The 57,671-nt window shown below is 38.6% G+C and carries 51 protein-coding genes and 2 pseudogenes (2 of these 53 cut by a window edge); 2 read left to right on the forward strand and 51 right to left on the reverse strand.

Annotation, left to right across the window (positions count from 1 at the left end):
- The 48 genes and pseudogenes from clpB to IGJ39_RS07805 form a co-directional block, all read right to left on the reverse strand.
- Positions 1–28, reverse strand: the beginning of a protein-coding gene (clpB, locus tag IGJ39_RS07570) for an ATP-dependent chaperone ClpB (protein ID WP_195339439.1). Its footprint begins 2,582 nt before the window's first position; 28 of the gene's 2,610 nt are visible here — the first part of the coding sequence; the start codon lies at positions 26–28; the stop codon falls past the left edge of the window.
- Between the two features lie 381 nt (positions 29–409).
- The gene (locus tag IGJ39_RS07575; protein ID WP_019724506.1) at positions 410–904 is read right to left on the reverse strand and encodes a GrdB-related putative oxidoreductase; all 495 of its coding nucleotides are present in this window, start codon (positions 902–904) and stop codon (positions 410–412) included.
- Positions 905–921: 17 nt separating this feature from the next.
- Positions 922–2,273: pseudogene (gene celB, locus IGJ39_RS07580) on the reverse strand (PTS cellobiose transporter subunit IIC).
- A 76-nt stretch (positions 2,274–2,349) separates the two neighbouring features.
- Entirely contained in the window at positions 2,350–2,685 is a 336-nt protein-coding gene (locus tag IGJ39_RS07585) for a PTS sugar transporter subunit IIB (protein ID WP_019724643.1), read from the reverse strand.
- 48 nt (positions 2,686–2,733) lie between these two features.
- Positions 2,734–3,681, reverse strand: coding sequence for a N(4)-(beta-N-acetylglucosaminyl)-L-asparaginase (locus IGJ39_RS07590; protein ID WP_019722663.1), 948 nt, complete (start codon positions 3,679–3,681; stop codon positions 2,734–2,736).
- Between the two features lie 168 nt (positions 3,682–3,849).
- Positions 3,850–5,151 (reverse strand): Sapep family Mn(2+)-dependent dipeptidase, encoded by a 1,302-nt coding sequence (locus tag IGJ39_RS07595; RefSeq protein WP_019722662.1) that lies wholly within the window; start codon positions 5,149–5,151, stop codon positions 3,850–3,852.
- 10 nt (positions 5,152–5,161) lie between these two features.
- Positions 5,162–5,890 carry a GntR family transcriptional regulator, LSA1692 subfamily gene (locus tag IGJ39_RS07600; protein WP_019722661.1) on the reverse strand — a complete coding sequence of 243 codons (729 nt, stop codon included), beginning with the start codon at positions 5,888–5,890 and terminating at the stop codon, positions 5,162–5,164.
- Positions 5,891–6,316: 426 nt separating this feature from the next.
- Positions 6,317–7,369, reverse strand: a complete 1,053-nt coding sequence (locus tag IGJ39_RS07605) for a lysylphosphatidylglycerol synthase transmembrane domain-containing protein (RefSeq protein WP_019722660.1) — start codon at positions 7,367–7,369, stop codon at positions 6,317–6,319.
- A 10-nt stretch (positions 7,370–7,379) separates the two neighbouring features.
- A complete protein-coding gene (locus IGJ39_RS07610; protein WP_010735321.1) occupies positions 7,380–7,652 on the reverse strand; it encodes a DUF1294 domain-containing protein in 273 nt (90 codons plus the stop codon).
- Between the two features lie 13 nt (positions 7,653–7,665).
- Positions 7,666–8,571: a diacylglycerol/lipid kinase family protein gene (locus tag IGJ39_RS07615; protein WP_019722659.1), complete on the reverse strand. Its 906-nt coding sequence runs from the start codon at positions 8,569–8,571 to the stop codon at positions 7,666–7,668.
- Between the two features lie 200 nt (positions 8,572–8,771).
- Complete coding sequence (pepT, locus tag IGJ39_RS07620; protein ID WP_019722658.1) at positions 8,772–10,004, reverse strand: peptidase T; 1,233 nt, start codon at positions 10,002–10,004, stop codon at positions 8,772–8,774.
- A 15-nt stretch (positions 10,005–10,019) separates the two neighbouring features.
- The gene (locus tag IGJ39_RS07625; RefSeq protein ID WP_019722657.1) at positions 10,020–11,144 is read right to left on the reverse strand and encodes a Nif3-like dinuclear metal center hexameric protein; all 1,125 of its coding nucleotides are present in this window, start codon (positions 11,142–11,144) and stop codon (positions 10,020–10,022) included.
- A gap of 1 nt (position 11,145) precedes the next feature.
- A complete protein-coding gene (locus IGJ39_RS07630) occupies positions 11,146–11,838 on the reverse strand; it encodes a tRNA (adenine(22)-N(1))-methyltransferase (protein WP_019722656.1) in 693 nt (230 codons plus the stop codon).
- 222 nt (positions 11,839–12,060) lie between these two features.
- On the reverse strand, positions 12,061–12,492 hold the full coding sequence (locus IGJ39_RS07635) for a hypothetical protein (protein ID WP_010735316.1): 432 nt from the start codon (positions 12,490–12,492) through the stop codon (positions 12,061–12,063).
- Between the two features lie 183 nt (positions 12,493–12,675).
- Positions 12,676–13,602, reverse strand: a complete 927-nt coding sequence (gene dnaI / locus IGJ39_RS07640) for a primosomal protein DnaI (RefSeq protein WP_010735315.1) — start codon at positions 13,600–13,602, stop codon at positions 12,676–12,678.
- Positions 13,602–14,984 (reverse strand): replication initiation and membrane attachment family protein, encoded by a 1,383-nt coding sequence (locus IGJ39_RS07645; RefSeq protein ID WP_019722655.1) that lies wholly within the window; start codon positions 14,982–14,984, stop codon positions 13,602–13,604. The genes dnaI and IGJ39_RS07645 overlap by 1 nt, the downstream gene beginning before the upstream one ends.
- A gap of 22 nt (positions 14,985–15,006) precedes the next feature.
- On the reverse strand, positions 15,007–15,492 hold the full coding sequence (gene nrdR / locus IGJ39_RS07650) for a transcriptional regulator NrdR (RefSeq protein WP_010735313.1): 486 nt from the start codon (positions 15,490–15,492) through the stop codon (positions 15,007–15,009).
- Between the two features lie 459 nt (positions 15,493–15,951).
- Positions 15,952–16,284, reverse strand: a complete 333-nt coding sequence (locus tag IGJ39_RS07655; RefSeq protein WP_019722654.1) for a hypothetical protein — start codon at positions 16,282–16,284, stop codon at positions 15,952–15,954.
- 57 nt (positions 16,285–16,341) lie between these two features.
- On the reverse strand, positions 16,342–16,962 hold the full coding sequence (gene coaE, locus IGJ39_RS07660; RefSeq protein ID WP_019722653.1) for a dephospho-CoA kinase: 621 nt from the start codon (positions 16,960–16,962) through the stop codon (positions 16,342–16,344).
- Positions 16,935–17,771 carry a DNA-formamidopyrimidine glycosylase gene (gene mutM, locus IGJ39_RS07665; protein WP_019722652.1) on the reverse strand — a complete coding sequence of 279 codons (837 nt, stop codon included), beginning with the start codon at positions 17,769–17,771 and terminating at the stop codon, positions 16,935–16,937. The genes coaE and mutM overlap by 28 nt, the downstream gene beginning before the upstream one ends.
- 401 nt (positions 17,772–18,172) lie before the next feature.
- Complete coding sequence (gene polA / locus IGJ39_RS07670; RefSeq protein ID WP_019722651.1) at positions 18,173–20,818, reverse strand: DNA polymerase I; 2,646 nt, start codon at positions 20,816–20,818, stop codon at positions 18,173–18,175.
- Between the two features lie 302 nt (positions 20,819–21,120).
- Entirely contained in the window at positions 21,121–21,801 is a 681-nt protein-coding gene (locus IGJ39_RS07675) for a Bax inhibitor-1/YccA family protein (protein ID WP_019722650.1), read from the reverse strand.
- A gap of 1 nt (position 21,802) precedes the next feature.
- Complete coding sequence (locus tag IGJ39_RS07680; RefSeq protein ID WP_019722649.1) at positions 21,803–22,276, reverse strand: MaoC/PaaZ C-terminal domain-containing protein; 474 nt, start codon at positions 22,274–22,276, stop codon at positions 21,803–21,805.
- Positions 22,277–22,612: 336 nt separating this feature from the next.
- Positions 22,613–23,947 (reverse strand): UDP-N-acetylmuramate--L-alanine ligase, encoded by a 1,335-nt coding sequence (gene murC, locus IGJ39_RS07685; protein ID WP_010735306.1) that lies wholly within the window; start codon positions 23,945–23,947, stop codon positions 22,613–22,615.
- 137 nt (positions 23,948–24,084) lie between these two features.
- Positions 24,085–24,843 (reverse strand): YdcF family protein, encoded by a 759-nt coding sequence (locus IGJ39_RS07690; RefSeq protein ID WP_019722648.1) that lies wholly within the window; start codon positions 24,841–24,843, stop codon positions 24,085–24,087.
- Positions 24,844–24,864: 21 nt separating this feature from the next.
- On the reverse strand, positions 24,865–25,332 hold the full coding sequence (locus IGJ39_RS07695) for a SprT family protein (protein WP_019722647.1): 468 nt from the start codon (positions 25,330–25,332) through the stop codon (positions 24,865–24,867).
- On the reverse strand, positions 25,329–27,509 hold the full coding sequence (locus IGJ39_RS07700; RefSeq protein WP_195339442.1) for a Tex family protein: 2,181 nt from the start codon (positions 27,507–27,509) through the stop codon (positions 25,329–25,331). The genes IGJ39_RS07695 and IGJ39_RS07700 overlap by 4 nt, the downstream gene beginning before the upstream one ends.
- Before the next feature lie 298 nt (positions 27,510–27,807).
- Entirely contained in the window at positions 27,808–28,545 is a 738-nt protein-coding gene (locus tag IGJ39_RS07705; RefSeq protein ID WP_066025098.1) for a metallophosphoesterase family protein, read from the reverse strand.
- Between the two features lie 191 nt (positions 28,546–28,736).
- Positions 28,737–29,675: an oxygen-dependent tRNA uridine(34) hydroxylase TrhO gene (gene trhO / locus IGJ39_RS07710; RefSeq protein WP_019724463.1), complete on the reverse strand. Its 939-nt coding sequence runs from the start codon at positions 29,673–29,675 to the stop codon at positions 28,737–28,739.
- Positions 29,676–29,869: 194 nt separating this feature from the next.
- Complete coding sequence (locus IGJ39_RS07715; RefSeq protein WP_019724568.1) at positions 29,870–30,241, reverse strand: VOC family protein; 372 nt, start codon at positions 30,239–30,241, stop codon at positions 29,870–29,872.
- 182 nt (positions 30,242–30,423) lie between these two features.
- Entirely contained in the window at positions 30,424–30,813 is a 390-nt protein-coding gene (locus IGJ39_RS07720) for a hypothetical protein (protein ID WP_019724569.1), read from the reverse strand.
- A 107-nt stretch (positions 30,814–30,920) separates the two neighbouring features.
- Positions 30,921–31,319, reverse strand: a complete 399-nt coding sequence (locus tag IGJ39_RS07725) for a hypothetical protein (protein ID WP_229048949.1) — start codon at positions 31,317–31,319, stop codon at positions 30,921–30,923.
- A gap of 15 nt (positions 31,320–31,334) precedes the next feature.
- Entirely contained in the window at positions 31,335–32,735 is a 1,401-nt protein-coding gene (locus IGJ39_RS07730; RefSeq protein ID WP_438764409.1) for a transposase, read from the reverse strand.
- Positions 32,732–33,079, reverse strand: coding sequence for a DUF3958 family protein (locus tag IGJ39_RS07735; protein ID WP_019724482.1), 348 nt, complete (start codon positions 33,077–33,079; stop codon positions 32,732–32,734). The genes IGJ39_RS07730 and IGJ39_RS07735 overlap by 4 nt, the downstream gene beginning before the upstream one ends.
- Positions 33,079–33,360 (reverse strand): TIGR04197 family type VII secretion effector, encoded by a 282-nt coding sequence (locus IGJ39_RS07740; RefSeq protein ID WP_019724481.1) that lies wholly within the window; start codon positions 33,358–33,360, stop codon positions 33,079–33,081. The genes IGJ39_RS07735 and IGJ39_RS07740 overlap by 1 nt, the downstream gene beginning before the upstream one ends.
- Positions 33,361–33,577: 217 nt before the next feature.
- On the reverse strand, positions 33,578–34,969 hold the full coding sequence (locus tag IGJ39_RS07745) for an L-cystine transporter (protein WP_019724480.1): 1,392 nt from the start codon (positions 34,967–34,969) through the stop codon (positions 33,578–33,580).
- Positions 34,970–35,178: 209 nt separating this feature from the next.
- Entirely contained in the window at positions 35,179–35,583 is a 405-nt protein-coding gene (locus tag IGJ39_RS07750; protein ID WP_019724590.1) for a DUF1149 family protein, read from the reverse strand.
- A gap of 52 nt (positions 35,584–35,635) precedes the next feature.
- Positions 35,636–36,256 (reverse strand): HAD-IA family hydrolase, encoded by a 621-nt coding sequence (locus tag IGJ39_RS07755; protein WP_029594280.1) that lies wholly within the window; start codon positions 36,254–36,256, stop codon positions 35,636–35,638.
- 54 nt (positions 36,257–36,310) lie between these two features.
- Positions 36,311–36,733: a hypothetical protein gene (locus IGJ39_RS07760; protein ID WP_324249877.1), complete on the reverse strand. Its 423-nt coding sequence runs from the start codon at positions 36,731–36,733 to the stop codon at positions 36,311–36,313.
- Between the two features lie 66 nt (positions 36,734–36,799).
- Complete coding sequence (locus tag IGJ39_RS07765) at positions 36,800–37,471, reverse strand: hypothetical protein (RefSeq protein ID WP_066026257.1); 672 nt, start codon at positions 37,469–37,471, stop codon at positions 36,800–36,802.
- A 212-nt stretch (positions 37,472–37,683) separates the two neighbouring features.
- The gene (locus tag IGJ39_RS07770) at positions 37,684–45,171 is read right to left on the reverse strand and encodes a QWxxN domain (protein ID WP_438764412.1); all 7,488 of its coding nucleotides are present in this window, start codon (positions 45,169–45,171) and stop codon (positions 37,684–37,686) included.
- A gap of 476 nt (positions 45,172–45,647) precedes the next feature.
- A complete protein-coding gene (locus IGJ39_RS07775; RefSeq protein WP_019723997.1) occupies positions 45,648–46,022 on the reverse strand; it encodes a P-II family nitrogen regulator in 375 nt (124 codons plus the stop codon).
- Positions 46,019–46,792 (reverse strand): DUF1538 domain-containing protein, encoded by a 774-nt coding sequence (locus IGJ39_RS07780; protein WP_019723996.1) that lies wholly within the window; start codon positions 46,790–46,792, stop codon positions 46,019–46,021. Before IGJ39_RS07780 ends, IGJ39_RS07775 begins: the two co-directional genes overlap by 4 nt.
- Positions 46,789–47,472: a DUF1538 domain-containing protein gene (locus tag IGJ39_RS07785; protein ID WP_065096342.1), complete on the reverse strand. Its 684-nt coding sequence runs from the start codon at positions 47,470–47,472 to the stop codon at positions 46,789–46,791. The genes IGJ39_RS07780 and IGJ39_RS07785 overlap by 4 nt, the downstream gene beginning before the upstream one ends.
- Before the next feature lie 356 nt (positions 47,473–47,828).
- A pseudogene (locus IGJ39_RS07790) lies at positions 47,829–48,635 on the reverse strand (carbohydrate ABC transporter permease); the annotation flags it as partial.
- Positions 48,636–48,703: 68 nt separating this feature from the next.
- The gene (locus IGJ39_RS07795; RefSeq protein WP_019723957.1) at positions 48,704–49,573 is read right to left on the reverse strand and encodes a carbohydrate ABC transporter permease; all 870 of its coding nucleotides are present in this window, start codon (positions 49,571–49,573) and stop codon (positions 48,704–48,706) included.
- Between the two features lie 68 nt (positions 49,574–49,641).
- Complete coding sequence (locus IGJ39_RS07800) at positions 49,642–49,785, reverse strand: hypothetical protein (RefSeq protein WP_195339211.1); 144 nt, start codon at positions 49,783–49,785, stop codon at positions 49,642–49,644.
- Between the two features lie 142 nt (positions 49,786–49,927).
- The gene (locus IGJ39_RS07805; protein ID WP_019723956.1) at positions 49,928–51,217 is read right to left on the reverse strand and encodes an ABC transporter substrate-binding protein; all 1,290 of its coding nucleotides are present in this window, start codon (positions 51,215–51,217) and stop codon (positions 49,928–49,930) included.
- A 224-nt stretch (positions 51,218–51,441) separates the two neighbouring features.
- Between IGJ39_RS07805 and IGJ39_RS07810 the strand changes: the two genes are divergently transcribed.
- Both IGJ39_RS07810 and IGJ39_RS07815 read left to right on the forward strand, forming a co-directional pair.
- Positions 51,442–52,941 (forward strand): response regulator transcription factor, encoded by a 1,500-nt coding sequence (locus tag IGJ39_RS07810; protein ID WP_019723955.1) that lies wholly within the window; start codon positions 51,442–51,444, stop codon positions 52,939–52,941.
- Positions 52,938–54,665, forward strand: coding sequence for a cache domain-containing sensor histidine kinase (locus tag IGJ39_RS07815; protein WP_195475987.1), 1,728 nt, complete (start codon positions 52,938–52,940; stop codon positions 54,663–54,665). The genes IGJ39_RS07810 and IGJ39_RS07815 overlap by 4 nt, the downstream gene beginning before the upstream one ends.
- A 145-nt stretch (positions 54,666–54,810) precedes the next feature.
- Here IGJ39_RS07815 and IGJ39_RS07820 read toward each other — a convergent pair whose 3' ends face one another.
- The 3 genes in view from IGJ39_RS07820 to IGJ39_RS07830 are tightly spaced (each overlapping or abutting the next) and all read right to left on the reverse strand, a layout consistent with a single transcriptional unit that may run on beyond the window.
- Entirely contained in the window at positions 54,811–55,764 is a 954-nt protein-coding gene (locus IGJ39_RS07820) for a beta-galactosidase small subunit (RefSeq protein ID WP_019723382.1), read from the reverse strand.
- Entirely contained in the window at positions 55,745–57,622 is a 1,878-nt protein-coding gene (locus IGJ39_RS07825) for a glycoside hydrolase family 2 (protein ID WP_019723381.1), read from the reverse strand. The genes IGJ39_RS07820 and IGJ39_RS07825 overlap by 20 nt, the downstream gene beginning before the upstream one ends.
- Positions 57,606–57,671: the end of an alpha-galactosidase gene (locus IGJ39_RS07830; protein ID WP_019723380.1), read on the reverse strand. 2,169 nt of this gene lie beyond the right edge of the window; 66 of the gene's 2,235 nt are visible here — the last part of the coding sequence; the start codon falls outside the window, past its right edge — the gene reads right to left on this strand; its stop codon occupies positions 57,606–57,608. Before IGJ39_RS07830 ends, IGJ39_RS07825 begins: the two co-directional genes overlap by 17 nt.

The following is a 57,671-nucleotide window of genomic DNA, read 5'->3' on the forward strand; positions in this document are numbered from 1 at the left end:
GCGTAGTTGTCATTTTTTCACTATTCATATATTTCCCTCCTGTAGTAGAAGTTGTTTGGTCAAAGTCAACTATAACTTTCTCTAACGTCTATAACATCCGTCTAAAGTCTCGTTTTCTTTAACCTTTACATGAATATTATACTCATTTGGTCAGTTTTGGTCAAAGATTATACTCACAATTATTAAAAAAATTTGAGACAGAAGTTACACTCAATTTTATCTGTCACACTTTACCAAATAAACGGCAAAAAAAAAGAAACCTCTATAAAATAAGGGCAACAACCACAAACATTTATAGAACGATTCCGTGGTTGTTACCCTTAATTCTAGAGGTTGATTCTATTCCGACCTAGAGGTATTTATTTCTGATGATTGCTTAGCACAAACTAGTTGATTCATCGAAATCTGGTCATGATGATTGCTTTTGATGAGCGAGGGCTGAAATAAAGTGACTGATATTTTTATATGAATCATTTAAACCAATTCCGCCTTTTTTAGGCATTTTGATTATGTTGATCTTTTCAGTGTAAATGGCAAAGGCAGGATTTTCTTCAGACATCGCTGCAACACTGGGAATTCCTTGTTCGCTGAAGGCCAAGGCTAATTGGGCTACCATCATGCCAAAATTAGCATAATGCATCGCGGGTCCACAGAGAACAGCATCTGCACCAAATTTTTTGGCAAATCCTACAAATTTTTTATTCACCTCTTCTTGGTGATCAAGATAATACTGATCACCACAATATAATGTAGCAACGATTTCTGTATCGTGTTCTTGAAAAAGTGGATTTAAGGTACGCCCAGGTCCAAGAGCTGTTTTTTTGCCACCAGGAGATAGCTGGGCATTTTCATCACTGCCCAAGCCTGCAGTCAAATGATTGAGAATCAAGACTATTTTTTTCATTGCTACGACCTCTTTTCTTATAAATCATCAAAGTCGAATTCGTCAAAATCGATTTCTTCTTCTTCCTGTACCGCCTCTGCTTCTTCTTTTAAGTACTGATTATCTAGCACTTTGATAAAAGGATAATAAATAGCCATCCCTAGTAGGATCAAGAGGGCTTGCAAAATAGATGCCTGCCAACCACTAACTAAGAAACCAGAAATGATCGGTGGCGTTGTCCATGGTAGTTGAATACCATTCGTATAATTTACTAATCCTAAATCCATACAAAAATAGGAAATGATGATATTGATCGTGGGTACAAGTGCAAATGGAATCAGTAAGACTGGATTTAAAACAATTGGTAAACCAAAAATAATCGGTTCATTGATTCCAAAAATCCCTGGTACTAGTGACAATTGCGACAGTTTTTTCACTCGTTGGCTTTTGCATACTAGAATCATGACTAGAATCAATGAAAGCGTAGATCCCCCACCACCAAAAGTAGCAAACATATCTTGGAATTGACCTGTGATGATATTTGGTATATCTACGCCATTTTTGAAGGCATCTAAATTTTCAACGGATAGTGCTCGTAAAATCGGATTGAATACTGCTCCAACCACACTCGAACCGTTGATACCGAAAAACCAAAAAAAGTGCAAGAATAAGTAGGCTATGATCATCGCGCCTAGAGTATTTCCTAAGCTAAGTAAAGGAGTTTGTAGGAACTTAAATAGTATTTCTTGTAAATTACCATATGAGGTTAGATTGGCTAACCAATTGACAATCATAAAAAGAGTAACAATCACAAAACTTGGGATCAACGCTTCAAAGGATTGTACGACGGTTGGTGGCACACCTTCTGGCATTTTGATCGTCCAACCTTTACGTAATAAAGCGACAAACAATCGGGTAGCAACCAAAGCCACGACCATCCTAAGAACAGGCCACTAGAGCCCATCCAACGTAAGGGCAAGCTTCCTACTTCATAGACTTCAGTGGAGCCTTCTGGTGTAAACAGGGTTGTAAAAGGGGTCACGATAAAAAAAGCGACCAATGAAATAATTGCCGCTTGCATGGCATCTACTTTAAATTGTTTTGCCAGACTATAGCCAATACCCCCAACCGCTAAAATCGTCATAATATCAAAACTTGCCGTGGCAGGCATATTCAACATCGTTGCCCAGTTATCTCCGAGAATACGGCTCATCGTTTCATTCCAATTAGGAATTGGAAAATTAGTCAAAACTAAAAAGAGCGATCCTACGATCAATAAGGGTGTTGATAGCAAAAAACCATCACGAATCGCAATCAAATACTTATTTTCACCGATTGTTTTCGCCATTGGTGTTAACACACGTTCTAACCAATCCAAAAATTTTTGCATGTTTCTTCCTCCCATCCAGCTGCTTTATTTTTGTTTGAGGACATAATTCTTCGATCGAAAATCTCATTTTGTCACTCTACTTTGTCGCTTTTGATTTTTTGATCAAACCCAAGACATCTTTCAACGCTTTTTCCCCGTCCATCATGCCATATGTTTCTGGAGCAATCGTGCCAACAGGAATCCCCATTGGGTCAAACGTTTCTTTCATTTTACTCGCTAAATGACGGACTTGAGGCCCTAATAAAATAGCCACAGGTTTTTCTTGTGCGACTTTTTCTTCCGCATGAATTGCAGGAAAAGCGGCAATTTCTAATGGCATTTTGTGTTTTCTGACGACGTCCATCATTTTATTGACCATAATACTGGTTGACATTCCTGCTTCACAAAACAAATAAATTTTTTTAGTTGCCATATCTATTCCTCCATTTTATTCTTGTTAACCGTTTGTTCGATTGCACCTTTAGATGGGTGCTTTGATACGTGCTTCATAGGCATCAAGCCATTCTTGCGTGATTGGTGTGATCACTGTCGACTGATCCGGACCAGGATTTGCCATGAAAATTGCTGGTTCTTGGGTCATCGTTGCCACACTAAATGTAAATTCAACGTTCGTCGCTACCCCCCATTCGCCATATTTATCTAATGCTATTAAAGAGAACGCCCCCGCTTTGCCATAACGTTTGCGCAATCGCTCATCAAATCCATAAACGGCTCGATCACAAGCCACTTGTGGCGTACATCCATTCCCCATCAATCGAACGATTTCATAAGAGAGACAGCCCTTCATAAGATCTTCCCCTAAGCCTGTGGCTGCTGCACCGCCAATCGTACTATCCACATAAAATCCCGAACCAGATAATGGCGAATCTCCTACACGTCCATGTTTTTTCATAAACAAACCGGAACTGGATGTTCCTACTGCCATCTGTTGTTGCGTATCGAGCGCGACAACTCCGACCGTATCATGGCCATCGTAAGGATCTAAATTCAACGTGGCGATTTCTTTTACTCGTTGTTCCCAGATTTTTTTTGCACGTGGGGTCAACATATTCTTTCGTTCAAAACCAGAGAGCATCGCATACTCTGTTGCTCCTTGTCCTACCCGAAAACTATTGAATTTTTCATCACTCAACTGCCGAGCAACAGAAATCGGATTGGCTACATCAGTAATTCCGGCTACTGCACCAATCTTAAATGTTTCCCCATCCATAAAAGCAGCATCCATTTCCACGATTCCTTTTTCATTTGGTAATCCACCATAACCGACGGATTTATAAAATGGATAATCTTCTACTGCTTTGATCGCCGTTTCCACAGCATCTTTACATGAAAACTGTGCTTCTAATTGTTGTTTAGCGGCCAAGACACCTTCATGTGCCATGCGCCAGGTTGCAATTATTCCCCACATTTCTTTCCCTCCATCACCTATCATTTGTAGCGCTTTCAAGTATATTCTATATGGTATATACTATTATGTCTATACTAAAAAACGAGTTTCTTTTTAAAACTCATCGTTTTATTAGAAACTCGTTTTACATGAAATTTATTTTTCAATTGTTTGTACTATCTGAATTTTTTATTCTGTTAATGCTTGGAGGCTGCGCATGTAGATTTCTAAATTTGTTCTTAAATCTGCGGAATCCATATATTCATTCGCCGTATGGGCAATCCCTTTTTGCCCTGGAAATGAAGGGCCAAATGCTAAGATATTCGGCATTTTACGCGCATACGTGGCGCCTGTTGTTGTCACTGGTTTAGGATCATTACCGGTGACTTGATGATAGATCGTTGACAGTGTATCGATTTTTTTTGACTCTTCTGTCCGACAAAATCCAGGAATACTACGAACGACTTCTAAATCAACACCTAAAGGCAATTGGTTTTTCAAACGTGACACGACTTGTTTTTCTGATACGGTCACCGGGTAACGTAAAGCAATTTCTAATAGCAAGCCTTCTGGAGACTTTTGCAGCACAACAGGTGTCAAAATCAACTTGCCTGAATCTTCGTCTTCAAACGCTAAATCGATCCCTTCTCCAAAATGTTTTTGATGAAAGCTTTGACAAATCCAGCGGAAATGACCCTGTGCAACTGGCGGGATCATTCGTTCTTCAGCTAGTTTTGTCGCCAAGATCGTGATAGCATTTTCTCCTAACTCAGGCGCGTTACTTGGTGCTCGTTTACCACTGGCGCTTATTTCTTTTTTGGCAATTCTCACGTTCAGTTGGTCTGGAACATGATCACGGAACTGGTCCCCTTCGAATCGACTGATTTGTTGATGTTCCTCTTCAGGTAAAGTAAAGTGGAGGACAACATTTACGATACCACGTTCGCCATAGACCACAGGATATTTACAATCGGGCGTGAAACCAAATGACGGTGGTTTTTCCTCGGCTAAGTAATGAGAAATATCTGACATGCCACTTTCTTCATCCGTTCCAAAGATGATCCGCAGATTCTTTTTTGGCTGGTGACCTAGGTCTTTTAATAGTTTCATGCCATACAGACAACACATGATAGGTCCTTTGTTGTCTAATATTCCTCGACCATAAAAACGATCCTTTTTCTCACTGAGATCAAACGGCGGAAACTCCCATCCTTGACCAGCAGGGACGACATCGAGATGTCCCAGAACCCCGATATACTCACTTCCTTCATTTCCCCACTGGGCATAGCCGATCGCATCATCGATTACTTTTGTTTGGAACCCATATCCGGCACTTTTGTCCATGACCAAAGAAAGAACCGAGCGTGCTTCTATACCAAAGGGTGCTCCTGGTCCAGCTTCTGATTTAACACTAGGAACTTGCATGACTTGTTTGAGTAAATCCAGAAAATCCAGCCAATTCTCTTCGATTGCTGTGTTGATTTGATCCATTTTTCACCTCTTATTTTTGACGTATCAATGTATTCTTAAACGTATATTGATCTGCACGATAAAAAGACGTGTCGAACAATATCGGTTTAGCAGAAGGAGAATAAGTCATCGAATGGACGAGAAGCATTGGATCATCTTCTGATACATGCAATAACTTGGCAATATCTGGCGGACTTATGACTGCTTCAACTTCTTGATGCGCGTAGCCAATCTCAATGTTTTCTTCAATTATTTCATACAGTGAAGATGCCAGCTGAGCTTGAGGGATCTCACCACTTTCATTTTGCAAATAACGTTTTAGTATATAGAGGTTTTCTACTGTCATTGGTTCATCATCAAAGTAACGTAAACGAGACAGATAAACCATGGCTTCATTTCCATAGTCAGCGAACATCTGGCGAATCTTCAGCGGTACTTCTTTTACGATCTCAACTTGTAATACTTCTGTCCGTGTCTTTTTTCCTTGAGCCTTGGCAGTTTCAGTAAAACTTTGTAAGCCACCGGAACCGCTTTGGATCTTCGGTTGCTTCATAACATAAGTTCCTTTTCCTCTTTCTTTCACTAAAATATTTTGACTGATCAAAAGATCAATTGCTTTGCGCACCGTCAGTCGACTACATTGAAATTCTTCCGCTAAATCATAATCTGAAGGTAACTTTTGACTGGTCACGTAAGTTCCATCATTGACTCGTTGTGCAATTTTTTCAGCTATATCTTGGAAAACCGCTTGTTTTTTCACTTTATTACCTACTTTCTAACTACGTATCATTCATCATACGGTCGATTCGTTTCTGAGTTAAGAAGCCAAACGTCTAAAAGCTTAACTGTCAAAAATAAAAATTTTACTTCTAAAGCTTTTCACCCTATTCGTATGATGAGAAAAAAACCCGCTTAATGAAATCCGAGTCTTATATTTATTCAACATAAAGTATATACCATTAAGTATAGACTTTCATCAATAAAAACGGTTATTTGGCTTTTAAAAAGAATCGGCTTTGTTTGATCTATCTTTCCCTACGTAATTGAGACTGTCTTGGTGGATACGTGGTATTTGAATCTAGCTTGTTATAAACAAAAAAGAATCAATCTAAGCCATTTTCAGCTCAGACTGATTCTCTATCAAGTTGTATATAGTTGAACTTACCCACGAAGCTTTTCAAAACAATTAGATTTTCCCCTTCGTGCGTTTTTTCTCTGCCTTTACTTCATGGATCTCTTGACGTAAGATATTCCGTCTTTCTGCGATCACATAGAAAAAGCCATAAATGAATGGCAAGATGAACGAGCCAAAACGGTAAAGCAGTAAGGAAGAAACAGCATCCACCGTTCCAACTACAGGTCGAAAGAGCAATAGATAAACAAACTCAAACGAACCAATACCTGCGGGGGTTGGTAACACGCCTGACAAAACCACAGCAAAACTAATAAATGAGAATGTTAAAAGAAAATCAAGATGTGGATGATTTTCTACTAAAAACAGATAAGGCATCACATACCAACAGAGTAGTTTTAGCAGATTCCAACAATAGATCCTGATCAATGCGGTACGGTCTTGAATGATCGTTTGCACTGTTTCTCTCAATGAATAGATCTGACTGTTACACGTATCCACCCAGTTGCGTAAACGTTCACTTTTGAATAAGCGATTGGAGACTTTGACAAAAAACACTTGTAGATTCAAACTGACAGATATTGTCACAAGAAATAAAATGATCAAAGCTGTCAAGATGATACCGGCAATGATGAACCAGATCATATTTGGCGCATTTTCGTAAAACAAAGAAAATTGAACAATCAAGCCAATGACTGCATAAGTGATCACCGCTAATTTATACATGATCATATGCAAGGCAGTGACTCCTGCTCCTTGAGAAAACTTCATCCCTTTTTTATTGTAAAAATAAATTTCTGAGATCAGTGTCCCCGTTCCAAATGAAACGATCCGATAAAAGGCAATATAACAAGACGTCCAGAACCCATCACTTGTACTGAAAGATTTGGAAAACGGCTTGGCGATCTCTTTGATTGAGCGACCTTCTACAATTTGATAAAGTGTACCGAAAAAAAACATCGCCAGAAGCACTTGGACACTTGTTGAAAGCAACTCTTTGAAAATATCCGCAAAAGATTGGTTGATCAAATAATAAATAATAGCGAGAATAATAGTCAATAATAATAGATTAATGATGATTTTGATTTTTGTTCCTTTAGTAGACATGTACGACTCCTTAATGGAAAAAATAGATCAAGACGAGATCAATCATGATTCCTAACATGAAAACGATCGTGAACTTCTTTTTTTTAGTTTTGTGACGGAATATGCGTTGTGCGAACAAACCGCCCAAACCACCGCCTAACAAGCTAACAAACAACAAATTACTTTCTGGTACGCGCCAAGCGCCTTTTTTTGCCTGACGTTTATCATAGCCCATCAAGCCAAATAGATAAACATTTACAATGAACAAGTAAAACCACAAGGGATTATGCATCAATACTTCCATCGACTTCCTCCATTTATTGATCTTTTTCTTTTGGTACGTAGATCGCTATACCTTTTGGAATGACTTTCAATTCGATCGGCAAGTCATCGGTAGTGTCACCATCAGTTCGAGTCGTCACTTTCTTTTCTCTTGCCTGGATATTGACTTGACTAGCTGTCAGATATTTGATGCCAGGAACAGAATAGATCTTTCCTTTGATCATACGTGGGAGATAAAAAGCAAACCGGAAAAAATCTAATGAAGGAACGATAGTGATATGGAACTTACCATCATCTGGTGCAGCAGAATCATCGAAACCAGTAAAGCCACCTACTGAGTTAGACATCGTGATCGTCAACAACTGTGCTTTTCCTTGCCAATGAACATCTTCAGTTTTGATATCCAAATGATATTTTTTCTTTTTCATCAATAATTTCACGAAACGCTTGATAAAGATCCATGAACCATATTTTTGCTTTTCTTTTTGACTGATCCACACCGCTGTGTCTGCTAATATGCCAATAGTCAAAGTAGAAATAACTACTTTATCGTTCACTTTCCCGTAGTCGATTTTGCGGATCGATTCCTCTAACATCATTGCTGCGGCTTCTTCTTTCTCAAAAGGAATGCCTAACACTTTCGCTAAGTTATTGATCGTTCCACCAGGTAATAAGCCAACATGGTAATGGTCTAATTCATCTTGGAATGCTTGGATGATATGGTGGATCGTGCCATCACCACCAATGATGACTAGTGTATCTACCTCATGTTCTTTTGCTTTTTCTCTCAATGTTTCATCTTTGATCGACGGTCCAGTTTCCGTTAGATAAACCTCTAGTTCTGGTCGGTGTTTTGCGACGTACTCCTTGAACCATTCTGCTAATTGTTCCCCTTCATCCTTTCCTGAACTTTTGTTATAAAATACCAGTAACTTCTTCATAAACCGTATTCCTCCTACTTTCCTGCAAAAAACAAAGGGAGTGGATGCGAAATAAACGCTCACCCTCCCCCATGAACAGTGATTCGAGCACTGACTAAAATAGCCTCGAATCAATCATATGTCAATGCAGTGTAGCAATCAACCAATAATGTGAGATTATTGGTTGAAATTTAATCTTTTTTATCAATGAAACGGATCAATTACACCTGCGTATTCAACTCCGCGATTTTAACAATGACATCTGCCGCTTTTTCCATGACTTGTAGGGACACAAATTCAAAACGTCCGTGCATGTTTTCGCCACCTGCAAATAGATTTGGTGTTGGTATCCCCAGATAAGAGATTTTTGAGCCATCTGTCCCACCACGTACCGGTTCGATCACTGGCTTGATGTCTAGTTCGATCATTGCTTTTTCAGCTAGATCAACGATACTCATATCCTTTTCGATGATTTCACGCATATTGTAGTATTGATCATACATTTCTACTTGGATACGTTCTTGGTCAAATTGTTGGTTCATTTTTTCTTGAATGCTTGTGATCATTGCTTTTCTCGCTTCAAATGACTCACGTTTATGGTCACGAATGATATAACTCATCTTCGCCTCTTCTGGACTACCATTCAATGCCATCAAATGGAAGAATCCTTCATAACCATCTGTTTTTTCAGGAACTTCATCAGCTGGTAATTCATTGTGGAAGTCGATCGCTAATTGTAAAGCATTGATCATTGTATTCTTCGCTGTACCAGGATGGACATTTTTCCCTTGGATCGTGATGTTGGCTTGCGCTGCACTAAAGGTTTCGTATTGCAACTCTCCTAAAGGACCGCCGTCGATCGTATAAGCAAAATCAACATTGAACTGTTCTACATCAAACTTATCAGCACCCACACCGATTTCTTCATCTGGACCAAAAGCGACTTTGATCTCACCGTGAGGGATCGAAGGATTTTTTAGCAAGATTTCCATAGCTGTCATGATTTCTGCAATACCCGCTTTGTCATCTGCACCTAGTAATGTGGTACCATCAGTTGTGATCAACGTATGGCCATCATAATTTTTTAAATTAGGGAAATCTTTGACATTCAACGTGAAGCGTCCTTCTTTATCTAGAACGATCGTTGATTCCCCGTCATAGTTTTCGATGATTTGAGGATTTACGCCTACTGCATTGAAATCCGCTGTATCCATGTGAGCAATAAAACCAATCGAACGTACGTCATGATCGATATTACTAGGTAGTGTAGCAATCACAAAACCGTTTTCTGTATTATATGTTACATCAGACAAGCCTAGGTCTTCTAATTCTCTTTTCAAAACTTGCGCAAACTCTACTTGCGTTTGCGTAGATGGCGTAGTCTGACTTGTTGGATCGGATTGTGTTTCCGTTTTGACATATCTTAAAAATCGCGGTAATAAGTTCTCGTACATAAATGACTCTCCTTTTTATTTAAATTCAAATGGATTGGTTGATGTTTCTGAAACAAAAAAGTCAACCGACCAATTCTCTTCCTCTTTCCAGATCTCGAACTTCTCTACAAATTTTTCTTTGCATAATGATTCGATATAGTGTCCCGGATCGATCGCAGCTAATCCTGCGCTTTGCATATCTTGTGCTGTATGGAAATAAATGTCGCCAGTGATATAGACATCTGCTCCTTGCGCCAAGGCTGCGGGATAAAACTTCTCACCACTCCCGCCACAGATAGCGACACGTTTGATCATTTTTTGTGGATTTGTCGTGGGGCGAACCACACGTAACCCTTCCAATTGAAAGACTTCTTTCACATGCGCGGCAAAATCATCCAAACTCTGTTCTTTCGCTAGTTCTCCAATACGACCTAATCCCCAAGTTTTGACTGGTGCCTCGATCGGAAACAAATCAAATGCCGGTTCTTCGTAAGGATGTGCGGCAAACATCGCTTGTAAGACTTCCTTTTCTATATTTTCTGGGAAGATCACTTCGACTTTGGCTTCTTGGACTTGTTCCCCACGGCCGACTTCACCAATTGTTGGATTCGCCCCAGCTTTTGGACGGAATCGACCTTGGCCAATCGAGGTAAAACTTGTACTATCATACTCTCCTTGTTCTCCGGCACCCGCTTTTGCCAAAGCAGCTCTTAAACGCGGAGCATCCTCCACTGGAAGATAACTGATCAATTTTTTGTAGCCACGTTCATGTGTTTGAACAAGATGACCTGTGACCTCAATTCCTAATTGCTCACAAAACCAATCGTTCAACCCATCTTCAATGATATCCATGTTTGTGTGGGCTGCATAGACTGCAATATCATGCTTCAACAAATCAGCGTACATTTTTTCTTGTGGAGAATCAGTGATCAAGCGTTTGACTGGTCTAAAAATCGGCGGATGTTTTGCAATCAAAAGATCGATCTTTTTCTCAATGGCTTCTGCCACCACTTCTGGGCGGACATCTAAAGTCATCATCACACGTTGGATCGGTTTGTCCAAGGTGCCGATGTGCAACCCAACTGGATCGCCTTCTTCCGCTAACCATTGCGGGCAATAGCTTTCAAATTTTTTGATGAAATCTTGTGCTTTAATGGACATGTCATAAAACCTCCTTGATCCATTCCACCTCTTGTTGGATTGTCTCATATCTGTTTTGTTCACTCGCATTTTTTAATTGCTCTAAGATCACTTCACGTTGTTTAAGCTCACGTTGCCATTTTGCCGAAAAAGCAGCGTTTTTCTCTTCGAGTAAGAATGGCCCAAACATCAGCTCTTTTTCAGAATAGTCGATGGGCTGTTCTTTCTTTTCAGCTACGATGATCTCATAGATTTTTTTGTTTTCTTCAATGATTTCTTCTGCAATGATCTGATAGTTATTTTCTTTCAGCCACGTTCTTAACGTTTTTTCGCCAATATTGGGCTGTAGAATCAAACGTTCTTCTCCCGATAAGCGCTGGTTTTGCCGACCAGATTCTAAGATGTCACGAATCAAAGAGCCTCCCATGCCAGCAATCGTGATCGCGCTGATGTGATCGTCCTTTTCGATGGCATCTAATCCATTGGCCAAGCGTACCTCGATTCGCTCAGACAGTCCATTTTTCATCACCTGTCGTTTTGCCGATTCAAAAGGTCCTTTCACGACTTCTCCAGCTATAGCAAAGTCGATTTTCCCTTTTAGCATCAATGCGACGGGTAAGTACGCATGATCTGAACCGATATCTGCTAAACGAGCAGCTTCCGGTACAAAACGTCCGACAGTTTCAAGACGTTTCGATAACTCTGTGTGATTCATTTTTCCACTCCTTAACTACTGAATGTTTGGATGTCATCCAATTTGTCATGACTTTGGACAAACACTTACTTATTATAGTTATACTACTTATTTCCACTTTTATGATAACTAATGTTCTTATCCCTATCATAACATTAGTTTATGTTCCATAGAAAAAAGAACTGGGAAAATATCCCAGTCTTTTTTTTACAAGTAATCAAAAGATTTCGATTGATTCTTTTTTTATTGGGCAGTGATCTCAATGATCGAATTTCCAGGAACTTGTGGAGGGATCGACATCGTCATGACCGCCATTTCTACCAATTTAAATTCGATCTTTTCTCCTTCTTTCAAGGAATCGACACCACCAGTGATTTGATCCACTGAAGCATTCAAGATCACTCCATCATTGCTGAAGGAGGTACCGATATTTGCTGGATCTTCTATTTCTTCTACATCTTTGACGGTGATTTGGTATACATCACCTTCCGCTTCGCCGAAGCTTTCGATCGTACCTGTAAACACACTTTGCTTTTGTTCGGTAGAACTATCTGTTTCCACTGTCGATTCTGCATTGATCGAATCGATTGAACCTGTACTTCCTTCTTCGTTGCCACAGCCTGCCAATGCAAACAAGAGACCGGCAGCAACTAGACCAGTTAAAATAGCTTTCATCATACATCCTCCGTGTAATTTCTTGCGTTACTGCTTTGATGATTCCATCCGGTTATTTCTTCAAGTCCATGGATTCGTTTCATCTTAACTTTGTTCATTTTATGAATTTTTATTGAAAAGGTGAAAAACAGTGACAGTTGAGTAGATACTCCAACCTGTTTCTGTAAAAATCATTTAATGGCATTAGCCATTTCGGCGATTTCGGCCTGTCATTTCGATTTCTTTTGTCAAATAGCGGATTCGTTCCATGATCCGTTTGGCTTTCAACGGTTCCTCATCGCCTCGTTGTGTCACCGTCAAATGCTGTTCTAATTCGTTCATCGTGAAGTTTGAAGAAAAGAACGTCGGCAATTGTTCTTGCATTCGATACTGTAAGATGACGCCAAATACTTCATCACGGATCCAACTACTCATCGCATCCGCTCCAATATCATCGATCATCAAGATCGGCGATTTCTTCACCGCATCTAACTTTTCAGCCACTTGGTCTTTGCCGATGGCTTGCTTCATTTCAACAGCAAATGTTGGGAAATGGACCAACGTTGTCGTGAATCCTTTGATTGCCAGTTCTTTTGCTGTTGCTCCTAACAGATAGGTTTTGCCGATACCAAAACTTCCGACCAAGTATAACCCTTTGTGGAAGCTTTTAGGATCAGCCGAATATTGTTCGACGAAGTCTAATGCTTCTAAACTTGCATAACCACGTCCATCTGTTCGTTCGAAATTTTCGAAAGAGGCAGACTGGATATCTTTTGGCATATCCATTGCTTTCACACGACTCTTGATCTCTTCTTGTTTTTGACGAGCTAAGAGTGCTTCCGTCGGCACGTAAGTCACATCGACATAGTGGAAATTCAATGTCAATTTTGGTTCATATCCGGGAGCGATCATGGTTGGATCGTTCGTTTGATATTTTCTTTTTTCTTGGACATACTCATAGAGTTTGGCATAACTTTTTTCGATATCCGCTTGCGTCAATCGGTCTTGATGGGCTGACAGAAAGGCTTGAACATCCGCATCATTCAAAACTTCAGCAATCATCTCGGAATACTTTTCTTGGTAGTTGCGTTTACTGATGATTTTCTTCAGTTCTTTTCCCACATCTTCCATTAGCTCTCACCTTCCTTTTTAGCCAGATACTCTTTGAAGCGACGATCGATCTCGGCTTTTTTCTCTGTACTGATTTGCGTTTCGTCTTTTGGTTGATTGACCCAATCAGGCAATTTTTCTCGCCTTACATTTCGGCGATAATTTGACGTGTTGTTTTGTTTTGACGCTTTCGGTTGTTTCGCTTTCGTACTCAATGTATGGAGATGTTCAATCGCTTCTTCTGGCGTACTGATTTTTTTTTGCGCCCACTCATTAGCGATCGTATTCACGAAGCTCGCATTTAAGCTCGCATGGTTTTTTATGACTAACACATAGTTGATCAAAATGTTGATGACACTGCTAGTCAGACCGGATTGGGTGACCAAATCTTGCAACAACCAGTTTTCCTGTTTGGAAACATACCCGCCTTTTTCTTTTTTTATTGCTTCGAGATAACGCATCGGTGGGGTTTGTCGTGCAACTTGGATCAATTGTTGTGCAGCACTAGGCAACGCCTGATTGACAGGGACACCTGTTTCAGCAGACTGATCGGTAACCAGAGTGTTGCTCGATTGTCGCAACGTATTCTGCTGTTGCTGCCGTAACAAGACGATCCGTTGGAGTTCTTTTAAAGATACTTCTTCTGTCGTAAAATCAAATGACTGTAGAATCAACTCTCCTAAAGTCAGTTCATCGAAGCCGTAGAGTTGTTGGTATGTTTTCGCTTGTTGCAGAACTGGTTCTGTCAACTGATTGATGTGTTGTTTCTTCAACCAATCGATTAAAAACGTCCAGTCAAACGAGTCTGAATCTGCTAACAATGATTTGGGTTCAACAGGTGTGAATTTTTGCTGAATCGATTCCACTTGTTCTTGGTTTGCTGCATAGACTGTTTCATTGAACCGATAGACTTCCAAAAACTTCTTAGTGATTTTTTGATAGCCTTCATACGAAAGATTTTTTGGCTTAAATAATTCCGTCAATTGGTTGAATCGACGTTCGCCAACTTTTTCTAAAAGTAAAAAAGAAAGTAACGTATCATTGAAAAACGTAGGAACGTCCATCGGTTCTAACAACTCATAAAGAAAACAATCACCCAAATTTTCATCTTTTTTGAAATAGACTTCTAAAAGACCGATTCCTTCTAATTTTTTTCGTGCCTCATAAAATTGCGGTAATCCACAACTTAGACTACTCAATAAATCGGCGTGTAATCCTTCAGGACCTACGCCAGTTTCTAGCGAGATCTCCGAATACAACGTCAAGTAAAGACTCAACGCTTCTCCCCCGATCAATGGTTGGTAAAGGGATAACAAGGCAGACTTTCCTTCTTCTTTTAAAGGACTGCTCTTTCTTCCTTGGTAAATATTTTTCGGTTGTAATTCTTTCCACGCATTTTCCAAGGAATGCTCCCTCCTTTATTAATTACGCATCATTTTCACTATTACTCGTATCTTTTGCTTTATCAACAATGTCTTGTAATTCTTTCAAAAAGACAGACATATCTTTGAATTGACGATAAACACTCGCAAAACGAATATAGGCGATTTCATCTAAGTTCACTAAATCTTCCATGACGTATTCACCGATCAGATTAGTTGAAACTTCATTTTCGCCAAGACTTCTTACACGATTTTCAACATGGTTGACGATCTGTTCCATTTGTTCCATCGCTACTGGTCGTTTTTCGGCAGACCGGATCAAGCCTCGTAAAATTTTGTCACGATTGAATTCTTCACGTTCGCCATTTTTCTTGATCACTAATAACGGCGCTGCTTCGATTCGTTCAAAGGTCGTAAAACGGAAGGAACATTTTTCGCACTCCCGGCGTCTTCTTATTGCTCGACCATCGTCAGCTTGACGACTATCGATCACTCTTGAGTTGTTATGTTGACATCTAGGACATCTCATCGTAATTTTCACCTCTCTTGGTGTAGTTTGATCGCTTATTTGAATGTACCAAATGAAGTTGTTCCATCAGTTAATTTTTCCCACCAATTATGAATCATTGGTGGAAAAAAGGCTGGTTTTCAACACTAAGCTTAAAAATTATAAAATATGAAAAGGATTTTTTCAATTTATATCTTATTGCTCAGTTCAAAGTGATTTTCACAACTTCACTGCTTATTGTTTTAGATTTTTTTCCACTGATTTTTTATTGAACTAATTCAAGTGGATCGTAATAAACGTTTTCTTATTACTAACTTTAGTATAACATGAAACAATTAAGCAATGCGACTGTCCCAGTTAAAAAATCGCTTGAACTGAAAGATTTGTTGTGTTTTTATCTCAACGAACGAAAACAGACTGGCGTTCAGCACCAGCCTGTTTCTTTTTGATTTTCTATTTTACTCAATGCTTGGGTAATCCCTATAGTTTATCTTCGATTCCCGTGTAATGTTTCATTCGTTCTTCTTCGATTTTTTGTTCTGTTGAACGATGATCGAATTGGGGGTCTTGGTTTACTTCAGGACTTGTTTCCGGATCTTTGCGTTCTGTGGTTAAGTCCTGTCGCTTGGATTCTTTTTCGACATGTTGGTCTTCTAACTCAGCAATTCTCGCCCGGTATTCATCTTCACGAATTTTACCTTCTTCTGCTTGGATCTGGCCCTTTTCCTGTAAATCTTCTTTGTGGAGAATCTCACCAATTTTTTCTTTCGCAGAACCTACTACTTTATCTTTTTGGTTTTTGAATGTACCCATCGTATCATCTCCCCCTCTTTCTTTATATAAATAGCATAGCAAAATGTTGCGATTTACTCAAAGAAAGCGATTAAGCAATAACCATTTTTTGATTTCAGCGGATAAATCTTCCTTGGTTTGGCGGTTATCGAATACGATATCCGCACGTCGTTTCTTTTCCTCGATCGACAGTTGGCTTTTCACCCGTTGTTCTGCTTCTTGCTTCGATAATTGATTGCGTACCATCAAGCGTTCGATTTGCTGAGATTCTGGAATATAGACAACTGCGACGGCATCCATTTGTGTATCATACTGTCCTTCAAACAATAAAGGAATATCGACAACGATCAACGGATATTGGGCTTTCTTCTCTATGATTTCTTCAGTGATTCTCCCACGGATAAATGGATCTAATATTTGATTCAATTGCTCACGTGCAGTGACAGAACCGAAAATCAATTGTCCAAGTTTTGCCCGATCTAACTGACCATCCTGTTGGAGGATCTCTTTGCCGAATGCTTGAACCAACGCTTGAAGTCCTGGCGTATCCGGTTCAACGACCTCTCTTGCCACTATATCGGCATCGATCACTGGAAAGCCATATTGTTGGAAAATAGCAGCGGCAGTACTCTTGCCTGTCGCAATTCCCCCTGTCAAACCTAAAACAAATCCTACTTGGGTATTCTTAATTTCTGACATGTTGGACAATAGTGCGTCCCCCTTTGCGCAACTTTCGTTTTCACGATTGGTGTTTGACAACGAACACATGCTTCTCCTGTCTGTCCATAGACATGTAAAGCCACTTGGAAACTCCCTGACTCACCTAACGCATTGAGATAACTTCGGATCGTTGTTCCCCCTGCTTCAACTGCTCGTGACAACACATCGATGATTGCTTGACGGAGTAATTTGATTTCTTTTGGGCGTAAAGAATCAGCTGGTTGCTCTGGATGGATCTTCGCTTCCCATAATGCTTCATCTACGTAGATATTTCCTAGTCCTGTGACCAACTTTTGATCAAGTAACAAAGGTTTGATGGCTTTGTGTGACTTTTGTAGCCCTACTGTAAAGTCTTTTAATAAGAATAGATCTGGTAAAGGCTCTGGACCTAATTTTAAGATTCCTTTATAGGTATTGCTCGCTCCTTTTTCAACGATCGTCATACGGCCGAATTTTCTTACATCGTGGTATCGTAATTGGCTGCCATCTTCAAAAGAAAAAATCACATGTGTGTGTTTGTCGATCGGTTCTTCTTTTTCAAAATATTGATATTTTCCCTCCATCCGTAAATGGGAAATCATTTCATAATGACTCAAGTGAAAAATCAAAAATTTCCCCCTACGACCGATCGATTCGATCGTTTCACCAATTAACGTTGCTTCAAAAATCGGTACCTCCGGTTGTTCAATGATTCTCGGCCACAGCACTTGGACGTTTTTGATTTTTTTGTTTTTCACTAATTTCTCTAATCCTTTACGGACAGTTTCAACTTCTGGTAATTCGGGCATCCTTTTTCTCACCTACAATTTTCACTTATTTGATTTTGAATCGAACTTATCTGAAACAAAAATAAAAGCTATTTTTATTCTTGAACTTAAAACAGAATAAACGGTGTTCCATAAGCTGACCTTCAACATTAAGCTAAAAAATCGTAAAATATGAAAAGCTATTTTTAATTTTCTATCTTACTGCTCAGATCAAAACGCTTTTGTCACAACCTTGATAAACAGTATTCCACAAGCAACTACTTCAGAAATAAGCCAAGAAACCCAAAAATTTGATAAACAATTTTCGGGTTTCTCGCCTTATTCTCAGAGCTGGACAGCTCTGTTACAATCTACTCCTACATCGAACGAACCTGATCCAAGATCTTTCCTCAATGTTTGTCTATCGGTATAAAAGTAAAGAATTATTTGGCTTCATACCATGTTTTGCCCCAGCTGCTGTCTGTGATCAGTGGAACATGTAAAGCAACCGCCTGTTCCATTACTTCGCTGACTAATTTATCTAACATCTCTAATTCACTTTCTGGCACTTCAAAGACTAATTCATCGTGCACTTGAAGTAACATCGTCGCTTGCAAGTCCGATTCTTTCAAGCGTTTGTCCAATTCGATCATGGCGATTTTCAGGATATCCGCCGCACTTCCTTGGATCGGCGTATTGATTGCTGTTCGTTCGGCAAATGAACGAATGTTGTAGTTTCTTGAATTAATATCTGGTAAATAGCGACGACGATGGTATAACGTTTCTACAAAACCTTGATCTTTCGCTTCACGAACAATACGCTCCATGTATTCTTTGACACCTGGATATTTTTCAAAGTACGTATCGATATATTGTTGAGCTGCTTTACGCGTAATGCCTAAGTTTTGTGATAACCCATAATCAGAAATTCCATAAACGATTCCGAAATTGACTGCTTTCGCTTGACGACGCATATTTGGTGTGACGTCTTCGGCTTTTTCAATGCCGAACACACGCATTGCTGTACTTGAATGGATATCTTGTCCTTCTAAAAAGGCAGCTTTTAAATGCTCGTCATCTGAGATATGCGCCAATACACGTAATTCGATCTGAGAATAGTCAGAAGAATAGATCAACCAATCTTCGTTTCTAGGAACGAATGCTTGACGGATCTTGCGACCTTCATCTAAACGGATCGGAATATTTTGTAAGTTGGGATCAACTGAACTCAAACGGCCTGTCTGCGTCAATGTTTGAACATAGCGAGTATGGACTTTCCCGTCCGATTGGATCACTTTCAGTAAACCTTCGACATAGGTCGATTGGATTTTAGCGATTTGGCGATAAATCAAAATATCATCAACGATCGGTGCTTGCTCACGCAATTGTTCTAAGACATCAACCGCAGTCGAATAGCCTGTTTTGGTTTTTTTGATCACTGGAAGACCCATCTTTTCAAAAAGGATCACACCTAATTGTTTAGGTGAGTTTAGATTGAATTCTTCTCCAGCCTCTTCATAGATTTTTCGTTCGATCTCTCTCAATCGATCCGAAAATTCGATTTTCATTTCTTGAAGACGAGTCGCATCCACTTTGATCCCACTGATTTCCATTTCAGCCAAGATGATCGACAAAGGTAATTCCATTTTTCGGAAAAGATTTTCTTGATTTTTTTCTGCTAATTCTTGACTTAGTTTAGGCGTCAAACCATTGATTGCTGAAACTTTTCGTGCTAGGTGGGCAAAGAAAACTTCTTCATCTTCTGGTAGACCTTTCTTCGCGCCTTTTCCATAGATTGCTTCATCCGATTGGATATCATGATACCCATAATGTGACGCTATCCCTTCGATGTCCTCACTTTTCTCGTTCGTATCCAGTAAATAAGCACCTAGTAAGACATCAAAGTCGATCCCTTGTAATTTCGTTGCATAGCGGTTCAATGCCACATACGTACGCTTAGCATCATATACATTTTTCAGGCGAGTCTTGTCCCCGACCCATGAAAGAAAGGCTTCATTTTCAAAAATCGCTAAGTCATTTGTCACATAGATTTTCTCTGGTGTTCCCCATGCCACACCAACGATGTCCTCTGTATGATAGTTGTCGCCCATCATCTCAACATATAAAGCCATATTTGTCTGGAACATGCTCTCATCGTATTCATGGACCACTTCAAACAAAATATCTTTCATTTCTACTTGTTCTTCAACCACATCTAATTTAGCAAGAAATTGTTTGAAATCCATTTCCTTGAAGAAAGGCACCAATTTATCTAAGTCTTTTCCTTGATAGGCAAGGGAGTCAATATCCACTTCTACTGGCGCATCGGTATCGATCGTTGCTAATTTTTTAGACAAGAAAGCTTGCTCTTTGTCATTGATCAGATTTTCTTTCATCTTACTTTGCTTCATTTCGTCGATATGTTCATAGATCCCTTCAACAGAGCCATATTGATTTAATAATTTGATCGCTGTTTTTTCACCGATCTTTGTTACCCCAGGGATATTATCTGAAGCATCCCCTGCTAATCCCTTCATATCGATGATTTGTTTCGGTGTAAGTCCATCATATTTTTCCGCCACATGTTCTGGCGTATAACTTTCAATATCACTTACACCTTTCACAGTGATATCGACTTTGATTTCTTTTGATGCCAATTGTGTTAAATCTCGGTCACCGGACAAGACAACTACATCGAATATTTCTTTATCCACTTTTTCTGCCAAAGTACCGATGATATCGTCTGCCTCATAGTTCGGTAACTCGTAATACTTCACACCTAGACCGGTTAGAAGCTCACGGATATAAGGCATTTGTTCTTTGAATTCTCCCGGTGTCTTTGAACGGCCACCTTTGTATTCTGCGTACATTTCTGTTCGGAATGTTGTTTTCCCTGCATCAAAAGCAACCAAAACATGCGTTGGTTGTTCTTTTTGCATGACATTTTCAAACATATTATGAAACGCATAGATTGCGTTGGTATGCAACCCATTACGATTTTTAAAACGTTCCAACGAATTGTGCAACGCAAAGAATGCACGAAAGGCCACACTATTTCCGTCAACGAGTAATAATTTATTTTTAGTCATCCGCTTAACTCCTTACTATAAAGTTCTTTCTCATTCTAACAAAGAATGCCAAAGAATGCGAAAAGAAAAAACGGATAGGCAAAAGGTTGTTAGAAAAGCGGTCCGTACTAAGGCGTAAGATACCAGTGTTACTTTTTGAATACCGTTTATTCTAGATTGCGAACAAAGTAATTTAGGATAAAAATAGTGATTACTGGTATCGATGACCAAAAAAAAGAACCCACTAGAATTTGACGATCAAATTCTAGTGGGTTCTTTCTTTTCATATGAGAGATATTTTTATCTTGCTCTTCGTTTATTGCTTAGTTATTACGTCCAAAGATTCGCAAGAATGCCAAGAACAAGTTGATGAAATCTAGATATAGTTGAAGTGCCAAGAATACGGCAATCCCACTATTTGCTTGTCCATTTGATTGAACATATACATTTGCGATCTTTTGGTTATCATAAGCAGTGATACCTGCAAAAATCACGACAAGTAGTAATGAGATGAACAGTTCAACTGCACTACTTCTTAAAATAAAAACATTCAAGACCATCGCAATGATCACACCGATCAACGCTGCCATTCCGGCACGACCCACACCTGATAAATCTTTTTTAGTGAACATCCCGATTGCTGACATCCCAATGAACATCCCAGTTGCTGAAATAAAAGCAGTTGTGATCGTTCCGATATCATAAAAAGCTAATGTAACAGCTAAAACGATACCATTCAATAAGGAATATGCGATAAATCCACCGATTGCTAAGCTTGGATTTTTTTGTGCTTTTGCTCCTAAAACTAAAACCAAAATAATTTGGACGATCCATAATCCCATAAAACCTAATGGAAAATTATTGATGAAGCTTGCTACTTGATAAGGAAAGACTTGGATCGCTAAATAGGAAGTGATCGCACTTAGCGCTAGACCGATTCCTAAAAATCCGTAGACTTTCGCATAAAAGCGGTTGATACTATTTGATATGATTTGATTGTTCATCTTATTCACCTTCACTTTCAAGAGTTAATTCTTGTTCTAATTCTGGTGGTTGTACCATGACTACTGCATCTAATACACGATTGTCTTGTGTATTCGTGGCCTCCACTGAAATAGTCACAACATTTTTCATCTTATCCACTCGAATGACTTCAAACTGAAACGTCAATGTTTCATAATGAAAAACCGGCTCGACAAAATTAGCTGAAAAATTCACCACATGAGAACCTGGACCAGGCAAGTGTTTTGACACTGCACTTGTTATGATTCCCATTAACATCACAGTTGGAACAATGGGTTGATGGTATTCCGTTTTCTGTGCAAAATCATGTTGGATATATAAAGGATTGGCATCGTTTGTTAACCCTAAATATAATAATAACTGATTATCTTCAATTGATTCTGTTAAAGATAACGAGTCACCTTCCTCGATTTCATTGATTGTTTTTCCTAATTTACGCGGTTTACTTATGTTCAAGTTTAAACCCTCCAGTTTATTTATTCATTCGTACCAATTGTACCAAATCATACAAAAAACGCAAGTTACAGAACATGCTTTGGTCTTTCACTTATGTAAGCAATCACTTCGATGATCGTACATTATTTATTGAAGACTATAGCATAGTTGAATAAAAACCGTTCGTATTTTGTCTGGATATTTTAGGATTTCTTAATTCGATCGAATACGTACGGTCACTATAAGCAGGCGAAACATTACTGAAAAAGAACTACCTATCACCCACAAATAAACGTCAAAAGGGGCTGCCACCTGACAATCCCTTTTGACGCTAACTTCTTTTATTCACTTAGATGATTACAGAACGTTTTTCGTTGTACTGCTCAATAATTTTTCATAGGCTTGTTCAAATTTTTGAACATCACCAGCACCCATGAAAATAATCACTGCTTCATGGTAGTCTAATAACGGCGAAACGTTATCTTCTTTGATTACTTGACCACCTTTTTTGATTTTTGCCCCTAGGTCTTCGATTTTAACGTCCCCTTGTTCTTCACGGGCAGAACCAAAAATATCACATAGATACACACGGTCAGCTAAATCTAAGGCTTCGGCAAATTCATCCATCAAGGCAATCGTACGAGTAAATGTATGTGGTTGGAAGACTGCAATGATTTCTTTGTCTGGATATTTCTGACGTGCACCATCAATAGTTGCTTTGATTTCTGCTGGATGGTGAGCATAGTCATCAACGACTGTCATATCAGCCACGATTTTCTCGCTAAAACGACGTTTCACTCCAGGGAATGTCAACATTTCGTCAGCAACTTCTTTCACGTCTAACTTTTCAAAGTAGGCAACTGCGATAACACCAAGTGCATTCAAAATATTATGTTTTCCAAATGCTGGAACTGTAAAGTGTCCAACAAACTCTTCGCCATGGAACACATCAAAAGCTGAACCAGTTGTCGTACGTTCAATATTACGTGCTTGGATATCGTCATCTTCATTCATACCGTAATAATAGATTGGCACATCCGCTTCTAACTTTCTTAGATAGTCGTCATCTCCGTAAGCAAAGATCGCTTTTTTGACTTGTTTTGCCATCGTTTGGAAAGCTGAGAAAACATCATCGATACTTGTATAATAATCAGGATGATCAAAATCGATATTCGTCATGATCACATAATCAGGAGAGTAAGCTAAAAAATGGCGACGATATTCACATGCTTCAAAAGCAAAGAATTCTGCCTCTGGATCACCATGACCAGTGCCGTCACCAATCAAGTAACTTGTCGGACGAATCCCTGTCAATACATGTGATAATAGACCTGTCGTACTTGTTTTCCCATGGGAACCAGTGACAGCGATACTCGTATAATTTTGGATAAAATCTGCAATAAAATCATGGTAACGGATTACTTCTAATCCAAGCTCTTTTGCACGTTGGATCTCTTCGTGTGAATCTGGAAAAGCATTGCCGGCGATCACGATCATTCCTGGTTTGACGTTTTCTGCATCAAACGGCAAGATAGAGATATTGGCTTTTTCTAAATCTCTTTGAGTAAAGAAATATTTTTCGATATCTGATCCTTGGACGTTTAATCCTTTTTCATGTAATACAAGTGCCAAAGAGCTCATTCCTGAGCCTTTAATACCAACAAAGTGGTACAAATTTTCTTGATTTTTCATTTGAATCCTCTTCTCTTAACTATCATCCATTATTTTATTCATACATTCAACACGAAACCCATTATCTTATAAACAATAAAAAATTTCAACCAAATTTATTCGGATGATTTTTAGTTCCTTAAATATTAGTGCCCTGATTACCTTTTTAGCGAAACTTTTTCATTCATCGCTAAGAGACGTAAATAAGCAGACCACACCTCATCTGGGATGTCGACATGACCGATAAATCCCGTTCCATTAGGTCCGTAACCTTGGGCATCATCTTTCAAACGAACCATTTCTCCAAATACTAAGGCTTGGAAATAATCAGAAGGCCACAAGTCATTTAGTCTTTGATCAGAGAAGTTGAATCCCTTGGTACTTTCTGTCACTTGTGGAAGTATCGGTACATAATTATAAAAATGAACAGACTCATTGCCCCAATCCTTCTCAAAAGTCGCCTTTGTTCGTCGTTGCAAGGTCGGATCATTCATTAAAAGAACACGTTCAGGTAATGGGCCCTGTGCTTTTAATAACTTGTAAGAAAATGAAGCATTCTCGCCACAATTGGTTGACTTCGTTTCTAACAATAGTGCCTGTTCAGGTAACCTATATTTTTCAAGCAAATAGCGGGCACAAATCTCACTTTCACTTAAACCTTGTTCAAATAAGAATCCTTGTTTTTCAAAATTTTTATAGAGATACTTCGTCGCATGTCCGATCCCACCAACTAAAACGATTTGCTCAACCTGCTGGTTCAAGTAAGCCTTTGCTGCTTCATCTACTAGAACGGGCAGACAATTCCCAGCTAAAATCAGTGTTGGTGCTTTTAGTTCCGAACACTCCTGTGGTTCAGGGTCTGCTAAAAAATCCAATAAGCAATTCCAGTCTGCAATTCTTGATGGTTCACCTGTCATTCTGTTTCTCTCCTCATACAATTATTCAACATCCAAGTACGTGGTTTTTTGCCATATCAATCGTCCTCTACAACGCCCACACAAATAGCGATCTGTATTGATTTTCCTTTTACGATAAATCCATTCAGCACACTTTTGGCATTGATATCCTTCGATTTTTTGCCTTCTATTTGAAGGAATAGCAGGTGCATAACGTAAGCCACCCGTCTTTACCAATAACTGTTTGAAATCTGAGTCACGATGACGATAGCCTTTTCCAGTCAAGTGAAGATGATAATGACACAGCTCATGTTTGATGATCCCGATGATCGTTGCTTGATCGGCTACTGCAAACATCGTCGGATTAAAATCCAAATGGTGATCATTCAAATGGTACCTACCACCTGTTGTTTTCAAACGTTTGTTGAACATTGCTTGGTGCATGAACGGACGCTGAAAGCTTGTCAAAGAAATCTCTTCAACTAACTGTTGCAATTCTTCTTGTGTCACGCTTGATCCTCGTAAGGCGAAAGCATCGTCAGACTGATACGCCCTTTGTTCGTATCCACTTGTTCGATCCAAACAGTGACGACATCCCCAACGGAAACAACATCAGTTGGATGTTTGACGAATTTATTGCTTAATTTAGAGATATGGACTAAACCATCTTGTTTCACACCAATATCGACGAATGCGCCAAAATCAATGACATTGCGGACTGTTCCTTTTAATTCCATGCCGGGTTTTAAGTCTTCCATGCTCAATACATCTGAACGCAAAAGTGGCGCAGGCATTTCATCTCGCATATCTCGTCCTGGTTGGGTCAACCCCTCAAGAATATCTTTTAATGTTTCTTCACCTACTGGCACTTGTTGTGCTAAGCGTTGTGGAGAAATCTGACTTAATTTTTCGATTGCTTCTTTCGTTCCTAAATCCTTTTCAGATAATTGGTTTGCCTGTAAAATCTCTTTTGCTACGGCATAACTCTCTGGATGGATCGCGGTGTTGTCCAGTACATGTTTGCCACCAGGCACACGTAGGAACCCGATCGCTTGTTCATAGGCTTTTGGCCCTAAACGTGGGACCTTCTTCAATTGCGTTCGAGAAGCAAATGCACCATTTTCTTCACGATACGTCACGATGTTTTGAGCAGTCGTCTTATTTAGACCAGAAATATGTTGCAACAACTGAGGACTCGCTGTATTGACATCGACCCCTACTTGGTTCACTGCCGTTTCAACAACAAAATCTAACTGTTCTGCTAATCGCTTTTGTGAAACATCATGTTGATACTGACCCACGCCAACAGCCTTCGGATCGATCTTCACTAATTCAGCCAACGGATCTTGTAGTCTTCTAGCAATCGAAACTGCACTCCGTTCTTCCACTTGTAACTCCGGAAATTCTTTACGGGCAATATCACTTGCGGAATAGACAGAAGCTCCGGCTTCATTGACGATAGCATAAAACGCTTGATGTTTGGCTAACTTCAACTGTTCTGCCACAAATAACTCCGATTCACGGCTCGCCGTTCCATTACCGATTGCAACCATATCCACCTGGTACTGATCAATCAATTTCACAAATGCAGGGCCTGCTTCGGCTCTTTTTGCTTGATTCGCCGGTTTGTGCGGGTAAATCACTTCAATCGCTAAAACCTTACCTGTCGCATCCACCACTGCTAATTTACAGCCGGTACGATAAGCTGGGTCAAAGCCTAAGACAACTTTCCCTTTTAAAGGTGGTTGCAATAACAAGTTACGCAGATTCTCGCCAAATATAGCGATGGCTTGCTCATCCGCTTTTTCGGTCAACTCATTACGGACTTCCCGTTCGATTGCAGGTTGGATGAATCGTTTGTAACTATCGTGGATCGCTAAACGAACATAACTAGCAGAAGGCGAAGCTGTATCAGAAATCAATTGTTTCTCCAAATAAGTTAAAATCGCAGCTTCATCAACCGTTAGATTGACTTTCAACACTTCTTCTTTTTCTCCACGATTGGTTGCTAAGATGCGATGAGAAACGATTTTATGAATTGGTTCAGAAAACTCGTAATACATTTCATATACGCCTTTTTCATCATTCTCTTTGTTCTTGACCGTACTTTCGTATAGCCCCTTATTGTACGTATAGGAACGGACCCATGTTCTGAATTTTGCATTGTCACTTACCTGCTCCGCAATGATCTCATGGGCACCTTGTAAGGCTTCTTCAGGAGACGGAACTTCTTCAGTGACGTATTTAGCTGCTTCGGTCAAAACATCTTCAGATGTAAAGGTCAATAACCAAGTGGCTAAAGGTTCTAACCCTTTTTCTTTCGCAATCGTTGCTTTCGTTCTTCGTTTTTGTTTGTACGGACGATACAAATCCTCTACTTGTTGCATTTTTACAGATTGTGTAATACTTTGTTGTAATTCTGGAGTTAATTTTCCTTGTTCATCAATCAAACGCAAGACTTCGGTTTTGCGTTTTTCCAAATTTTCTAAATAAGCATAGCGCTCTTCAATTTCACGAATTTGTACTTCGTCCAAGCTTCCGGTCATTTCTTTACGGTAACGAGCAATAAACGGTACCGTGTTACCTTCTGCTAATAAATTCAAAACAGTCGTTAACTGCTTTGCTTGATAATCTCCCAATTCTTTTTTGACAAGCTCTAGAATCGTTGGATTTACTTTGTCTGTCATTAAATAGCCTCTTTTCTAAGTCGAAATCGATTCTTGCGACGGTTTATTCATTAAAAAGCAAGAATCAAAAAATCATACTGATTTATTTTAGCATAGATTCTGGTATTTCTAAATGTAACTAAACAGTGTCTAGAACAAAAATAAAATTCATTTTTGTTTTTAATTTTAAAATGTATAATCGGCGTTCCAAAATCTAACCTTCAGGACTAAGCTAAAAAGCCCAAAAATTTGAAGAACAAATTTCGGGTTTCTCGGCTTATTTATCAGAACTGGACACTTTTATCAAAAACTTTTTTGATCAATCACGTGGTTGCCATGGTCCTTGATTGTTTTGATACTCGATATCTTGGATGATTCCAGTTGGATCAAAAACGACACCATGCATCGATCCGCCAAAGACAGCCCCACCGTCGATCCCGATTTTCTGATCTTGTATCCATAAATCAGTTGTCTGCATATCTCCATGGAGTAGTGGCGTGATCGTATGACCAAATACGATCGTCTTACCTGTCCGATTCTTATGCTCATGAAAAGGCTCTCTGATCCATAAAAAATCTCTAGGGCTAGTATCACGCCAATCTTTTTTAGTTAGATCAACACCCGCATGGACAAAAAGATAGTTTTCCCATTCATAATATAAAGGCAAATTACATAAAAAATCGACTAATTCACGATATCTTGAACGAATCATCATGGCAATCTCAGTTGGTGAATATTCTTCTGCTGCACCTGGATGCAAAAGACTTTCCATTGTTTCTCTTCCACCGTTTCTTAAATAAGATGGATACCAGTCTTCTGGTTCTTGGAGAAACTGTAAGAAGTACTCTTCATGATTGCCTCGCAAGTAGACCGCACCAGTTTCTTTCACTAACTTCATTCCTAGTAATAAGCAATCTTTTGTTTTTGGTCCACGATCATTCAAATCACCAATCAAGACTAATTGATGAATATGTGGATCATAATGTGTTAATAGCTTTTGAAAAAGATCATAACTTCCATGGACATCACCGATTGCATAGACAAATGGTTTATTCATGACACCACCACCTTTTCATTTGATTATATCGCAATTTTATCCTCATAGGTAGCAACAATTTCCGAATAGTTAAAGGAAAAATCTCCTGATTTCAGATGAAAATGAGAGCCACGAAAATTTGAAGAACAACTTTCATGACTCTCATTTTATTTTATAAACACTAACTACGTCTGCTTTGATTGTTAGAAAAATTATACAAATGCTGCTAAATGTGCATCGATTTCTTCCGCAGATAGATTTCTTTCTTTGACATAGCGATTATGCGGATGTTTAGCACAGGCTACTGAACATGAGCCTAAATGTTTTTCTTCATTTTCCACTGAGGCTAACATTTGACGATTACACTCTGGATTTCCACAGTTGATGTAACGTTCGCAAGGAGTACCATCAAACCAGTCTTTTCCAACGATCTGCTTATCTACGCGATTGATGTCGACAGCGATACGCTCGTCAAAAACGTACATTTTGCCATCCCATAGTTCCCCTTGGACTTCTGGGTCTTTGCCATAGGTCGCAATACCACCATGCAATTGACCGACGTCTTTAAATCCTTCTCTCACTAACCACCCAGAAAATTTCTCACAGCGAATCCCGCCCGTACAATAAGTCACGACCCGTTTTTCCATAAACTCTTCTTTATGGTCACGAATCCATTGTGGCAGTTCTCTAAAGCTACGGATATCGGGGCGAACTGCTCCTCTAAAATGCCCAAGATCATATTCATAGTCATTTCGTGCATCGATCACAACCGTATCTTCATCAAGAATCGCTTCTTTAAACTCTTTAGGCGACAAATAAGCGCCCGTCATTTCTTTTGGATCAATGTCATCTTCTAGTTTTAGTGAAACTAGTTCAGGACGCGCACGAACAAACATTTTTTTGAATGCATGACCCTCGCTAGGATCAATTTTGAAAAATGTGTCAGCAAAACGTTCATCTGCCAACATCGCTTTCATGTATGCCTCAGTTTCTGCAATCGTTCCAGAAACTGTCCCATTGATCCCCTCTTCTGCGACAAGGATACGTCCTTTTAAATTAAGTGATTGGCAAAAAGCAAGATGCTCTTTCGCAAAAAGTTCAGGATCAGTGATCGTTGTATATTTATAATATAGTAGTACTTGGTAATCCATTTAGTTACTTCCTTCCATCAATTCATTCCATAATAGTATAAAGAAGTATAAATGAAATGACGATATTTCTGCTTGTGTATTTTTGCGCAAGTATAGTTTACATAATATAAATATCGTAATTTTATGTATTCAAAGACACAAAAAAACCGACTAAAATTTCAGTCGGAGTTCTTGCTTCATTCTTACTAAGTAAGTTATTTTCCTGTCACAGCAAAGTAATTCCCATCAGGATCTGCAAAGTTGAATACATATTCTTCACCTAAATGGACTAAATCACCTAATGTCACTTCTAATTGTTGCATCTTTTTGTATAAACCAAAAATGTCCGCACTATAAAACATCAAAGAAGGTGCCCCACTAGCTGTGCCTGGTGAATGCTGTTCGATAAATTCACGATCATATAAAACAAACGCAGTACCCGCATCTTTTGATTGGGCAATCTCAATAATCAATGTACCATCCATTTCTTGACGATCCAACACAACAAAACCGATCTGCTGCCAGAAATCTGCATTTTTTTCAACATCATCTACGTATAACATGATTTTCATTTCATTTGTAAACATCTATTCATTCCTCCACTTTTTTCGTCCTAGCTAGTTTAGCATAGCTTATAACGAAAATCTATGTTAGAGACATACGGATGAGAAGGGGGATTTATGTCGTTCATTTTATAAGTGAACTCATCTTTTACTGTTCAAGCTTCTTCTATATGAGAGCAATCAGTCAAAAATGTTTTAATATAGCATTATTCGAAAGCTGCATGAATAATAGTCTTCACTTGGATAAGATCTTTTCGAGTATATTTGTAACTTAACTTTCTTTGTTTACTAAAGGACTCACTTGCAGAAATTTTATTGATATAGTACACATCCCCTTTTTCGTTTGCAACTTCTGATAAAACTGTTCTGCCGATTGAAACATCATTAATATATTGAAATTTTTCACCACTATCATCTTGTCCACCAAAAAGAAAAATTTTACAATCATATACTTCATTTATTTGCATAAAATCAAAATTTTTAAAACTAGTAACAGCAGAATCATCAAAACATAAATCAATTGTAGCTGTATCTAAATTTTCCAACTCTAGATTCCGTGTAGCTACTGATGCTTCTATGGAAAGTAGTTTATACATGCGCATGCTCCTAGTTTAAATAGTTACGTGGATTGCTCTTGTTGGTAAATCGGTTGATTCGTTACTTCTCGATTCTCTAACTTTCGTCAGAAACCAAAACATTTATTTCAAATTGATTTTTCTTGCCAAAAGAATCGATTTTCTTCCATGTTTAATTTTTCCACCTGAATCTCTTTACAAACGATATTCATTGTCATCATCGATAGATCAAGAGAACATTCTACAAAGTTCTCATTCCCTTCATATTTTTTCAAGGAAATATCTTGTCCTTCATATCCAAGTTGCCCCCCTCGCATTTCTTTTACATTATCGATTGTTCGCCAATTTGAATCGGTCTCATAACTGACTTTATAACAAGATAAAAAACATATTTTCCAACAACTTTCTTCATTATTTTCTATAAAAATGTATACCTCATCACCATAATACTGAGTTTGAATATCCAATATTGACATATCCCAGTATTCAGTATTATCAATTTTATTTTGTAATAATTCAATATTCATCATTTACCTCCAAAATTAATTATCAGACCAAGGAATATGCGCATCAGAACTTTTTTTGTCTACAATATTTCCTTTCATATCCAATGAATTTTTATTTCCATCAAAAATATGCATATGTTTATATTTGGTAATTTTATCTGGTGGGTCAATCCGAATTCTAAAATTACCTTGTACGTCTTTGATATGAACTCGACCATTGTGTTCAAATATTTGCCAACCTTTCGGTACACTATTCTTTAATTCATTTAATGACATCTGACTAATCTCTTTAGGACTTAGGTTATCCAGCCTAGCATCTACTACCTCTCCAATTTTACCATTTTCCACCTGCTTCACACCAGTAGTCGTCAATACTTTGTAAGACGCATAAGTAAAGCCTAATATCATCAGGGCTTGACCAAGTTCAGATTCATTGATCCATGTGTAGCCGTCTTTGACATATTGCGAGGTAGAGACAATACTGCCTAAGAGTGGGTCTAGTTTTTCGCCAGTTTCATAATTGACGCCTTGACGCCATGCTGCATTGACTTTCTCTTGGTAGGTATCGTACGTCATAAATTGGATCAGTTCAGGTTCTAAGTAGTGACCTACTTTCGTGACATATTGATACAGCTCGGGGTTCACGATGCCATAGCCTGATTGCTTGTCTTCAATTTTCCAAAAGACACGTGGGTTGCCCTCGCTATCGTGAATAATGAGGGCATAGACGTTGTACTTTTCTAGTTCTTTGTTTTTAGTTGGATCGATGCCTTTTTTCTCGTTTTCTGCTTGTTGCCATTTATCTTGGATCGTAGTTGTCCAGGACAAATCTTTCGGCATAGAGAATGTCTTCGTTTGGCTATTCCAAGCAGTTTTCGTTTGAGCAAGGCCTTGATTGACTGCTTGTTCGAGACTTTTGATTTCTGTAAAAAATTGCGCGGTGCTTTGGTTGTAAGCTAAGAGTTTTTGGAGTTTTTCTTCCAGCTTGTGTTTCAAGTCATGATACATCGTGAGTAACAACGTATTCTGATTGAGTTGAAACCCTTGGTGTTCTTCCGGCATATGAGGTGAAAGAAGCAACTGCCGTATCCCCTCGGCTTGGGTGATATATTGATTCATTTGACGAATTTGCGCTTCTAATTCGGATTGTTTCAAGCTGATGGAATCAACTTGATTTATGTATTCCTGTGGAAATCGTTTCGCTGCTTTTTCGACCGCTTCGGAGAGTAAGATCCCTCCTTGGACGAGTGGGTAAAGTATTTGAGAAAAATAGGCTTTCGCAGCGTCGTAGGTTTTCCCTTGGAGATTGGGCGTTTGTAAAGTGAATTGAGTGATGGCTTGTTGGAGATTTTGGTAATCAGTGACTTGTTTTTGGAAGAAGTGACTGGCGCTCGTGGCTTGGGCTAAGGAATCCGAAAGATACATATCGATACTCATGTGTTTTGATCCTCCAACAAAATTTTTCTTTTCTCAAAACTAATCTCATCAAGCTTTTGCGTGATTTTTTGTTGTTGGATCATTTCATGATGTTGGCATTCATCAAAGCCATTCATCAATCGCCTACTTTGATGTGAAAACTCCGAGGTGAATGTTTCGATAGATGTAGAGACATTCGACTTCTGGTAAGACAACTGTAATCGAAATAAGAAGTTTCCGATTTCTTTAAAGTGATTCTGGTAATCTGAACGGCAGGCATCAAGTTGTTTCATTTTCTTTTCCTGTTCTTCTCTTTTTGCTTGCAGCAACGTTTCCTCGGTATCAAGAGTTGTCCATTGATTCATTAGCGTCTCTCCTTAAAAAGATCTCGACTTAACTGAGTGTCTAGTGCAGAAAATCCTTGAGCAGCAGTTTGCAATTGATTAGCAGCGCCTGAGATGGCTGAGGCAATTTGATTGGCTGAGTTTTTGGCGGACGTTATGCTACTTTGAATGTCTTGATTGCCAATTAGCGTGGTGCGTGTGTCATTTTGAAGCGATGATGCTTGGTTTAAAGGGGTGGTTGCACTGGTGATTCTTGAAGTGGACTGTTGGGCTTGTTGAGAATTACTGCTAAATGTGACCATAGATCTCCTCCTCGATTTATATAGACGGTATAGAACGCTTGCATATTCATTATAACAATACATAACCTTCCGTTGGATGAGAATTGTATTAGATAGGTCTTGTTACCTTATTTTTTTATAGATTTTTGAATCAATTATTTCACGTTTACACTTTTCGGAATATATTTTAGTATAAAAAAAAGCGAGAGCAATCTGCTCTCACTTTTCGTTTTTTCGATCACGCATTCACGTCAACGACTTTTGCTTCATCTTTGATCACATCTCGATCAAGATCATTGATACGTGCACTTGTAACAATACCTGCTACCATACTGCCACTTACGTTGACAGCTGTACGAGCCATATCGATCAATGGTTCAACGGAGATAACTAAACCAACGATTGCTACTGGTAAGTTCATTGAACCTAATACGATCAATGAGGCAAAGGTTGCCCCACCACCGACACCAGCTACTCCGAATGAGCTGATTGTTACGATGGCTACTAGTAGCAAGATGAATTGAATGCTAAAGACATCCATTCCAGCTGCTGGTGCAACGATTGTCGCTAGCATGGCTGGGTAAACACCCGCACAGCCATTTTGACCGATCGATAAACCAAAGCTGGCAGCAAAGTTTGCTGTGGCTTCATCCACACCAAGTGCTTTTGTTTGTGTTTCGATATTCAATGGCAAAGCCCCCGCACTTGAACGTGAAGTAAATGCAAAACTTAGTACTGGAAATGTTTTTTTCAAGTAGTCGATCGGGCTGACTTTCACACCGATCAAAATCAAGAAATGAACGATCATCACTGCAAACAATGCAAGATAAGACGCTAACACAAATTTACCTAAGTTCAAAATGGCATCAAAATCACTTGTTGCCATCACGTTCGTCATCAATGCGAACACGCCATAAGGTGTCAAACGCAAGACTAACGTCACGATACGCATCACGATACGGTACAAGCTATCGATCATATCAGCAAAGAATGATGCTTCTTTTGGTGCTTTTCGTTTGATTCCTAAGTAAGCAACCCCAACAAATGCCGCAAAGATCACGACAGCAATCGTACTTGTTGCACGAGTTCCGGCAAGGTCTGCAAAAATATTTTTAGGAATAAATGACAAGATTTGTTGTGGGATACTTAATCCTTCCACTGTTTCTTGTCGTGTCGCTAACTCAGAAATACGAGCAGTTTCGGCTGCTCCTTGCGTAAATTCAGCACCTTGAAGACCAAATGCGATCGTCACACCGATCCCGATCAATGCGGAAATAGCCGTTGTTGCTAATAAAGTGGTCAGCACCGTTGCACTGATTTTACCTAATTTTTCTGATACTTTCATTTTTGTAAAAGCCGCAACGATTGAAACAAAGACTAAAGGCATGATCAACATTTGTAAGAAACTAACGTAGCCGTTCCCAACGATACTGATCCAATCCATGGATTGCGTAATAACCTCGTTTTCTACTCCAAAAATCAGTTGCAAGGCGCCCCCGAATACGATACCGGCAGCTAGCGCAGTGTAAACCCGCGTTGAAAATTTTGCATGGCGCTTTTGCATACGATAAAACACATATAATAATGCCGCAAAAACTAGAACCACTAAAACTGTGATGAGTGTTGTCATTTTCATCCTCCTCTTAATTTGTAATGACAAGTCCATCTAAGGAAGTAAAGGTTCCCGAGAAGAACTCTTCAGCTCTTCTCCTGAAAATATTTTTTTCAGTGACTTATTCATTCTAGACTATTTTCCGAAATTTTTCCTTACTTTTGCTTACAATTAGTAATAGAAAAAAACACCAGCGATAGCTAATAACTATCACTGGTGTTTTTTTCTTAATTTTCTTCTTTGGCTTTTTCTTCTTTTTCTGATTGGAAGTTCAATTTCACACCTGGCGCATCCAAGGCGATCTCTGTTACTTCATAGGCTAGACGTTTGACCATCTCAAAAAGTGGTGCCACTAATTCATCGACCTCTTCTTGCGTCACATCATTTTGATCTTGGACTTTGCGATTCAAGATGTGGTTGATTTGACTAACGCTTCCAGATAACACATATGTATCAAATACTAAACGAAATTCTAAACGGGCACCAACGATGCTATGTTCTTTCGGATAGTTTTCAATTGTCTCTTTTAGTGGTGAAAAACCTACTTTTAAGTCAGTTTGTACCTCTTGATCAGGTTTTAAAAAATCATAATGAAAAGCTTCTACTACTTCTTTTTGTCTTCTAATTTCCATTTTATCACTCCTCTGTTTAAATTATAGCATAACTAAAGTTGAAAGGGGATACTTATTCTGCATTCTTTTCGATTGCTAAAATATCCGCTAGATTCGCCACAATATGGTCGGCAGGAATCTCACCTAAGAAATGATCGATATCATATAGGCAAGTGTGGATCTTTGCGTTGATCCCCGCTTCAATATCTAATCTTCGGTCCCCTACCATCATTGTTTTTTCTGGGTCTAAATGATAACGATCGATCAAGTGATTGATTGCATCAGGTGCTGGTTTTCTGGCAAATCCTTGGTCGATACCAATCACTTCTTCGATCAAATCTGCTAGCTCAAAGACTTTTAAAAGTTTCCAAGTAGAAGCCGTTACACGATGTGTTAAAATATAATGTTTTGCTCCATTCTGTTTTAAACGACGTAAAACCATTTCAGTCTCTTTGAACGGTACTGAGAGTTCTTGATATTGTTCTTCATATTGATGAAACAATTGATTGAAGGAGGCTTCTTCTAATTGATAACTCTCTCGTAGTTTTCTCACTGATTCTTGCTTCATCACGCGATATATTTCCTTTTTTGGTCGTTCGATACCAAAATCTTGTAATGCTTGAGATACTCCTTCAACCATCGCCGGATACGTATCGAACAATGTCCCATCAAAATCCCAAATGTAATTTTTAATCATTCTTTTACTCCTTTTTACTCATTTCACTAGACCTTTGCCTAATATTTTTTCTTATACCTTTGTTGTGAATTGCGTGCCGCACTTTTTACAAGTCACTCGAATCTCACCCTTGCCTTTCGGCGCCCTTTGCTTGAGTTGACAAGTTGGACATGAAAAAATCGTGTAGGTAGCGCTAGCTTGTTGTTCGGGTTGACGTTTCAGTTTATTTTTCATTTTCGTAAACCAGCTTTTGATCGCAACTGTTTTTTGTAAATACGCTTGATTTTCGTTTGAACGAACATAGATTTTCTTTGAACTAAATCGAGCGATGGTCAAAGCGATAAAAACGAAGAAGAGTAGATAGCCTAAACTGAAAGGCAACCAATATCTCACGACAAAGAAAAATAATCCTAAAACTAAAAATAAACGATTTAATGGATCAAAACGCGCATATCTCCCTTTCATGACTTGTTGGTATTTTTGTTGAGCTTTCATTATACGTTGTATCCAAATAGGTCCCATTTTTTTCTCCATTTCTCTTTTATTCAAAAAGAAAAAGCCTTAGTTGGCCTTTTCCATCGTCATTTGTTGTAACACATGACGGTTCCTCATAAAATCGATCACGATCAGTTTTTTTTCATCTTCACGTTTTACTACTCGAAAGGTATCTTGTAAAGGGAATGTTAACTTCTTAGATTGGATTTCCTTCAAGCGAACAAAACGACGGATCAATGAGAGCAATTGTGGAAACTGGATCGATGTGTGTAATAATTCTGGATATTTTTTTAATAACTGCGTTGTTTTAAACAAATTTCTTTTTCGGCTGATTTGTTTTAAAAAACTTTTTAATATCTTTTGCTGCCGCTGAAAGATTGAAAGAGCGCCTTCTTCATCGATCTGGTAACGCATCTGACGTTGTAGATCTTTCACCGATAGATGGACTTCAGTGGTACCTGACTCTACGTTGATTCCTTGAGGGAAAAGTTCTGAAATTGCTTTGTCCCACTCTTTTAATGATACTTCAAGATAGTCATTCATTGGCAGTTGAAGTTCTTGAATAAAAAAATGCTTGGCAGCTTGGATGCCACCTTGTTCGTAAATCTCCCCAATCGTCAACCCTTCTAAATGAAACTCCGGCGAAAAATGCAAGACTGTTTTTTGTTCATCGATTTGTGTATAGATGAATGTCGACCGTTTGAGAATCGTATCTTTTAAAACAACTAAAAAATTCATTCTTCTCCCCCTTTTTTCTACTACAAAATAGCATATTTTCAACGGTTTGTGTGAAAATATGCAGGAGATTTCATAAATTCTTATTCTTTGAATTTTATACGCATATAAAAAACTTATTTTACGGCTCTATTCGTTTTTTTATTCATGTATTTGATGTTATGGGCGATTCGATAACCGTTACCTAGTATCTGAATCTAAAGGTGTCTGACAACTTATAGATTCAATTCGGTGCGCCTTCTGATTTTTTGCTCGTTAATAAGCCTTGTATTCGTATCATTACTATTTGCTTTACCTATATTTTTGATTGTTGAAAAACTTCTATTTCCAGAAGGGGCCTGTGTATGTTGTGAGGCGTTGATTTCTGTCGTTATTTCCGCGTTTTCTAAGGTGGTTTCCAATGGATGCTCGTATAATAAATTCTCCACATTGACTACTTCGATCACAGCAAGAGCAAACAATAGGTCGCCGTTTCCTAGTTGGTCAGCTAGACTTCTTTTCATGGGTGCGCGCTCAAAAAAGTTTCGTCCTAATCCAATATCACGAATACAAGCCATCAGCATCTCAGCATCGGTTATTTGAAGGTTTGCTTTTAACATCTTGTCAGTCAGTATAGCATTCAAGACAGCTTGTTTTGTAACAGTCGGCAATTTTAACATGTCACTTACATTCTCCACAAAAGAATCAAACCCCTCGCCATGAATTAGCTTCAGAAAATTTTTTTCGTATCGCTCTCGAAGATCTTCTCCACTGTTCCTGAAACCTACCGGACTCCTTGGATAACTGATCAAATCGTCCGATGACGCGACAATATGGGTCACTTCGTGCATAAGAGTATCCTTGGGACTTGGCTGCGCTTGAATCCCTGGTCTAGTAGCTGGATCCACATGAAAACTATCAAGCATGAAAATAATTCGACATTCAGGGTCAAACCGCATGACAAACGCATGTGCACCCATGTATCCTTTAATTTGCGAGTAGTAATTCTTTGTCACCTCATCACGCAATAAATCAGTAGATACAAGCCAAATATTTTTAAAATTAAAATCCTCCGTTTGTTGAAGAAGCTGCGCACTTTTTTTTGCAACTGATAACAAGCGCTTCATAATTTCTTTTAAAATTTGTTCTTGATTTTCCGCACCATCTAGTCTAAACATTTCGATTAAGTAAGCTCCCGCAGTTGTAGTTGCAAGAGCCCCTTCTTTTGATAGTTCCTTCTCCTTCTCTATAAATTTCTTGAAATTTTCGTGCGCATTTTTAAACTCTGCAGTAAATTGTTTTAGAAATGGTTTGAGTGATTCTGGTGCCTTAGTGATATCGATACCAGAAAATACACGATAATTCGGATTTGAATCTTTGGGGAAATACCCTTTAATTCCTGAAGTAATTTGTTCTCTTAATTTAGCTTCATCACTGATTACATAAGGCGGGAATTCTGGGACAAACTCCGATAAAACGGGGACTGTCACTTTTGGATCTTCCACTATATCTGTATCATCAGGAAGTTCTATTGCTTGGCGAAGTTTATTCCACTCCTTCGCATAAGGTAGTGTATCTGGAAGCTGGAAATATGGTGGGTATCGATTATCAACTAATACTTGTGATGAAGATGACGCTAGATGATCAAAGAGTGAATCAGCACCTTTTGAAGTGCTAGGAATTTGGTCATCTGGGACCTCGTCTTTCCCACCTGCGGGTTGCGCATAAGATTGAAAATTGAGGGAACGTTTTTCTAGTTCCGTTTCAAATCGGAACTGATCATTTGCTAAATCTAAGCGTAAGACTGTCATCGGTTCAAGAATATCGTTTTTAACTAAATGATAGCGCTGTTTCTCTTTATGGAATAAAACTAATGGGACATAACGCTCATTAATTTTTATATAGGTTCTACCTGTCTCTGAAATCATCAATCCCAAATCATCTGGTGGTGAAAGCGTGCTTGGGTCTTTCAGTGATTGAAATTTATCGATATTTTTGCTTACTTTTTGTACTACTTCTTCAGAGAGCGTTCGCGAAGTGGCTGGTTCGAAATACCATTCAATGCCGTTGTAGTTCACAGGAAAAACCCGTTCTCCTTCACAGATATCATAACGCACGCCTTGCTCCTTGATGACAGTTTCTCTTATAGGCGTAATTTTATTTTTTATTATAATGTAACGCCTACTTTGCTCTCCTTGTTTTTTTCCTGTTAAAATCATTCCATCACCATAAAACTTGACGTTTGGATTCTTTTCCTCGACAAACTGTTGGTCAATATCCACTTTATTGGATAGACGATTGATCAAATCAAGTTGTTCAGAGGTAAAGGAGGCTTGTCCTTCAAACACTCTTAATTGTCCTCCTCGCAACGTATAGTATTCTCCAAAAACATCTCTAGTTTTCAAATTGGTTACTCGCACGTATAGTTGGGCTTTCACCCGTTTGACGAAAACCTTGGGTCCATTTTTCTTCAGCTGAGCGGAAATAAGCTCTTTCGATAATGGTTCTGACGGTTTTTTTATTTTATTTAGCTTTACCAGTAGTGGTTTGATATCTTTTCGAATAAATGCGCGTGTTTTCATATTGATAAGCTTATGGAGGACTAACTGACTACTTCCTTTTGCCAGTTCAACTCCCGGATCAATATAACGGATCACACCTATTACTAGAGACTCGATCTCAGCGATATTGGGAAGGGCTCGCACACTATTTTTAACCATTCCTTCTGCGCCACCCACTATTGTTGCTTTTGCTACGGATAAACCGAATTTCAGATTAAGGGAAGTGACCTGTCCCAATACAGGTAGTAAAAGCACCACATCGATTGTGCAAGAAATAGCTGCTCCTTTCGTATCTCGATTATTGATCCCAACAATGCAATCATAAAATGGAATAAAATGCTTGACACCATCCCAAACAGCACTAGCAACTGTTTTATCATTTCCTGAATCATATAATTGGCGATACAACTGGTCTCGATGTTTCTGAGCAATCCTGTCAATCACTGTTCTCAAATCCCCTTTAGAAGTGATTGCATTCATTCGATCAACTTGACTAGAAAAAGCGTAGTCCTTTTTGCCAATTCGAATCTTTTCCCCAGCTTTCGAATATCCTTCTCCCCAGATATTTTTTTTATCAAACAAGCCATATTTAAGATAGAGCATAGGATCCTGATCTACACGATAGATGGCATACCCTCCCTCTTTATCTAGGTTTTTCAAGGCATACCACCGTTCTTCTTTTTCGTTGACAGCTACCAAAATATTCGTCTTTTCTAAATTAAGAGTTGTATCCAGCCAAGTTTCTCGATTCCCAAAAAATACTGGAGAAATTGATCCTGGTGCGGAAGGCGCATAATAGTGCACTTCATTTTTCAATTGAGTAAATGCTTCATAAATATGTGTCTTTGGAGAAATAATAAAGTTGAAATCTTCTATATTGAGTGAATGAAATGCATACTCCATCAACTTCTTATTTAATGCACGGTGCTTGTCTGCTACTTCTTTTGTTAATTCGGTGTACCATTTTTCTAGATCTCTTGGGATCCATGGCCCGGGGCATGGGTTCCCCCCATCAAGATACACTTGATCTCCAAGTAAACTCACTCTTATCCCGAGTCGTTCACACTCTGCTAACACTTCATTCACTAACCCTTTTTTACGCCGCCAGTTTATAAAAGCCTCTTCATACTCTTGATACAGATGCTCAACATCTTCTTGATTTTCCATATAATTGAAATAGCCTTTTTGGTAATAACTCATAAAACTACTTAATGCAAATTCTTTATGAATACCTAACTCCATCGCCTTACTTAACCGCTCTGGCTCTAGTTGTGCTGTAGCTAATAAGGCTGGCACAAAAAAATAATTCAATTCATTTAAATTGTCTATACCTTGATGAGTGGCAATATCAAACAAAAACATTCCAAAAGTATTCGTTTCATTTTTATTGAAATTCGAACGATAGCCTGTATCTTCTAAAAATTTTGAACCAATCAATTGCATCAAAGAGTCATAGTCAGATATCAAAAGCTCATCAGCTAACTGACTTGTTTCTAGAAAATAATTTGGGAGCATTTTTTTTGTCAATAGGATCCATAGTTTTGTTATCGTCTCTTGTTCTTCCTTCTCAGGTCGTTGCTTGATCAAACCTGCTTCAATTAGCTCATGTACCTCAAATAACTTTCTAAGACGGCCGATAGTAAACGTTGCCGGATCAGGAGCGGAAATAATACTTTGGACGATGTAGGTTTCCACCGATTTTTCCAGAACTGTTTCAAATACCCACTTCATGACTGTTGCTTCAGCGTCCTTATTTGAAACCTTCTCATCTGACTTCCCTCCATAAAGATCCAACTCATTAAGGATTATTTTCGCAACTGCCTGAACTTTGTCTGGCATTAACACCGTCCCAACCCCTTCTTGCGTAAACCATTTTCCGACTGCAAGTAAAAGCTCTTCTTTCGTGGGTCGTTCAGATAATAATCCTTTCTGTCGAAAAAAAAGTTCCATTTGGTTCTTGATATTTTCAGATTGCCATTTTGACACTATCGCTTTACTCATAGAATGAGATTGTTTTTGCTCTAAAGTATTTTCTTTAGGTTTCACTTCCATAGATGGAGTGTCCATTTCTATTGTATCTTTCATCCACTTGACAAATATTTGTTGCGCTTCTTCGTTAGAGATCACCCTCTCTTTTTCATCCCCAAGAATTACCCGAACTAATTCTTTCAATTTTCCCCAATCGATCGTATCAATCTCTAACCCTTCTACTAATGCCCAACTAGCGGCACTTGTCACCAAGATATTTTTATTACTTAGATCGTTAGCAAACCCTCTTTCTGATAAAAAATTGGTCATATTTTTGCATATAACCTCATTTTGTTCAATAGTAAAATTGGGTAAAGAAAAAGCCAATGGTTCACTACTCGTTAGTTTTGAGGAATCAATCTCATTCTCATGTAAAAAAGTGATGATTTTCTTTTCTAGTTCTTCCCTTTTATTTCCTTTGTTCCACTCATAGGCATAGTTTCTTTTGTCTTTTTCAATTGTATACCCATAGTACGCATTATTATTCCCCCATTGAAGATAGATGGCAAAAGCTTTATCGATCGATAAATCTTTTTCCTCGAGTTTATACGTTTTTACAATGATTTCTGCTATTTTTTTTACTCGTTTAATTATTTTTTTATAGGTCTCTCCAGCAATAATCCAGTTATCTACCGCTTTTGATACATCCACCAGTGAGGCTCCCTGAATTGGGATTCCCTTGTCATCTAATATCTTTTTCAAATCATAAACTGCTTTTACTATGTTATTCCTTACTTCAAAAAGTGGCGGATAATAGACAAAGGGAATCAATGGATGTTCATGAGATAACAAGTCATAGCGCTCATTGATGAAATCATCATAGATTTGATTACTTTCACTTTTTTGTTCTTGATTACGGGCTAATAAAGAATCTTCCCATGGAGATAACTTATAATAAATCGTTTGCTGATCCATTTTCTGATACTCATTTTTCTCAAGTAAGGTATTGGTTTTCCACTGCATGAAAATTCCGAATAACTGATTGGCTGATAGGGAATCTCCTAGTCTGCTTTGTCCCACTCCATAAGCTTTTAAAATAACATACGCAAGATACTGTGTTTTTCTCGATTTATACGACTTCTTTGAGCCCCAATCTTCTTGGCTATACTTTTCGATTGCTTTTACCAGTTCCAATCCACTGTCAGAAGAGGGTGTAATACCACTTTTTTCAAGGAGTTTCTTTAGTTGTTGATTCACCTCACCAGTTTTTGCCCTATGCTCAAAAAGATCATATTGGTAATAAAAAATCGGTAATAACTCTCCATCGTTTACAAGAGGGTTACGATTATTCATGAGATCTGTCACAAGTTCATCAATTCGCTCTAAGTCTGTTTTCTTAGAGGAAATTGTGGCAGGTGTAGTCTCACTCACAGGCTTGTTTTTTTCTTCATTACTCAAAACATTTGAGGGTGTCCATGTAATTTTTTTTACTATTTTAAATTGAACATTTTTAAATATATTATTGTTTCGCCATTGAAGGAAAATAGCATTTGCTCGCTCATCAGTCATTCCATGAGTTGAGAGGCGACAGGTATCAAAAATGATATGTGCAATCTGTGTTCTTCTATCAATCACTTTTTCAACTACTTCGCTATTTTCCAATTGTTGTAGATTTGCGAATACAGAACGCATGGAGGTATCGTCTTCCAGCCACCAGCCATAACCTTCCTCTCGTAAATATTTTTTGACCGCTGTATTGATTTTTTCCGTCTCATTCCGTTCTTGAAAAAGAGCGTAATTATACCAAAATGGCAGTTGTTTTTCACCCAACTCGTACTCAGGCAAGGTATTTTGAATGTATCTTTTAGTAACTAAAAAAACAAGATTAGAGGTTGCCATTTGCAAAGTCTCATAGGATCTCAACGAAGATTCCAATCGATGATCAGAACGTGGATTCAATGGGCTGATATCAAACCATGGAGCTGCTTCAACTCCCCTTACTTTCAGAACATCCCATTTATCAATATAATCATCCAAAGTATCTGATAGTTTATTAGTTAAACTCCAAAGCTGTGAGAAGATCCCTTCCTCTCTAGCGTGTGTGATCGAACTATTTTTTGAAAAAAACAGTCCTTGAAAAGATTCCGATATGAAATCAACTAGTGATGCAGATACTGACTCTGCATTCTTGGCTTGGTCATCCGATAGCATTTGTTGCTCATCCTTCATGTAAAATACTCGATTTATCATCTCTAGAAAAAGATCGAGCACTGAAGTACCGTTTAAATCTTTCATCTGTTCTGTGAAGGTAGCATTTTCAGGAACGCTAAAAAAAATAGTGAATTGATCGGTCATATCTTTCCAAAAAGCTGCTATCAACGAATCCTCATTGACCGAAACAATCTCGCTGGTACTGCTTGAAGGAACTATGTCAGTTGATTTAAACTGATAGTTAACATTGGCTTCAAATACATTTTTTAATTTCTCAGCCGAATTTTTTGCTATAAAATAGGAGGAATTGGTTTCTTTTGTAGGTTGCTCAAAGGGATTTTGGGAGAGAGTTAGGGATTGCTGTTCATTTGATTGCTGTGCTTTCAGAACAGCTACTTGGCGGATTTTACTAAACTGGTTTTGCGTATGATTCAGAGATTTCTGGGCGCCATGTTGCTCTTGATTAGAAAGTTCACTATTCATCGTATAATTGGCGCGTTTTGAGAATAGCTGTGCAAGCTGCTGCATGTTGAGATGCCATTGATGTGCTTTAGCCGTTAGATAAATCATTGGATTAATTGAGGATAGTTGCTCAATGAGGGGATTGACTGTTTCATGAACGTCTGGATAGCTGAAACGTTTGAGGTCTGCACTTGAACTTGATGAGGGGATTGAGGGGCTATCCATCGTGAATTTCTTTTCTTTTTGGCGAACCTTTAAATGAGTATCTTCTTTAAAAGCAGCTGACTGTTTATTTCCCACTTGCTGACGTGTCAAGGGGACTTCCCCTACTATTTGAAAGTTACCTAAGATATTGCAAATATAAAGGTAACCCGTTAAACTTCTTAGACCTTTTGGCGTAAGCGTATTTCCCATTTGATTTGTACGATAATTCGGCCACATTTGATCATTTAACTGTCTAAAATCCTCGTGACGTCTATTGTACAATTTACCAATCTCTTCGGAATAACTGTCTTTAGTCACTATTCTCACTCCTCAAATTTAGTTTTATTTTTTTCTACATTAAATAAAAAAATAGTACACACACTTTAGAGCCATGACTTAAACTGTTACTATTGTCATAGTATCCGAGCGATTTCTCTTGATGGACTTAACTACTTTAGTAGCACATACATCCACCGATCCTATATTTAATTTGTCTCAAGGCTAATTATAAGTAAATACAAGAAGTCTACCTCACCTTTTTCCAATTAAAAATCGAAAAAAAGTTTATCTAGTCAGAAGTTTCTTTATTCATCATTTTAAGTTGTAACCTATAAAAATGCTGATCCAGCAACATAGACAAGAATTTTTGGCAAAAGAAAAAGCCGTAAAAAACTTAAAATAGCACAAGGTCTATTTTGTTTTTTTCGACTTATTGTCAAAATAAGATTATTAAATTTTCGTATATTTCAAGGTAAGTGCTCTTCCGAATTTAGCAACTTGCATTTGGATGAGTTTCAATTATCTTCTAATAAATCTTTCATTTCAACGACTTCGCGATATTGATGGATTTTCGTAATACCAATCACTTTATCGATATCAATACTAAAACAAATACCATTGCCCGGAACATCGATCTTGATGCCTTTTCCGATCGCATCCATCACTTCATTTGTCAAACTATCTGGTACTAATGTCAGGACGATATCCTTTTCCGGTGAGATATCCAACCCTAAGAATTTTCCTGTGTCATGGACTCCAGAACCACGTCCATGTAAAATCGTCCCCCCTGATGCGCCAGCCTTCTTTGAGTAATCGATCACATCTTCCCCAATGCCACCATCCACGATCGTGACGATCATCTCGAGATTTAGTGCGACTAAATCATTCATTGTTGTTCCTCCATTTGTTGTAATTTTTCTTTGTTTTTCTGATCTTTTTTGTCTTTTTGTTTATAAATGAACCCTAAGACTAATGTTGATAGTATCGGTGTCAATGCGATCATTGCCACCACACCAAATCCATCAATAATTGGATCTCGACCGTCGATCTGTGTGGCGATTGCCACACTCATAGACAAAATAAAGGTAGAACACATCGGTCCTGTTGCGACACCTCCGTTATCAAAAGCCATTGATAGAAAAATCTTATCCACTTTTGCACCTAGGACAAATGCTAAACCATAGCCCGGAACTAGGAAATAATAAAGTGAAAAACCAGCTAATAGGCGCCACATAGACAATCCGACCGCTAAACCGATCCCAATCGAGATCACTGCTAACATGACTTTTGCATGAATCCGACCTTCACTTAGTTCTTCGACTTGTTTGACCATCACATGGATGGCTGGCTCTGCAAAACCTACTAAAAATCCCATAACAAACCCTAAAGGAATGAGGATCTGATTATTCGTTAAAGAAGCAATTGCACTCCCCAGGTGTTGTCCCACTGGTACATAAGCAACATTTACACCATGTAAAAATAAAATCAATCCGATAGTCGTGATCAAAAAACCTTTCATGATATCAACAAACCGTTTTCTCCTCAATTTGAATGAAAGAACGTTCATTAGCACAAATAGGATCACGATTGGTGCTACCGCAAGGATGACTTCATATCCAACTTGTCCAATACCTGTAAAAAAAGTGACCAAAAAATTCATTGGAAGATCACCCCCAGGATCATGACAGCCAAGATAGGCCCAAGTGAAGCAATACCAACCATGCCAAAGCTATCGTTTTCATTTTTTCCTTGGCGGATCATGCTTGTCATTCCACCAGCCAAGGCTAGTATAAACGGAACGGTCACTGGGCCGGTCGTGACTCCACCTGCATCAAAAGCAATCGGCATAAATTCATTACTTGTAAAAAAGGAAGCGATAAGTACCGCAAGATAACCGATCACCATCAATCGATAATACGACAGTTTAAATACGACTCGTAGGAGTGCAAAAGCTAAAAATACGCCGGTTCCCACACTGACTATACCGATCAATAAGACTCGACCAATCTCTCCATCCGATATATCAAATACTTGTTGACCCAATACTTGTACAGACGGTTCGGCAATCGTGATCACGATGCCAATCAGAAAACCCAAACTAATAATGATTGGTAGACTTTTCTTTTTGATCATATATTTTCCGACTAAATCACCAACTTCCATCATCGAATAATCCGCACCAAACAAAAAGAGACTCATACCAACCATCATCATGATTGCTCCTAAAATGAATCTTCCCATGGTTTCAACATCTAATGGTGCAAATACAAAGGTCAGGATAACGATCAATATCGTCATGGGCATGATCGCAATGATTACTTCTCTAAAATTTTTCTTCATATATCCTCCTCCTTACTTCTAGTTTACCTGATTAAAAGTAAGTTTACGAGGAAAAACCGTAAGCGATACCATTTTTATGTAAAAACGGTAAAAAAAACAGCAACAAACTAACTAGGGTATCAAAAAAAATCAACGAATATTGTTTTTTGTCTTTGCAAAAAAAAGGCTCAACTACATGCGATAAGCGATAAAAGCCAGAAATAGATAAACTATTTCTGGCTTTTATCGCTTATTTTTAAGAAGTTTATTTTATAACAAAAGTTATCCGCATATTGTAAATCTAACGGTGACGTTTTTCATATTTTTGATCATTCAAGTGATAGTGCCTGAACATGAAATTTCAGGCTTATTTCTGTCTATTTGACAGAACCAATCATCCCTTGAACAAATTGTTTTTGTAAAACGAAAAACACGAGTGCAGTTGGTAAGGTCGCAATCACCAGTCCACTCATGATCATGCCATAGTCTGGTGTATAGGATGCCCCCATGGCTGATAATACTAATGGAACTGTTCGTTTATCTGGAGATTGTAATGCCACTAAAGGCCAGAGGTAATTGTTCCAACTACTCATAAACGTGATGATCGCCGCTGCGGCATACGTATTTTTAGCTGTTGGTAAATAGACACGAAAGAAAATACTTAATTCTTTAAGACCGTCTAAACGTGCCGCCTCTACTAGGTCCTTAGGAAAGGATTTCGCATTTTGACGGAAAAAGAAAATCAAAAAAGCGGTACTTACTGAAGGTAAGATGACGACTAGAAAACTATTGATTCCTAATATCGTACCATTCAATTGTGAAAACATTCGATATAGCGGGATCATCAATGCCGCAAAAGGGACCATCATCGATAATAACAAAATATTAAAGACGACTTCTTTTCTTTTACTCTTATAGATCTCAAAGCCATAACCTGCCATGGAGGAGATCAATAAAGCAAATATCGTTGTAACCACAGCGATCATTGCAGAATTAAGTAGAGAGCGTGAAAAATTCAAGTCATTCGAAAAGAGATTTTGAAAATTGATCACTAAATTCTCTCCGATCATCAGTTTACCTGAACTAATATCGACTGCTGTATTCGTCATCCCTAAAATCATCCAAACAAACGGGAAAATTGAAATAAAGGAAACGATGACTAAAGAGGTATATTTAAAAATGCTTAAGAGTAACTGTCCGATACTCACTTGCTTTTTTGTCATTGACCGGGGTTGACTACTTGTCATTTCTCTCATTTGCTCTCACTCCCTATTTTAGTTTGAATCACTGATAACAAGACGATAAATAGTACGATAACGAAAGAGACTGCTGCGGCATAACCAAAATTCGGGGTGAATTTATAACTCAAATTATAGATATATTGTGACAATGTCGTCGTGGCATTTGCTGGCCCACCACCAGTGATATTTTGTACCTCATCAAATAATTGCAAGGTACCGATCGTTGAAGTGATCGACGTAAACAAAATGATTGGTTTCAAGTTAGGTATCGTGATTTTAATGAACTGTTGCCATCTTGATGCGCCATCAATATCAGCAGCTTCGTATATTTCTGGATCGATGTTTTGCATACCAGATAAAAAGAAAATCATATTATACCCTGTCCAACGCCATGTGATGGAAATAATGATCAATACTTTTGCCCAGAATGGATGAGTCAACCAACCGATCGGGTTATCGATCAAGCCAATTCCAACTAAAAGGTTATTGACTAAACCTGATTGGGAAAATAAACTTTTCATGATCAAAGAATAGCTGACCATTGAGGTAATACATGGCAAGAAGATCGCTGTTCTGAACAATCCTTTGAACTTCAATTTTTTATCATTCAATAGATTGGAAATAAACAAGGCCAAAAACAACATGACAGGAACCTGTACTAATAAGTATAAAAAAGTATTGAAAAATGCTTTACGGAAAGTTGAATCTCCTAACATTCGTTGATAATTTCCTAATCCGTTGAATGTCATGTTTACCGGAGGTCCACTTTGAAAAGAGGTGATCAGCGCTAACACCATTGGTATAAAAACCAAAATCGAGATCATGATCACTGGAAGGACTAAAAACGCGTTGCCATTTTTAAATAGATCCTTTTGTTTCATATTATTCCCCACTTTCATTACACATATGTTGAAGAAATACATGCCTCACAGAAAGTCAGACAAAATTGCTAGTTATTTTCTTCTAAGCTTTGAACCACTGCCTCAATGATTGGTTCCATCGGACAGAGAATAGCAAACGAGCGGAACTTCTTATTTTTTCGAATACCATTGCTAAAGTTATACAGGATAGCTAACGGTGTGACTGTCCCCATACGCGTTTCAATTAATTGCTTATTCTATAAACGATACCTTCAAACGAAAGAACAATACTCTCGTTGATCCGTTTGAAGAGATCGCAACTTATTTCTTTGTTATTCCATTCATAATCGGTTTACTATTGACGCTGGATATGACTTAATTGGCTAACTGAGCTTCGACTTGTTTTTGCGTATCTGCCAAAACTTTGTCTGCTGATTCACCATTGATGATTCGGCTCAAGGATTCTGCCACAACAGATTCAATGGCATAAGTTTCATGACCATAGTTCACTTCAGGGATTTCTGCTGTCCATTTTGAAAAGTCATCGAATACTTTTTGATTACTATAGAACTCAGACGGCTGTTGATAAGCTTCTTGGTCATTTGCGCTCAACATAGTAGATACTAAACCGATCTCTTCTGCTAATTTGCCCATCAATTCTTCATTCGTTGCGAATGTCTTGTCTAAGAAGTCTTTCGCATTTTCTTCACCAGCTACGCCCTTGATCACATACCAGCCGGCACCACCCAAGTTGGAAGCTTGTGCTTTTTGCATGTTAGCAGGTAGAGCAGGAATCGGTGCGATCTTCCACTTACCTGATTGATCTTCTGCCCCTTGAATCGTTGAAGAATACCAAGCGCCAGTTGGTGTAGAAGCAACAGCTCCTGATTGGACCGCCGTCACCCCAGCATTCCAGTCAGATGTTTGTTCGACTAGATCTTCTTTAAGCAAGGTAGCAAAGAGTTCTAACCCATATTTTAATGATTCATTATTTTCGATCGTCACTGTTTCTCCATCTTCCGAGGTATACCATTCTCCTGCTTGTTGCATGATCATGCGCACACGACCTAAATCGGAAGGATTGACTTCAGAGATTTTTTTCCCTGTTTTTTCTTTGACATCTCGTGCAACTTGTAAATAATCATCCCATGTTAAGTTCTTCATATCTTCTTCCGAATAACCAGCTTCTTCTAAGATATCTGTCCGATAGAAATTGGCTGTCACACCTGAGTCAAAAGGTACACCGTAAATTTTATCGTCAACTTTGTTAACTGCAAATTTATATGCAGCAAAGTTATTTTCATCCACAATATCTGTCAAATCAGCAAACGCATCTGGGTAAGAGGTCAGATATCCTTGAATACGGTAGTCTTCGATCAACACAACATTTGGTAAACCATCTGTATTTCCACTAGCTAATGCCGTATTCAGTTTTTGTACGATATCATCTTGAGACATCGTCACTACTTCTACGTCAACATCCTCATTTTCGTAAAACTCTTTGGCTTCATTGACGGCTTTGATATTAAAGGCTTCATCCCATGCCCAGACTGTTACTTTATCTTCGTTTCCCGAAGCATCACTGGAAGAATTGCCACAACCGGCAAAAAGTGTAACTGCTGCTGTTAGGACGAAAGCGCTAGCTAAGATTTTTTTTATTTTCATTTTTATACCCACCCTTTTTAGTGTTTGTTTTTTCTTACATGCTTATCATAACAGACTTGCAAGCGTTTTCTTCGTCATCGATCGTTCTCAAGAAAAATATCCTAAAATAAGAAAAAAGTACAATTTTGTCATCTTTTGATCTAGTGAATGAAATTTTAGACTTGCATTTGTAAACGTTTCCCAGTATTTTTAACTTACGTAACAAAGGAATAGGGGGAAAAACATTGAAAAATATCGTATTGATCGATGATGAACAGACCATTCTCTCTGGTCTAAGTACCCTGATCGATTGGCCAGCGCACGACTTCCATCTCAAAGGGGCCTTTTCAAAACCATTAGAAGCGCTTGAATTCATCAAGCATCAGCCTCTTGATATCATCGTAACGGATTTGATGATGCCAGATTTAAATGGAATCGAACTTTCTCGATTGATCAAGAAGGAACAACCTGAAGCAAAAATCTTGGTTTTATCTAGCTATGATGACTTTCAATTGGTCAAAGATTCATTCAAAGAAGGCGTCTCAGATTATTTACTTAAACCAAAATTGAATCCTACTGAGTTTTTAGCTTCTCTAAAGAGTCTGGTGGAACAATCTACAGAAGTAAAGAAACCACGTTTGACAGAACTCGAAAAAATGAGTCAACTACTGAGCAATTATTTGTCCGGAACTTCTCTTGATTTAGGTATATTACGCGAAAAATTCCCACATGACTACTTTTATTTAGTCTATTGTGAAGAAAAGCAATCGGAAAAACAGCGTCGGAGTGAACAATTGATTGCAGAAGCACCACGATATACAAATCAGCTCGCCTCTGTCTTCCCTTTTTCTACGACAGCAAATGATATTGGTTATTTTATCAATGTCGCTTCGAAGAAGGCATTCGATCAGTTGATTGAACGATTTCAGCAAGAGCACCAGGCAGATTCTTGTCTCTATGTTCTATCTGATGCACTAGATTTTGAAAACTTTTATTCTGAATTCCTTAAATTAAAACAAAAAAGTAGCGGACAGCACTTTTATCTGACAGATTACTGCGTTATTTGTGAAGAGCTATTATCTCCCCTACTCTCTTCTTATGAACAACAAACAAAAAGTTATTTGACCAAGATCATGAACAAAGATTTTTCGTCTGCCATCGAAGAATTGGACAATTACATGAGTAAGGTACTTGATCAACGATTGCAACCAAGCTATTTGAAACACGAGATCATCAATCGACTCTATGCCTTGATCAATGCGATCGCGGACGAACATGAAAAAAGAAAAGAAATCATGACACTAAAAATCACGATTCCAGCACAGATCACGCAAGCAGAACGGTGGGATGATTTGGTCTTGATCGTCAATAACACGACGAAGTTATTACGTGAAGTCACCACTACATTCAGAAAAGACAACTCAGATGTGTTGACGTTGATCTATGAGTATGTCCAAGAGAATTATCATCAAGACATCAGTCTACAAACGCTATCCGAAAAATATCATTTTTCTTATAGTTATTTATCGACGATCTTTACAGAAAAGTATGGGATCAATTTTACGAAGTACTTAAAAAAAGTCCGTATCAACCATGCAAAACTATTGTTGAAAGAATCGAATCTTTCGTTAAGTGATATCGGTCAGCAAACTGGATTTACTGAACTTGGTTATTTTTCTCGGGTGTTCAAAGAAGAAACTGGCTTGACCCCTTCACAATATCGTAAAGGAATACTGACCGTATGATTAAAAAGCTAAGAGAACACGAACTTTTGACCAAACTTTTGATCATTCTTTTTATTGCTTTATTCACTCAAGCAGCAACGATTTCTTTGTTCATTTATCAACGCTCAAGAGACGCCTACATCCAACAATTCGATCAATCCAATCGAATGACCTTACAAAAGATCCAACATGATTTTGAAACATTGAATGACAATATAGAGAACACGTTGACATTATTGGCTGAAAGCTCTGCTGTAGAGGGGTATTTCAAAGAAGGTCAACAAACGACTTTGGAGAAAATCAATCAACTACGTACGGTGCAAAAAATGAATGATTCATTGGCACCGATCTTTCCAAACATCAAAGATGATATTTTTCTTTTTGGGGAAAATGGTCGGATGTTCATTAGTAATGACATGGTGAGTGATCTCACTGCTGATGACTTTTTCCAATTAGAATTGATCCAGAAAGTCAATGAGAATCCAACAGCGACACAAATGGTCTTTACTCAGTTTGGACTGACGAAACGCGATCAACATTCACCAAGTGTCTTGTTTATCAAAAAGCTTAGATCCACTTTGAACCAAACTTATGGTTATGCTGTCGTAGCCATCACTTCTGATGAGTTGGCAAAAATATTCAGCCAATCGGTCGATCCGCAAATCACGCAAATCGATTTTGTGACAGATGAGAAAAAAATCTTTGCTTCGAATGTTCAGAACCGGATCGGAACGACGTTTGATTCATTTGATGAGTTAGTCGAACACGAGACATTGACTAAAGCCAATCAGCGGATCACTCGTTTACCGCTTTACCGACAAAACTCGGCTTTGGTCAGTGAGGTCAATGTCCACTCGATCGCCGATCAAATGAATGTCATCATTCCGATCATCCTTTATAATATTGGAACACTGATTTTAGGCGGTACCGTAGTAGCGACCTATTTGAATCGCAACACTCGCTCCATCTATCAATTAGTGGATTCCCTAAACCAAATCAGAGAACCGGTAGCAGCTTCTGTTCCGATCCAAGGGACGTATGAGATCCGGACACTTGCTACTACGATCAATCAACTGCTAACAACGATCAGTGACAATCATACGCAATCTTTACAAAATGAAAAGAAAAAACGAACATTAGAGATACAAGCGATGCAAGCACAGATCCAGCCTCATTTTATATATAATACGTTAACTAGCCTCAAATTTTTAGTGTGGCAACAAGAAAATGAAAAAGCCGTCGCAGGCATCGACAGTTTTATCGACCTCTTGCGCAGTACGATTGGCAATAAAAATGAAATTATCCCTGTAGAAGAAGAACTGAACAGTGTGAGAAGTTATATTGCGATCTTGACACTGCGCTACGGTGATGCGATCTCAACCAAAATCATGGTACCAGAGGAACTTTATTCTTTATATATGCCCAATATGATTATCCAACCGATCATCGAAAATGCTTATTTGCATGCGTTCCAAACGAAGAAAAATGGCTTCATCACTTTGTATGGGATGATCAGAGAGAATAAATTGACGTTTGAAGTCATGGATACAGGTGATGGCTTTGATACGGAACAACCAACGAAAAACAGAGACTATTTTTCAGGTATCGGTAGCAAAAATGTTCATGAACGAATCCAATTACTTTATGGTGAAGATTATGGCTTACACATTGATTCGGTAGTTGGTGTGGGTACATCGGTAACGATTACGTTACCAATCATCAAAAAAGAGAGTAAAACTGAATGAACGTGGAGACAGAAACAATCCCTTCAGAAAATCAGGTGAACTACTTCTTTTTTGACCTTTAATTATCAACCGCAACTCATAGGACCCACCAAAAATCCATTCTGCGGATCTTTAGTGGGTCCTATTTTTGATGTTCCGATTTACATTATTTAATGATAAAACTAAATTCGTGGTCTTCTTCACCACTAATATGATAGGCTTCTTCTACATCCGCTCCCCATGAATCGATCCCTCCGACTCCTCGGACTTTCGCCAACATCGTGACAACCGTTCGCCGTTCCGCTGGTAGTTCCTCCATGTGTGTCGCCTGTTCTAATTCTTCTGCTTTGAATGGTAATGCCGCAAAAGCAAATGGCGAATCCTTTTGTTCAAATCGTAAGGAAAACTCTTCCTGACTTTTATCTGCATTATTCAAGGTTGTCTTGCGCGTGATCTCTAACCACTTGGTATCCATATGGACGCCACAATCTTGTGGCACTAAATAAGGTGGGATCGGCAGGCCCTCCACATGATAGACCCCTGGTACGCCACCAGCTTTACGATCCGGATAAGTTTCACCTGACAGGCCTTCATAATCAAAATGAGTGGCTTTTGTTGGCATAATCATGCGAAAGCCTAATACTGGCAGTTCGGGTAATCCTTTCTTGCCATGATAGTACATGTTCACGTGTAGATCCCCTTGTTCGTTGACACGATACGTCATATCGACGGTCGTTTGTGGGGTTGTGTTGACTGCCAATGTGAAAGTGATCTCGACTGTATGCGCATACTCCTGGTTGCTATAACGATTATTGACTGGTGCGATCGGCAGTTCGATGGCTTGGTCGTTTATTGCAACATGGATGGCTTCCACTTTTAGATACAACCCTGCACCAAGCCACATACTAGAGCGATAACCAAAGCCATTTCCTCGATCATTATCTGTCAATGCTCGCCAAAAAGTCGGTTGCGTTTCACGATAAAGCCATTCTTTCCCATTCTTTTTGAGGGATTCCAAACCGCCTCGTGTGTAGGAAAAGATATAATGTTTTTCTTCTGTTTTGATTCCTAAAGTGCAGTCGCCATAAATGATTCTCAATTTAGGAGCTGTATTTGCCATAATAGTATCTTACCTCCTGTAATGCTGGTTTTTCTTGTCCATTTGCAAAAACGATGCCATTTCCCGAAAACTCATAATCACTTGGACGATCATCAAAATCGCCGCCGTAACGCATGACTTTTCGATTTGTTACTGGATCAAGTACCTCAAGTGCTTGATCTTTAAAGTCCCAAATATAACCACCTTGGTACATCTCATATTTGTCTAATAGTGCCATATAAGAACCTAATCCACCGAGAGAATTCCCCATATCGTGCATGTATTCGCACAAGATATATGGTTTATCCGCTTGGTTTTCTAGATATTCAGCGACCGCCTCAGGTGTCGCATACATACTACTTTTCATGTCTGAAACCGAAGCTTCAAATGCGGGATCAACATAATTCCCTTCATAATGCACCAAGCGGTCTGGATCAACGGTCTTGAAGTATTCATTCATCAAGCGAATATTCTCCCCTACATAAGACTCGTTGCCTAAGGACCAGAACAAGATACTGGTGTGGTTCTTGAAGGTTTCAAAATTGGTTTTTGCTCGATCTAGCACCACTTCTCGCCATTGCGGAATTCCTCTTGGTACATTATAGGATGGCTCAAAAGCTCCCATTTTTTGCCATGACCCATGTGATTCTAAATTGGTTTCTGCCATCACGTGGATACCTGCTCGATCGCAGAGGAAATACCAAGGAATCTGGTTGGGATAATGTGAGGTCCGCACGCCATTGATGTTGGCATTTTTAATCACTGCCAAATCCTTTTCCATGTCAGCTAAAGTGATCGCACGTCCTGTTTTTTCACTCCACTCATGACGATTGACGCCATTGATGATCAAACGTTTCCCATTCAGATACATCATTTTATCTTTTAACTCGATCTTGCGAAATCCGAATGGATACTCGACATATTCAGTCACTCCGTCACGGTCCCTGGTTTCAATTTCAACGGTATAGAGATTCGGCGCAAAATGATCCCATAATACCACTTCACCTAAATCAATACTGAGCTGCACTGTTTCGCCTATCTCATGCTTTTCTTCATAGATCGTTTGTTTGTCTAAATCAAGGACCCGTACCTGTAAGTCGCTTTCAGCTGTAAGATTTTCAAAAGATAAGGACACATCCAATTTTCCTTTTTGATACGTGTCATCTAATTGGGGACGTAACCACAAGTCTTCTAAATGATTCTTGCCACGAGCAACTAAGACGACATTTCGAAAAATCCCAAAGAAACGGAAAAAATCTTGGTCTTCTAAAAAGGCAGCTGTGCTACGTTTGTGGACTTCGACTGCCAAACGATTCTCTTCTTCTAGATAAGGAGTCAAATCAAATTCTGACGGTGTAAATGAATCTTCTGCATAACCAACGAAATGACCATTCAACCACACATACATGGCTTGTTCGACACCTTCAAAACGAATCGTGACATCTTTTCCCTTCAGTCCCTCTGCTAATTGGAAAGTCGTAACATAGGACCCTACTGGATTTTCTTCCGCTTGAGAGAACATCCCTGCCATTTCCTTTTCTGAAGCAGTTGTATAAGCGGGACGACGAAACTCATGACCTTCCCAAGGATACATCGTGTTGATGTAATGGATCTTATCAAAATCACTGAGTTCAATGTGGCCAGGCACATGAATCGTGTCGAATGAACGATCGTCAAAATCTTGTTCAAAAAACTCTTTTGGGCGTTTTTCTGCATTTTCAGAAAAACAAAAGCGCCATTCACCATTTAGCGACTGTAGTCGGGAACTTTGACTTTTTATTTCTTCTTTTGAACCGTAGACCGTATGATCACTATGTGCCTTTCGCTGATTCACACGAAAAACTTGGGGATCATCTAACCAATCAATTGATGCTTGCATTTTCTTCTTCCTCTCCTGTAGCTATTTTTTCAAAGTGAAACATTTCTGT

Origin of the sequence: Enterococcus sp. AZ140, assembly GCF_051714405.1 — a bacterium.
Lineage (GTDB): Bacteria > Bacillota > Bacilli > Lactobacillales > Enterococcaceae > Enterococcus_B > Enterococcus_B pernyi.

Bases quoted from the DNA above. Each gene is read 5' to 3' on its own strand.
- IGJ39_RS07575 (WP_019724506.1), bottom strand. From the start codon at position 904: ATGAAAAAAATAGTCTTGATTCTCAATCATTTGACTGCAGGCTTGGGC.
- IGJ39_RS07585 (WP_019724643.1), bottom strand. From the start codon at position 2,685: ATGGCAACTAAAAAAATTTATTTGTTTTGTGAAGCAGGAATGTCAACC.
- IGJ39_RS07590 (WP_019722663.1), bottom strand. From the start codon at position 3,681: ATGTGGGGAATAATTGCAACCTGGCGCATGGCACATGAAGGTGTCTTG.
- IGJ39_RS07595 (WP_019722662.1), bottom strand. From the start codon at position 5,151: ATGGATCAAATCAACACAGCAATCGAAGAGAATTGGCTGGATTTTCTG.
- IGJ39_RS07605 (WP_019722660.1), bottom strand. From the start codon at position 7,369: ATGTCTACTAAAGGAACAAAAATCAAAATCATCATTAATCTATTATTA.
- IGJ39_RS07610 (WP_010735321.1), bottom strand. From the start codon at position 7,652: ATGGAAGTATTGATGCATAATCCCTTGTGGTTTTACTTGTTCATTGTA.
- IGJ39_RS07615 (WP_019722659.1), bottom strand. From the start codon at position 8,571: ATGAAGAAGTTACTGGTATTTTATAACAAAAGTTCAGGAAAGGATGAA.
- pepT (WP_019722658.1), bottom strand. From the start codon at position 10,004: ATGTACGAGAACTTATTACCGCGATTTTTAAGATATGTCAAAACGGAA.
- IGJ39_RS07625 (WP_019722657.1), bottom strand. From the start codon at position 11,144: ATGTCCATTAAAGCACAAGATTTCATCAAAAAATTTGAAAGCTATTGC.
- IGJ39_RS07630 (WP_019722656.1), bottom strand. From the start codon at position 11,838: ATGAATCACACAGAGTTATCGAAACGTCTTGAAACTGTCGGACGTTTT.
- IGJ39_RS07635 (WP_010735316.1), bottom strand. From the start codon at position 12,492: ATGAAAGCTATTTTAACTGGTCTAGTTGCTGCCGGTCTCTTGTTTGCA.
- dnaI (WP_010735315.1), bottom strand. From the start codon at position 13,602: ATGGAAGATGTGGGAAAAGAACTGAAGAAAATCATCAGTAAACGCAAC.
- nrdR (WP_010735313.1), bottom strand. From the start codon at position 15,492: ATGAGATGTCCTAGATGTCAACATAACAACTCAAGAGTGATCGATAGT.
- IGJ39_RS07655 (WP_019722654.1), bottom strand. From the start codon at position 16,284: ATGGGTACATTCAAAAACCAAAAAGATAAAGTAGTAGGTTCTGCGAAA.
- coaE (WP_019722653.1), bottom strand. From the start codon at position 16,962: ATGTCAGAAATTAAGAATACCCAAGTAGGATTTGTTTTAGGTTTGACA.
- mutM (WP_019722652.1), bottom strand. From the start codon at position 17,771: ATGCCCGAATTACCAGAAGTTGAAACTGTCCGTAAAGGATTAGAGAAA.
- polA (WP_019722651.1), bottom strand. From the start codon at position 20,818: ATGACTAAAAATAAATTATTACTCGTTGACGGAAATAGTGTGGCCTTT.
- IGJ39_RS07675 (WP_019722650.1), bottom strand. From the start codon at position 21,801: ATGAACAATCAAATCATATCAAATAGTATCAACCGCTTTTATGCGAAA.
- murC (WP_010735306.1), bottom strand. From the start codon at position 23,947: ATGAAAAATCAAGAAAATTTGTACCACTTTGTTGGTATTAAAGGCTCA.
- IGJ39_RS07690 (WP_019722648.1), bottom strand. From the start codon at position 24,843: ATGACAGGTGAACCATCAAGAATTGCAGACTGGAATTGCTTATTGGAT.
- IGJ39_RS07700 (WP_195339442.1), bottom strand. From the start codon at position 27,509: ATGACAGACAAAGTAAATCCAACGATTCTAGAGCTTGTCAAAAAAGAA.
- IGJ39_RS07705 (WP_066025098.1), bottom strand. From the start codon at position 28,545: ATGAATAAACCATTTGTCTATGCAATCGGTGATGTCCATGGAAGTTAT.
- trhO (WP_019724463.1), bottom strand. From the start codon at position 29,675: ATGGATTACCAAGTACTACTATATTATAAATATACAACGATCACTGAT.
- IGJ39_RS07715 (WP_019724568.1), bottom strand. From the start codon at position 30,241: ATGTTTACAAATGAAATGAAAATCATGTTATACGTAGATGATGTTGAA.
- IGJ39_RS07720 (WP_019724569.1), bottom strand. From the start codon at position 30,813: ATGTATAAACTACTTTCCATAGAAGCATCAGTAGCTACACGGAATCTA.
- IGJ39_RS07725 (WP_229048949.1), bottom strand. From the start codon at position 31,319: ATGAATATTGAATTATTACAAAATAAAATTGATAATACTGAATACTGG.
- IGJ39_RS07730 (WP_438764409.1), bottom strand. From the start codon at position 32,735: ATGAGTATCGATATGTATCTTTCGGATTCCTTAGCCCAAGCCACGAGC.
- IGJ39_RS07735 (WP_019724482.1), bottom strand. From the start codon at position 33,079: ATGAATCAATGGACAACTCTTGATACCGAGGAAACGTTGCTGCAAGCA.
- IGJ39_RS07740 (WP_019724481.1), bottom strand. From the start codon at position 33,360: ATGGTCACATTTAGCAGTAATTCTCAACAAGCCCAACAGTCCACTTCA.
- IGJ39_RS07745 (WP_019724480.1), bottom strand. From the start codon at position 34,969: ATGACAACACTCATCACAGTTTTAGTGGTTCTAGTTTTTGCGGCATTA.
- IGJ39_RS07750 (WP_019724590.1), bottom strand. From the start codon at position 35,583: ATGGAAATTAGAAGACAAAAAGAAGTAGTAGAAGCTTTTCATTATGAT.
- IGJ39_RS07760 (WP_324249877.1), bottom strand. From the start codon at position 36,733: ATGAAAGCTCAACAAAAATACCAACAAGTCATGAAAGGGAGATATGCG.
- IGJ39_RS07765 (WP_066026257.1), bottom strand. From the start codon at position 37,471: ATGAATTTTTTAGTTGTTTTAAAAGATACGATTCTCAAACGGTCGACA.
- IGJ39_RS07775 (WP_019723997.1), bottom strand. From the start codon at position 46,022: ATGAATGATTTAGTCGCACTAAATCTCGAGATGATCGTCACGATCGTG.
- IGJ39_RS07780 (WP_019723996.1), bottom strand. From the start codon at position 46,792: ATGAATTTTTTGGTCACTTTTTTTACAGGTATTGGACAAGTTGGATAT.
- IGJ39_RS07785 (WP_065096342.1), bottom strand. From the start codon at position 47,472: ATGAAGAAAAATTTTAGAGAAGTAATCATTGCGATCATGCCCATGACG.
- IGJ39_RS07795 (WP_019723957.1), bottom strand. From the start codon at position 49,573: ATGAAACAAAAGGATCTATTTAAAAATGGCAACGCGTTTTTAGTCCTT.
- IGJ39_RS07800 (WP_195339211.1), bottom strand. From the start codon at position 49,785: ATGGGGACAGTCACACCGTTAGCTATCCTGTATAACTTTAGCAATGGT.
- IGJ39_RS07805 (WP_019723956.1), bottom strand. From the start codon at position 51,217: ATGAAAATAAAAAAAATCTTAGCTAGCGCTTTCGTCCTAACAGCAGCA.
- IGJ39_RS07815 (WP_195475987.1), top strand. From the start codon at position 52,938: ATGATTAAAAAGCTAAGAGAACACGAACTTTTGACCAAACTTTTGATC.
- IGJ39_RS07820 (WP_019723382.1), bottom strand. From the start codon at position 55,764: ATGGCAAATACAGCTCCTAAATTGAGAATCATTTATGGCGACTGCACT.
- IGJ39_RS07825 (WP_019723381.1), bottom strand. From the start codon at position 57,622: ATGCAAGCATCAATTGATTGGTTAGATGATCCCCAAGTTTTTCGTGTG.